This window comes from Burkholderia sp. Ac-20365 (assembly GCF_017104715.1).
GTDB lineage: Bacteria > Pseudomonadota > Gammaproteobacteria > Burkholderiales > Burkholderiaceae > Paraburkholderia.
In genome coordinates this window covers 114,419-165,719 of sequence record NZ_JAAGPI010000022.1, presented here as the reverse complement: position 1 = coordinate 165,719, position 51,301 = coordinate 114,419, and the positions used below count along the sequence as shown (strand labels likewise).

Here is a 51,301-nt window from a genome sequence, read left to right as displayed (position 1 = left end):
GTGCCCGGCGTCGACCTCTGGGCCATCGGCGGCGCCATCCAGCGCGCCGTCGGCCTCGAACGCAGGCACGAAGGGCTGACAAAGGGCTGATTGACGCCCGTCGCGCGGGCGCCCCGGCCCGCGCGCATCACCTGCCGCAAGTCACAACGAGGCGACCGCGTACAATGTCGCCTTAATCCACGCCTTTGCGGCAAACTCCATGTCTTTCGAATTTTTCATCCCCTGCCCGCGCGGCCTCGAAGCCGCGCTCGCCGCCGAACTCGCCGAGATCGCCGCGCGTCATCTGAACGGCGCGCCGTTCGCGGCCGGCGCGCAAGTCCCCGGCGGCGTGCATTTCAAGGGCGGCTGGGCGGCCGGCATGGCTGCCAACCTGCATTCGCGGATCGCGAGCCGTGTGCTGCTGAAGATCGCGCATCGTCCGTACCGCAACGAGCAGGACATTTACGGGCTCGCGCTCGAACAGCGCTGGGAACAATGGTTCTCGGCGAACGAGACGCTGCGCGTCGACGTCACCGCGATCAAGTCGCCGCTGCGCAGCCTCGAATTCGCGACGCTGCGCGTCAAGGACGCGATCTGCGACCGTCTGCGCGACAAGACGGGCGCGCGTCCGAGCATCGACACGAGTACACCTGATGTGCGCGTGTTCGCGTTCCTGACGGCCACCGACTGCACGCTGTATATCGACACCTCCGGCGAGCCGCTTTTCAAGCGCGGCTGGCGACTGGACAAGGGCGCGGCGCCGCTGCGCGAGAACCTTGCAGCGGGCATCCTGCGCCTGACGGGCTGGACGCCGGGCACGCCGCTGTACGACCCGATGTGCGGCAGCGGCACGTTCCTCGCGGAAGCGGCGCAAGTGGCGCTGAGCATTGCGCCGGGCGTCGACCGGCGCTTCGGCTTCGAGCAGTTCAAACAGTACGACGTGTCGGCATGGCAGACGCTGAAAGTCGCCGCGCAGGACGCGAAGCGCGCAGCACGCGCGGGCCGCGGCGATCTGCTGATCTACGGCAGCGACATTTCGGCCAACATGCTCGAGAAGGCGCGCACGAACTTCGAGCGCGCCGGTTTCCCGGCGCTGCCGCTCAAGCAGATCGACGCGCGCAACATGATGCCGCCCACGGGCGAAGCAGGCATCCTCGTGGCGAACCCGCCGTATGGCGAGCGGATCGAAGTGCGCGGGCGCGGTCCGCGCGGCGAGATTCGCGATACGGGCCGCGAGCCAGGCGGCTTCCGTCGCGCTGAAACGGATACGCCGGACATGACGGAGTTCTTCCAGGCGTTCGGCGATGCGCTGAAACAGCGCTTCACCGGATGGCAGGCATTCGTGCTGACGTCGGACCGCAAGTTGCCGGGGCAATTGCGCCTGCGCGAATCGACGAAGACGCCGCTCTTCAATGGCGCGCTCGAATGCCGCCTGTTCCGCTTCGATCTGATCGCGGGAAGCGTCAGGCAACGGCCGGCAGCGGATACGCCGAAGGAGTAAGCGGTTTTCTTGCAGTTGCAGACAGAGAAGCGGGCTTTCGGCCCGCTTTTTTATTGCCGCCGTGTTTTGCGAATCGGCGAATGCTGACAACCCTGCTGACAGAACGGTGTCAGTAGCCCACCCGCACACTTCTCTTACGCCATCCGGCGCAACACCAGATCAAGGAGAAGAGCATGTCAGCAGCCCAACCCAAGCGCGCGATCGCCTGGTTCGAAATTCCCGCCAGCAATTTTGAGCGCGCCGTCCGCTTTTACGAGAGCGCGCTCGATACGACACTGCGCCGCGAAGATTTCGGCGTGCCGATGGCGATCTTCAACTACGACGAGCCGTCGGCGGGCGGCAGCATCGTACAAAGCCCGACGCTGGAGCCGTCGGCAACGGGGTCGGTCATCTATCTGAATGCGCAGCCGACCGTCAACGCGACGCTCGAACGCGTGAAGCGCGCGGGCGGCAAGGTTGAAGGTCCGGCGGTGCAGTTGCCGAACGATATCGGCTGGATCGGCTTTTTCATCGACAGCGAGGGCAACCGCATCGGCCTGCATTCGAAGACCAACGGATGAAGTGACGGGCGAAGTGACACACGGCGCGCCGGGAGAGCATCATGCGGCGCTATCATCGCGGGAGATTTTCCGTCCTTATCCGGGAGACTCCCACGATGACGCGTCGCGCCGACCGCCTGTTCCAGATTGCCGAACTGCTGCGCGGCCGGCGGCTGACGACTGCGCAACAACTGGCGGACTGGCTGCATGTGTCGCTGCGCACGGTATATCGCGATGTGCAGGATTTGCAGTTGTCGGGGGTGCCGATTGAAGGCGAGCCTGGGATTGGCTATCGGCTGAGCCGCAGTGCGAGTTTGCCGCCGCTGACTTTCACCGCCGATGAGTTGATGGCGCTCGCGGCTGGGGCGCGGATGCTTGAATCGTGGGGCGGTGAGAGCATGGCCGCCGGGGCGCGCGGCGCGTTGGCCAAGATTTCGTCGGCGATGCCGGCTGACAAGCGTGCCGCTATTGATCGGCTGGCGTTCTTTGCGCCGTCGTTTCATATCGATGCGAATGTGTCGACGATTGTCGATACGTTGCATCGCGCGATTGATTCTCGATGTGTTGTTAGCTTCGCGTATCAGGATAAGCATGGTGCTGCTACGCAGCGGCGGGTTTGGCCGCTTGCTTTAGCCTATTGGGGTGCAAGGTTCACGCTTGGCGCGTGGTGCGAGTTGCGGGAGGATTTTCGGCATTTCGCTCTCGCGAATATTGATGACCTTGCGGTGCATGAGCCTTTTCCCGATGTTGAAGGTCGGCGGTTGGCGGATTTTATGCGGAGCATTGGGGTGAAGGGGCGGTGATGGCTTTTTTGCTGCGCAGGCCTTACGGGTTTTTTTGTCCCCGTGCGGTGGCATGCGCCTTACTTCTCTGCGCTGGCATCCGCGTTTTGCTATCGGTTCTTCACGCGTTGCCCCTGTGCGGGGCGGCACTTAATTTCTTTGCCGCCGCAAAGAAAGTAAGCAAAGAAAGCGGGCTAACACCGCCCGTTCTTGACCTCCGCCTGAGGGCCCCCAACGGGTCTTCCACTTCAAACGGCGCTCTGCCATTCAATGCCCGTTGCCAGCGCTTCGGCTAGACGCCTCACCCGCTTCAATCACCCATAGCGCAGCCAGCGGCAGCGAATGGTCACTGCCGCCCAGGCGGCAAACTGTGTGTAGGTCGTAGTGCTTCACACGTCGTCGCTCTTACGACACCGATCGTGCTTTTCAGTCCGGAGTGGTGCGTGTACGCCGCGACAGCCTACACACAGTTTGCCGCTATAGAACGCGCGCAATTTGATCGCGCACGCGGCGACGCGGGAGTGTGAAGCGGGTGATGAGCGAATTCGAAGCGTTGGCAGCGGGCATCGAGAAGGGAGATGCCGCGAACAGGACGGGGCCGTTGGGGGCCCGTGGGTAAAGAGAAGAACTGGCGGTGTTCAGCGGCTTTCTTTTGCCTACTTTTCTTTGCCGCGGCAAAGAAAAGTAGGTGCCGCCCCGCACAGGGGCGACGCCTGAAGCACCGATAACAAAACGCGGATGCCAGCGAAAGCAAAAGCAACAGCAACAGCAAAAGCAAAAACATCAAAACCGCCGCGGAGGCGCCCGAGAGCCCCCTCCGCCTGAAAGGCAAAAAAAAACGCTAGTCCACAGACTTAACCATATCCTCAATCACCTTCTTGGCATCACCAAACACCATCATGGTTTTATCCATATAGAAGAGATCATTATCGAGCCCAGCATACCCAGCCGCCATCGAGCGTTTATTCACGATAACAGTCCGGGCCTTATAGGCCTCAATAATCGGCATGCCTGCAATCGGCGACTTGGGATCATTCTTGGCAGCCGGATTCACCACGTCATTCGCGCCAAGCACCAGAACCACATCGACCTGACCAAACTCACCATTGATATCTTCCATCTCATGGACGATCTCATACGGCACTTCGGCTTCGGCGAGCAGCACGTTCATATGCCCCGGCATACGCCCAGCCACAGGGTGAATCGCATACTTCACGTCCACGCCCTTCTCGATCAGCAGATCGGTCAGTTCCTTCAACGCATGCTGGGCGCGTGCAACGGCAAGACCATAACCCGGCACGATCACAACCGTTTCGGCATTGCCGAGCATGAACGACGCATCTTCCGCCGAGCCCGACTTCACAGGCTTCTGCTCAGTCGATCCACCCGCAGTCGCCGCGCCAGCCTCGCCGCCAAACCCACCCAGAATCACATTGAAGAACGAGCGGTTCATCGCCTTGCACATGATGTACGACAGAATCGCACCCGACGAACCCACCAGCGAACCGGCAATGATCAGCATCGCGTTGTTCAGCGAGAAACCGATACCTGCCGCCGCCCAGCCTGAGTACGAGTTCAGCATCGACACGACGACGGGCATGTCCGCGCCGCCAATCGGGATGATGATCAGCACACCCAATGCAAACGCGATCAGCGTCATGATGATGAACGGCAGCCACGATTGCGTGAGGAAGAAGATCACGCCGAAGCCGATCATCGCAATCGCGAGCAGCAGGTTGATCAGATGCTGGCCCGCATACACGACAGGCGCGCCCTGGAACAGCCGGAACTTGTACTTGCCCGACAGCTTGCCGAACGCGATCACCGAACCGCTAAACGTAATCGCACCAACGAACGTGCCGATGAACAGCTCGATCCGGTTGCCATACGGCAGGAAGCCGGGAATGCCTTCCTCGGCGCCAAGCCCGAATGCAGCCGGCTCCGACACAACGGCATACGCGATACACACAGCCGCCATACCGATCAGCGAGTGCATCGCCGCGACCAGTTCCGGCATCTTCGTCATCTCGACGCGCGCGGCGACGAATGCGCCAATCCCACCGCCCACGACCAGCGCGACGAACACCAGAGAAAGTCCAAGCCCAAGATTCGAGCCAAGCGCAGCGGCCTGCTTGGCAATCAGCGCAACGGTCGTGAGAATCGCGATCGCCATGCCGACCATGCCGAACATGTTCCCGGTTCGCGCGGTCTTCGGATTCGACAACCCCTTGAGCGCCTGAATGAAGCACACAGAGGCAATCAGATAAAGAAGCGTAACGACGTTCAGGCTCATTTACGCACCCTCCTTCGAACCACCAGGCGCGGCAATCTTCTTCGGCTCTTTCTTTTTGAACATCTCCAGCATTCGTCTGGTCACGAGGAACCCGCCGAACACGTTCACCGCCGCAAGCGCTACGGCCACCGTGCCGAAGAACTTGCCCGTGCCGCCGACCGTCAGGCCCGCAGCGAGCATCGCGCCGACAATGACGATCGCCGAAATCGCGTTGGTCACGGCCATCAGCGGTGTATGCAGCGCCGGCGTCACGTTCCAGACGACGTGGTAGCCGACGTAAATCGCCAGCACGAAAATGATCAGGTTGATCACGGTATGGTTGATGACTTCCATGATGCGTGTCCCCTCAAGCCTTGCGCGTGACTTCGCCGTCGCGTGCCAGCAGCGTGGCCGCGACGATGTCGTCCGCGAGATCGATATTGAGCGCGCCTTCCTTCGTGACGATCAGCTTCATGAAGTCGAGCAGATTGCGTGCGTACAGCGCCGAAGCGTCCGACGCGACCATCGAAGCGAGATTCGTATATCCCGCGATGGTCACGCCATGCTTGACGACGACCTTGTCCGCTTCCGTCAGCGGACAGTTGCCGCCGCGCTGGCCTTCGTACTCGGCGCCGCGTCCGGCTGCGAGGTCGATCAGCACGGAACCCGGCTTCATCGCCTGCACGGTTTCGACGGATAGCAAGGTCGGTGCGGCACGGCCCGGAATCAGCGCTGTCGAGATCACGATGTCGGCCTGTTTGGCCCGCTCGTGCACGAGTGCCGACTGGCGCGTGAGCCACGAAGGCGGCATCGGACGCGCGTAGCCGCCGACGCCAACGGCAGCTTCGCGCTCCTCATCGGTTTCGTAAGGCACATCGAGGAATTTCGCCCCGAGCGATTCGATCTGCTCTTTCACGGCAGGCCGCACGTCCGACGCTTCGATCACGGCGCCCAGACGCTTGGCCGTCGCAATGGCCTGCAAGCCGGCGACGCCCGCGCCCAGAATCAGCACGCGCGCGGCTTTCACCGTGCCCGCTGCTGTCATCAGCATCGGCATGAAGCGCGGATAGAGATCGGCGGCAAGCAGCACCGCTTTGTAGCCCGCAATGTTGGCTTGAGACGACAGTACGTCGAGGCTTTGCGCACGTGTCGTGCGCGGCGCGGCTTCGAGCGAGAACGCAGTTATGCCCGCAGCTGCTAGCTTCGATGCGTTCTCCGCATTAAACGGCTCAAGCATGCCGACCAGCACCGTGCCTCGTTTAAGAAGCGGCAGTTCTGAATCAGTCGGGCTTTGAACCTTGAGAACGAGCTCTGCGCCAAACGCAGCAGCCGCATCGACTAGCTCTGCGCCCGCTGCTGTGTACGCGTCGTCCGGATAACTTGCGGGCGTTCCTGCCCCGCTCTGTACGCTAACCCTATGGCCCTGCGACACGTACTTCTTGACCGTCTCGGGCGTCGCGGCGACGCGTGTTTCGTACGGCCGCGTCTCGGCTGGCACTCCGATGTGCATCGTGAATCCTCCTCGACCATCCTGTTATGAAAATCTGGAATCGCCGACGAGGGGCAACGCCGGCAATGCAATAAGGCAAGTGCAACGGCTAGGCACGGCTGGAGCTACAGCCACGAGGTCCACTTTAACCGAAGTCCAGGGGCAGATCGAAATTGGTATCGATCCCGGTATTCAGGAACGCGATCCTTATGTCTTTCCGTGCCTTTTTCACCGATATGTGCTAGATCGGCGTCGATCCGTCTTTCCCGGGCGCCGGCAAGCCCGGCCCATAAACGGTAAAATGCCGTCCCATGAAACCGGAAACCTGGGCTCCGCATGTCACGGTGGCGGCCGTCGTCGAACGCGACGGGCGTTTCCTGCTGGTCGAAGAACACACGCCCGCCGGGCTGCGGCTGAACCAGCCCGCCGGGCATCTGGAAGCGGGCGAGTCACTGGCGCAGGCCGTGATCCGCGAAACGCTCGAAGAGACGGCGCAGCCGTTCACGCCCGAGGCGCTGGTGGGTGTCTACATGACGCATTTCAGCCGGCCTGATACCGTCGATGGCCCGCAGGATGGCGTCACGTATCTGCGCTTCACGTATTGCGGTTCGATGGCGGGCGGACCCATTGCAGGCCGCGCGCTCGATCCCGATATCGTGCGTACCGTCTGGATGAGCGCCGACGAGTTGCGCGCGTGCCCCGAACGGCATCGCACGCCGCTCGTGATGCAGTGTATCGACGACTACCTCGCAGGCCGGCGTTTCCCGCTCGACTTCGTGCAAACGCATTCGGTCGGGCCTTCCCGATAGAACGCGTGCCCCCTCGGCACGAGTCATGGCAGTCAGGCAGATTCAGATGAGCAAAAAACGAGTAGTGGTAGGCATGTCAGGCGGCGTCGATTCGTCCGTCACGGCGTGGCTGCTGAAGGAACAGGGTTACGACGTGGTCGGCCTGTTCATGAAGAACTGGGAAGACGACGACGACAGCGAATACTGTTCGACGCGCGAGGACTGGATCGACGTCGTCTCCGTCGCCGACCTGCTCGGCATCGACGTCGAAGCGGTGAATTTCGCGGCCGAATACAAGGACCGCGTGTTCGCCGAATTCCTGCGCGAATATTCAGCGGGCCGCACGCCGAACCCCGACGTGCTGTGCAACGCCGAAATCAAGTTCAAGGCCTTCCTCGATCACGCGATGTCGCTCGGCGCGGAAACCATCGCGACGGGCCACTACGCGCGCGTGCGCGAGGTCGACGGCCGCTTCGAGCTGCTGAAGGCGCTGGATCATACGAAGGATCAGTCGTACTTCCTGCATCGGCTGAACCAGGCGCAGCTGTCGAAAACCTTGTTCCCGCTCGGCGAAATACCGAAGACGAAGGTGCGCGAGATCGCCGAGCAGATCGGCCTGCCGAACGCAAAAAAGAAGGACTCGACGGGCATCTGCTTCATCGGCGAACGGCCGTTCCGCGACTTCCTGAACCGCTATCTGCCGACCAAACCCGGCCCGATGAAGACCACGGAAGGCAAGACGGTCGGCGAACACATCGGCCTCGCGTTCTATACGTTCGGCCAGCGCAAGGGCATTGGGCTGGGCGGCAGCAAGGATGGCAGCGGCGAGCCGTGGTTCGTCGCGGGCAAGGACATCGCGTCGAACACGCTGTATGTCGCGCAGGGCCACGACCATCCGTGGCTGCTGAGCCATACGCTGACGGCGGGCAATACGAGCTGGGTCGCCGGTCACGCGCCCGAGGTAGGCCACCCGTGCGCCGCGAAGACGCGTTACCGTCAGGCCGACGCGGCTTGTACGTTCGGCGCCCCCGAAGGTGCCGATAAAAACGCCCTCTTCTCCCTTCATTTCACCGACGCCCAATGGGCTGTCACACCGGGGCAATCGGCCGTACTTTACGATGGCGACGTGTGCCTTGGCGGCGGCATCATCGAACACGCGGCGACGGCTCAACCCGTCGCCCGCCAGCCTCAGAAAGCGGCGCTGCTGACCGCGCGCTAAGCCTTGCCGGGTGCGGCTCGCGGACACATTCCGCGAGCTTTTCGCGCCGACATCGCTGCACTGAATCCCGCTTCGTTGTATCTTCCGGGCGACGGTTGTCCTGCCGCCCGGTTTCGTCTCGCTTACGGTTCCCTTCATGATCTGCGGAACGCGCCGTTAACTGAGCAGGAACAACCCGCCGAACGATTCGCAGCGCGATCCATCCCCACGGACGCACGCTGATTTCACGAGAAGACGCCGACGCATCCGCGCCGGATGCTTCCGCTGCGATGTCATCACCGCAATGGAGTTGTCATGTTTTCTCGACGTTATCTGGCGATGTGGGGTGCCATCCTGCTGCTCGCGGCCTGCGCTGCGCTCGCGGCAACCGGTCACATCGCATGGCTGTGGATCATCGTGCCCGTGCTGCTGGTCGCGCTCGGCGCCTACGACCTGATGCAGGAGCGCCACGCGATCCTGCGCAACTATCCGCTATGGGGGCATGCCCGCTTCCTGTTCGAGTTCATCCGGCCTGAGATTCGCCAATACTTCGTCGAAGACGACACGGACGAGAAGCCCTTCTCGCGCGCACAACGCAGCATCGTCTATCAGCGCGCGAAAAACGACGTGGACAGCCGCCCGTACGGCACGGAACTCGACGTGAAGGCCACGGGCCACGAATTCATCAGCCACTCGCTCGTGCCGAGCAAACTCGACGGCCACGATTTCCGCATCGTGGTCGGCGCGAACCGCAAGCAGCCGTATTCGATGTCGATCTTCAACATCTCGGCGATGAGCTTCGGCTCGCTGTCGGCGAATGCGATCCGCGCGTTGAACCTCGGCGCCAAGAAAGGCAACTTTGCGCACGACACGGGCGAGGGCTCGATGTCAAAGTATCACCGCGAGCATGGCGGCGACATCATCTGGGAAATTGCGTCAGGCTACTTCGGCTGCCGCAACGACGACGGCACGTTCAACGCCGACAAGTTCGCGAAGCAGGCGAGCGAACCACAGGTGAAGATGATCGAGGTGAAGCTGTCGCAAGGCGCGAAGCCGGGTCACGGCGGCGTGCTGCCGGCCGCGAAGATCACGCCGGAAATCGCCGAAACGCGTGGCGTGCCGATGGGCCGCGACTGCATTTCGCCCGCCACGCATTCGGAGTTTTCGACGCCGCGTGAACTGCTCGAATTCGTCGAGCGTTTGCGTAATCTGTCGGGCGGCAAGCCGACGGGCTTCAAGCTGTGCATCGGGCATCCGTGGGAATTCTTCGGTATCGCCAAGGCGATGCTGGAAACGGGGATTCTGCCGGACTTTATCGTCGTCGATGGTGCGGAAGGCGGTACGGGCGCAGCGCCGCTCGAGTTCACCGATCATATCGGCGTGCCGTTGCAGGAAGGCTTGCTGCTCGTGCATAACACGCTGGTCGGTGTTGGATTGCGCGACAAGATTCGCATCGGTGCGAGCGGCAAGATGATTACCGCTTTTGATATCGCGAAGACGCTTGCGATTGGTGCTGACTGGGTTAATGCTGCGCGTGGCTTTATGTTCGCTGTGGGCTGTATTCAGGCGCAGACGTGTCATACGGGTCGATGCCCGACTGGGGTCGCTACGCAGGATCCTGTGCGGCAGCGCGCGCTGATCGTTACCGACAAGTCGGATCGCGTGTTTAACTTTCATCACAATACGTTGCATGCGTTGCAGGAGATTGTTCAGGCCGCTGGCCTGCGGCATCCTGCTGATCTGCAAGCGCATCATATTGTGCGGCGTGTGTCTTCTTATGAGGTTCGGTTGATGTCGGATCTTTTGAAGTATCTCGAACCGGGTGATCTGCTGGTTGGGAACTTCCGATATACGTTGTATGAGAAGTATTGGCCTGTCGCGCGCAGTGATTCGTTTGCGCCGAATCTTGAGGTGGTCACTGGGTGAGGTTCGTTTTTTTACTGGCTTTCGCGGGTTGTTGTTGGGTTGCTAAGGTTGTTCGGTTTGCTTTTGTTGTCGCTGGCATCCGCGTGATGTTTTCGTTGTTCACGCGTTGCCCCTGTGCGGGGCGGCACTTACTTTCTTTGCCGCCGCAAAGAAAGTAAGCAAAGAAAGCGGGCTAACACCGCCCGTTCTTGACCTCCGCCTGAGGGCCCCCAACCGTTCCTCTCCTTCATACGACAATCTCTCAGTCACCGCCCGCTGCCAACGCTTCGAATAGTCGCCTCACCCACTTCAATCACCCGTAGCGCAGCCAGCGGCAGCGAATGGTTAATGCCGCCCAGGTGGCAAACTGTGTGTAGGTCGCAGTGCTTCACACCTCAGCGCTCTTACAACACCGATCCTGCTTTTCATTCCGGAGTGATGTGTGTACGCCTCGAAAGCCGACACACAGTTTGCCGCTATAGAACGTGGGAGATTTGATCGCGCGTGCGACGACGCGGGAGTGTGAAGCGGGTGATGAGCCAATTCGAAGCGTTGGCAGCGGGCATCGAGAAGAACGTTGCCGCGGACAGGACGGGGCCGTTGGGGGCCCGTGGGCAAAGGTCAAGAACGGGCGGTGTTCAGCGGCTTTCTTTTGCCTACTTTTCTTTGCCGCGGCAAAGAAAAGTAGGTGCCGCCCCGCACAGGGGCAACCCAGGCAAACCAATAACAAATCGCGGATGCCAGCAAAGACAAAAGCAAACCACACCAAGCGTCACAGACATCCACAAAAAAACAAATCCCGTTACTGATTCGCAGCAATCCGCTGCTGAATATGCTGCGCCCGCGCCGCCGACGCCGGATGCGAACTCATCATGCTCGACTTCCCGCCATCCAGCTTCGCGAGCTTGTTAAACGCACTAACGAGCCCCGACGGGTCCTGCCCTTTCTTCTTCTGGACATCAAACGAATAATCATCAGCCGCCGTTTCCTGCGATTGCGAGAACTGCGCATTAATCAGCTTCTCGGAAAAATCGCCAAGCTGCGAAGCCGAAATCGCCCCCGTGACCCCACCCGCCGATGACGCCACCGAACGAATCGCCGACGTCGCATAGGCAACCTGCATCGCCTTCTTCGTATGGCCAAGCGCAACGTGGCCCATCTCGTGGCCAACCACGCCCCGCACTTCGTCGTCCGTCATCATGTCCATCAGACCGCTATAGACACGCACACAGCCGTTCGCCATCGCCCACGCATTGACGTCCTTCGTGACGTAGACCTTGTAATTGACCGGCACGCCGTTGATGTTGTTGCCGAGCTGCGCGGCGATCTTGTTCAGACGCTTCGTGTACGGGCTGCTGGCAGGCGCGATCTGGTTTTCCGAGTCGAGCTGCGCGCAGGACTTGTCCGACAACGTGCGCACGTCGGCGTCCGTCAACGACGCAGCCTGCACAGCCTGCGAGCCGGATTGAACGAGCGAGTTGGGATCGAGGCTCATCCCCGAACAGGCGGCGAGCACGCCGCACGCGGCGGCAGCGAGAGCAATGCGGAACGTTTTCATGGCGAATGTCCAACTGACGGATGGTGTCGATAGTCCGTGCGAGGGCGACGGCCGTGCCCCGCGGCTTCACCCAATCAGACGCGCAATAAAAAAGCGCCTGACGGGCAGGCGCTTTTTAACATGTTGAAAGGATTTTTTGCGGAAAACGTAATCTTTCTTAACACTCCGTCGAACACAGACGACACTTGTGCCAGATTTCGATGCGCGATGAATGGCCGGTCGCGAATCAGCTCAACGTGGTGTCGATAAACGACTGACGTTGCGACAGCTTCTGGTAGTACTTGTCGAGATTCGGATGCTGCTCGCGCCAGTTGAGTTGCGGCATGCGGAAGTCGAGATAGCTCAGTGCGCAGCCAACCGCCACGTCGGCGATCGTGTAATGGTTGCCCGCGCACCACGCCTTGGAGCCAAGGCCCTGCGCCATCGCGATCAGGCCATCGTCGATCTTGTGACGCTGTCGCGCGACCCACGATTCGCTGCGATGCGCTTCCTCGCGCAGCACGCCTTCCAGACGAATCAGCACGGCGGCATCCATAATGCCGTCGGCGAGCGCTTCCCAGCAGCGCACTTCGACACGCTCGCGGCCCGACTGCGGCACAAGCTTGCACACGGGCGAAAGCGTATCGACGTATTCGCAGATCACACGCGAATCGAATACAGCCGCGCCGTCTTCCATCACGAGACACGGCACCTTGCCGATCGGGTTGTACTCGTGGATGGCAGTATCAGCCGCCCAGACATTTTCCAGTTCGAGCTTGTAGTCGATTTTCTTTTCGGCGAGCACGATCCGCGCCTTGCGGACAAATGGGCTCGACAGCGAACCGATGAGTTTCATTACATCCTGCCTTGATTGAAATTGGGCGCAAGTATACGTGCGTTGTCGGGCGTTGGAGGCTTTTCCCTGCGCTGCGGCACGTGCATCGCGTCGCTGACGCGTCCGGCTGTTGACAGATTGCAACAATGCCGCCCGCGCACGGGCCGGTCTACCTGGCCAGATGGCCAGACGTTGCGCATGCCACCCGGCGACACGGAAGCGATTCCAGTTGGGCGATACAATCCCAACATTGCCGCGCGGCGCATGTCGTCGACTGCCGCGCCGCCTTCCACCCCGCACGATGAACCGCCGACCGAACCCATGACCGATCTGACTCCGGCAATCGACATCTACCGTCAGCGCCGCGCGCGCGTGCTCGATGCACTGCGCGCGACGGGAGGCGGCGTTGCAATCGTTCCGACCGCGCCCGAAGTGCTGCGCAACCGCGACGCCGACTATCCGTACCGGCACGACAGCTACTTCTACTATCTGACGGGCTTCACGGAACCGGAAGCGCTGCTCGTCCTCGACGCGAGCGCCAAAGAGAACGAACCCGCTGCGATCCTGTTCTGCCGCGCGAAGAATGCGGAGCGCGAGACATGGGAAGGCTTTCGCTTCGGCCCCGACGGCGCACGCGAGGCTTTCGGCTTCGATGCAGCCTTCGCGTTCGACGAGATCGATGCGCAACTGCCGCGCATCATCGCCGACAAGCCGGCGCTGCACTACGCGCTCGGCGCGTCCGAACAGTTCGACGGCAAGGTGCGCCAGTGGCTCGACGCGGTGCGCATGCAGGGCCGCAGCGGCGTGCTCGCGCCGTCGGTGGTGCATGACATCGTGCCGCTGCTCGACGACATGCGGCTCGTGAAGGACGACCACGAACTGTCGATCATGCGCCGCGCCGCCGCGATCTCCGCGCAGGCGCATCGGCGCGCGATGGCGGCGTGCCATCCCGGCGTGCGCGAATACGAACTCGAAGCCGAGTTGCTGTACACGTTCCGCAAACACGGTGCGCAGGCGCCGGCGTACGGTTCGATCGTCGCCGCGGGCGCGAATGCGTGCGTGCTGCACTACCCGGCCGGCAACGCGGTCGCGCAGGACGGCGACCTGATTCTGATCGACGCGGCGTGCGAGCTCGATGGCTACGCGTCCGACATCACGCGCACCTTCCCGGCAAGCGGCCGCTTCACGCCCGCACAGCGCGAGCTGTACGACATCGTGCTGGCCGCGCAGCAAGCTGCGATCGATGCAACCAGAGCGGGCGCGACGTTCGACGCGCCGCATCAGGCAGCCGTGCGCGTGCTCGCGCAAGGTCTGCTCGACACGGGCATCCTCAATCGCGATCTGTTCGCGGGCGTCGATGAGGTAATCGAAGAGCGCGCGTATGCACGCTTCTACATGCATCGCACGGGCCACTGGATCGGCATGGACGTGCACGACGCAGGCGACTATCGCGAGCGCGGCGTACCCGCCGACGATACCGGCGCGCTGCCGTGGCGCACGCTTAAAGCCGGCATGGCGCTGACCATCGAGCCCGGCCTCTACATCCGCGCTGCCGACGACGTCCCGGAAAAATACTGGAACATCGGCATCCGCATCGAGGACGACGCGGTCGTCACGGCCACGGGCTGCGAACTGATCACGCGCGACGTGCCCGTCGATGCGGACGAAATCGAAGCGCTCATGCAGTCGCACAAAGCGACGGCCGCCTGAGCGCAAGGAACTGACCAGACAATGAACGAAGTCCAACAGGCCGCGAACGCGCCGGGCAATCAGTCAACCGCGCCGTTCGACTACGACGTGACGATCGTCGGCGCGGGGCCCGTCGGTCTCGCGCTCGCGGGCTGGCTCGCGCGTCGCAGCGCGACGCAGAGGCTGAACGTCGCGCTGATCGACGCGCGCGAGCCGGAAGATTCGATTGCCGATCCGCGCGCAATCGCTGTATCGCAAGGTAGCCGGATGATTCTCGAGCCGCTCGCGTGGCCATCCGACGCGACGGCGATCCAGCGCATTCACGTGTCGCAGCGGGGCCATTTCGGACGCACGCTGATCGATCATGCGGAGCATGGCCTGCCCGCGCTCGGCTACGTCTTGCGTTATGGCTCGATCGTCCACGCACTCGCCGACGCGGTGCGCTCGACGCCCGTGCACTGGTTCAAGTCGACCAAAGCCCAAGCACCGCAGCAACTCGAAGACGACGGCGTGCTGCTGCCGATCGAAAGCGCGCACGTCACACGCACGCTGCGCACCCGCATTCTGGTGAACGCCGAAGGCGGCCTGTTCGGCGAACAACAGGCGGGATCGGGTGAAACGCGTGATTACGGGCAAACGGCGCTGGTCGGCACGGTGACGCTGTCGTCGCCGCAGCCGCATGTTGCATGGGAACGCTTCACGCGACAAGGTCCGATCGCGCTGCTGCCGACGGGCGGCGTGCGCGGCGCGGACTACGCGCTCGTCTGGTGCTGTGCGCCCGAAGAAGCGGCGCGCCGCGCGCAATTGTCGGATGAAGACTTTTTGCGCGAACTGGGCAGCGAGTTTGGCGACCGGATGGGCCGTTTCGTGCAGATCAAGGGACGCGCCGCGTTCCCGCTCGGGCTCAATACCGTCGATACCCTCGTTAAGGGCAATGTCGTCGCGATCGGCAATGCGGCGCAGACGCTGCATCCCGTCGCCGGTCAGGGTCTGAATCTCGGCCTGCGCGATGCGCACGCGCTCGCCGACGCGCTCTCGCACTACGGCGCGACGCGCAGCGCGCTGATCGAGTTCGCGCAGCGCCGCGCGCTGGACCGCCGCATGACGATCGGCGCCACCGACACGCTCGCGCGCCTGTTCACCGTCGACTTCCCGCCGCTCGCCGCGCTGCGCGGCCTCGCGCTCACCGCGCTCGAATTCGTGCCGCCCGTGAAGACAGCACTGGCCCGGCAGATGATGTTCGGACAGCGCCGCTAAAACCTGGCGACATCGCGCTAAAAGTGGCCGCCGTTCTATGAACGCGGCCACTTTCATAGAAGATTTAATGAGTTACCTCAGGTGCGGTTCGATCTGGGGCAACGCGTTAACGGTAAAATAGCGGTTTTCCCTCGTATTTTGCGGTACGTGGGGTGCGCGTTTTTCAGCTTTCTGGCGCACCTTTCGCTCGCCGCCGACGTCCGCCATGCCCACTCTCGGCCCCCACACACTGCGCAATAACCTGTTCGTCGCCCCGATGGCAGGCGTCACCGACCGGCCGTTCCGCCAGCTCTGCAAGCGCATGGGCGCGGGCTATGCGGTGTCGGAAATGGTCGCGTCGAACGCGCAGCTGTGGAAGAGCGAAAAGACGATGCGCCGCGCCAACCATACCGGCGAAGTCGAGCCGATCGCCGTGCAGATCGCGGGCGCCGATCCGCAGATGATGGCCGAGGCCGCGCGCTACAACGTCGCGAACGGCGCGCAGATCATCGACATCAACATGGGTTGTCCGGCCAAGAAGGTCTGCAACGTCGCGGCCGGTTCGGCGCTGTTGCAGAACGAGCCGCTGGTGCAGCGGATCGTCGAGGCCGTGGTGAATGCGGTTGGGGTCGGGCTGGATGCCGTGCCTGTCACGCTGAAAATCCGCACGGGCTGGAATCGCGAGAACAAGAACGCGCTGAATGTCGCACGCCTCGCCGAGAATGCCGGCATTTCGATGCTGACCGTGCACGGCCGCACGCGCGCCGACCTGTATCACGGCGACGCGGAGTACGAAACGATCGCCGCCGTGAAGGCCGCGGTAAAGATTCCCGTCGTCGCGAACGGCGACATCACGACGCCGCAGAAAGCGCGCGACGTGCTGGCCGCGACGGGCGCGGACGCGATCATGATCGGCCGCGCGGCGCAGGGGCGTCCGTGGCTGTTCCGCGAGATCGAATATTTCCTGCGTACGGGCGAGTTGATGGAAGCGCCGCGTATCGACGAGATCCAGCAGGTGATGAACGAGCATCTCGAAGATCACTACGCGTTCTACGGCGAATTTACGGGCGTTCGCACTGCGCGCAAGCACATCGGCTGGTACACTCGCGGCCTTTCTGGCGCCAACGTGTTCCGCCACCGTATGAATACGCTGGACACGACGCGCGAACAACTGCTCGCCGTCAACGAATTCTTCGACGCGCAAAAGGCGATTTCGGACCGCCTCGTGTACGTCGACAACGAAGTCAACAACAACGGTGAGCAGGATCAAACCGACCGACTAGCAGCATGAGCAAGCACAATATCGAACAATGTGTCCGCGATAGCCTGGGTATGTACTTTCAGGATCTCGACGGCTCCAATCCGCACGACGTTTACGACATGGTGATTTCGTGCGTCGAAAAACCGTTGCTCGAGGTGGTGCTCGAGCAGGCCGGCGGCAATCAGTCGCTGGCAGCCGAGTACCTCGGCATCAACCGCAATACGCTGCGCAAGAAACTGCAACAGCACGGCCTGCTGTAGTTCTGGCGCCCTGCCACGCCTTTCATCGGCTTTTGTTCTCATCATGATCAAGCAAGCGCTCATCTCCGTTTCCGATAAGTCAGGCATCGTCGATTTCGCGAAATCGCTGTCGGACCTCGGCGTCAAGATCCTGTCTACAGGCGGCACCGCGAAACTGCTCGCGGACGCCGGCCTTTCCGTTACCGAAGTAGCCGACTACACGGGCTTTCCGGAAATGCTGGATGGGCGCGTGAAAACGCTGCACCCGAAGGTGCACGGCGGCATCCTGGCGCGCCGCGATCTGCCCGAGCACATGGCTGCGCTCGAAAAGCACGACATCCCGACCATCGATCTGCTCGTCGTGAATCTGTATCCGTTCGTGCAGACGATCTCGAAGGAAGAGTGTTCGCTGGAAGACGCGATCGAGAACATCGATATCGGCGGCCCGACCATGCTGCGCTCGGCGGCGAAAAACCATCGCGACGTGACCGTCGTGGTCGATCCCGCTGACTACGCAGTCGTGCTCGACGAAATGCGCGCGAACGGCAACACGGTCGGCTACAAGACGAACTTCCGCCTCGCGACCAAGGTGTACGCGCACACCGCGCAGTACGACGGCGCGATCACGAACTACCTGACGAGCCTCACGGAAGAGCTGCAGCACCGCGAGCGCAATACGTATCCCGCGACGCTGAACATGGCGTTCGAAAAGGTCCAGGATTTGCGCTACGGCGAGAACCCGCATCAAAGCGCTGCGTTCTACCGCGATATCGCAGTGCCCGCCGGCGCACTCGCAAACTATCGTCAGCTGCAGGGCAAGGAACTGTCGTACAACAACATCGCCGATTCGGACGCCGCGTGGGAATGCGTGAAGACGTTCGACGCACCGGCCTGCGTGATCATCAAGCACGCGAACCCGTGCGGCGTGGCTGTCGGCGCGAACCCGCACGAAGCGTATTCGAAGGCGTTCCAGACGGACCCGACTTCGGCATTCGGCGGCATCATCGCGTTCAACCGTGAAGTCGACGAAACGGCGGCACAGGCTGTTGCCAAGCAGTTCGTCGAAGTGCTGATCGCACCGTCGTTCAGCGACGCTGCGAAGCAGGTGTTCGCAGCGAAACAGAACGTGCGTCTGCTCGAAATCGCACTCGGCGATGGCCACAACGCGTTCGATCTGAAGCGCGTGGGCGGCGGTCTGCTGGTGCAATCGCTGGATGCGAAGAACGTGCAGCCGCACGAACTGCGCGTCGTCACGAAGCGTCACCCGACGCCGAAGGAAATGGACGATCTGCTGTTTGCATGGCGCGTCGCAAAGTTCGTGAAGTCGAACGCGATCGTGTTCTGCGCTAATGGCATGACGATGGGCGTCGGCGCTGGCCAGATGAGCCGCGTGGACTCGGCGCGTATCGCCAGCATCAAGGCGCAGAACGCGGGCCTCACGCTGTCGGGTACGGCGGTGGCGTCGGACGCGTTCTTCCCGTTCCGCGACGGTCTCGACGTGGTGGTGAATGCGGGCGCAACCTGCGTGATCCAGCCGGGCGGCTCGATGCGCGACGACGAAGTGATCGCTGCCGCCGACGAGCACAACATCGCGATGGTCGTGACGGGCATTCGCCACTTCCGCCACTGATCGGCTGATCTGCTTCTTCTGAAACGGCCCGGCAGTTTGCTACTGCCGGGCCGTTTTGCATTTCGCGTTTGCCTTTGTGCCGTTGTAGTATCGCAGGCACTGAACACGCACGGTACTTATGAGAATTCTCGGCATCGACCCAGGCTTGCGCGTCACTGGCTTCGGCGTGATCGACGTGTCCGGTCATCAGCTGACTTACGTGACGAGCGGCGTCATCAAGACCGCCGATGCCGATCTGCCGACGCGCCTCGGCACCATTTTTGAGGGCATTTCGACACTGATCCGGCAACATGCGCCGGATCAGTCGGCGATTGAAAAGGTGTTCGTGAACGTCAATCCACAGTCGACGCTGTTGCTCGGCCAGGCGCGCGGCGCGGCGATATGCGGGCTGGTGGCGGGTGGTGTGCCTGTTGCCGAGTACACCGCACTGCAGTTGAAGCAGGCGGTGGTCGGCTATGGACGCGCAACCAAAGAGCAGATGCAGCAGATGGTCGTGCGGCTGTTGTGTCTCTCGGGCATTCCTTCCACCGACGCCGCCGATGCGCTCGGCATGGCGATCTGCCACGCACATGGCGGCGGCACGTTGAGCACGCTGGGCGGGATTGCGCCGTCGCTGGCAAAGAAAGGGTTGCGGGTGCGGCGCGGGCGGTTGGTGGGCTAGCAAAACGCCCCTCGCGTCAACGTTGTCCCGCCAGCGCCAGTCGACACGCCAGCCCTGCAAGCACGGATCCGAGCAAGTACTGCGGCCAGCGCGACGGACGCTTGCCGCCGTTCAGTTTCCGGCTAAGGCTGCTGGCAAGCAGAATCACGTTGCCATTCACAAAGAAGCCGATCACATTGAGCACGGTCGCAAGCAACATGATCTGCACAGCGACCGACCCCGCCTCCGGCTTCACGAACTGCGGAAACAGCGCGAGTACGAACAGCGCAACCTTCGGATTGAGCAGGTTCGTGAACAACCCTTGCCTGAAAATTCTGCCGACGGGATAACGTCGCATCGAAGCATCGGGCGTGAGCATCGTGCCTTCCGAGCGGAACGTTTTCCACGCGAGATAGAGCAGATAGGCCGCGCCCGCGAAACGCACGACGTCGTAGGCCATCGGCGCGGCAAGAAAAAGCTGTGACAGGCCAAAAGCGGCGGCGAGCGCATGGCAGTACGTGCCGACCATGATCCCGGCGAACGAAGCAAAACCCGCTGCCCTTCCCTGACTCACGCTTCGGGAGGCAATCAGCAACATATCGGGACCGGGTGTGGCGGTAAGCGCGAGACATGCGCCCGAGAACAGCGCAAGCGTGGTGAGACTGAGCATCGAAGACCCCTTTTGGCCAGTGGCGGAACGTCCAAAAGGGATCTCAGTTTAGGGAGCGCGCACAGCCAGGTCAATCAGCTGCTCTCCGACTTCGTCAGACATGCCGTACGAAAGCCCATCACGCTGCGCTACACTCGCGCTTTCCCTCTCGAGAGAAGCCACCCGCCATGATCGGTCGCATCGCCGGCGTCCTGCTGGAAAAGAATCCGCCTCACCTTCTGATCGACTGCAACGGCGTCGGCTACGAAGTCGATGTGCCGATGAGCACGTTCTACAACCTGCCCGGCACAGGCGAAAAAGTCGTGCTGCTCACGCAGATGATCGTGCGCGAAGACGCGCATCTGCTGTACGGCTTTCTCACGCCGCAAGAGCGCTCGACGTTTCGCGAGTTGTTAAAGATCACGGGCATCGGCGCGCGCATGGCGCTGGCCGTGCTGTCCGGCATGAGCGTGCAGGAACTGTCGCAAACGGTGACGATGCAGGACGCCGCGCGCCTCACGCGCGTGCCGGGCATCGGCAAGAAGACGGCGGAGCGGCTCCTGCTCGAACTGAAGGGCAAGCTCGGCGCCGACCTCGGCGCGATGGCGGGCGCCGCGTCGCAGTCCGATCACGCGTCTGACATCCTGAATGCATTGCTGGCATTGGGTTACTCCGAGAAAGAAGCACTCGCGGCCATCAAGAACGTGCCGGCAGGTACGGGCGTTTCCGAGGGCATCAAGCTGGCGTTGAAGGCGCTGTCGAAGGTCTGAACGAGCTTCCACGAGCGGCGATGCGTGAAGCTTCGCATGCCGCAAGAGTGCGCACACCCTGGCCGTTCGGCCAGGTCGTCGAACGGGCCACGCGCGGTACAATGCCTGCATGATCGAACACGACAAACTCGCCGCCGAACGCATCATCGCCGCCACGCCCGTGTCGCCGAACGAGGAAGCGTTCGAGCGCGCGTTGCGCCCGCGCCAGCTCGACGAATACGTCGGTCAGGAAAAGGTGCGCGGCCAGCTGGAAATCTTCATCGAAGCTGCCAAGCGTCGCAAGGAATCACTGGATCACGTGTTGCTGTTTGGGCCGCCGGGTCTGGGCAAGACCACACTCGCGCACATCATCGCGCGCGAGATGGGCGTCAATCTGCGGCAGACGTCGGGCCCCGTGCTGGAACGCGCGGGCGACCTCGCCGCGCTGCTGACCAATCTCGAAGCCAACGACGTTCTCTTCATCGACGAAATTCACCGGCTCTCGCCTGTCGTCGAGGAAATTCTGTATCCGGCGCTCGAGGATTATCAGATCGACATCATGATCGGCGAAGGCCCCGCCGCGCGCAGCGTGAAGCTCGATCTGCAGCCGTTCACGCTGGTCGGCGCAACCACGCGCGCGGGCATGCTGACCAATCCGTTGCGCGACCGCTTCGGTATCGTCGCGCGGCTGGAGTTCTATAACGCCGAGGAACTGGCGCGCATCGTGAGCCGTTCGGCGTCGCTGCTTGGCGCGCAGATTCATCCCGAAGGCGCGCTGGAAATCGCCAAGCGCTCGCGTGGTACGCCGCGTATCGCGAACCGGCTGCTGCGGCGCGTGCGCGATTATGCCGAGGTGAAGGCAGACGGCAATATCACCGCGAAGGTCGCGGATGCCGCGTTGAAAATGCTAGATGTGGATCCCGTCGGCTTCGATCTGATGGACCGCAAGCTGCTCGAAGCGATCCTGCACAAATTCGATGGCGGTCCGGTTGGCGTCGACAATCTGGCGGCCGCGATTGGTGAAGAGCGCGACACGATCGAAGACGTTCTCGAACCGTATCTGATCCAGCAAGGTTTCTTGCAGCGCACGCCACGCGGACGCGTGGCAACGATGCTGACGTATCGGCACTTTGGCCTGGCCGCGCCTGATTCGGCGAGCCCTGTACGCAATCTGTGGGATTCTGAGCCGAGCTAAGCGGCTCTTAGGCGGAAAACGCGGCGCGCGATGTTGTTCTTATGCGTGATGCCGCGTCTGAAGTAGTCAACGCCCCGCTTCGGGCGTCTTCTTGAAGCTGTCGTCTTCAGCCTTGCCGTCGAGATGCGCGACATCGGCCCACGACACGACTTTCGCGCGGCCATTCTCGAACTCGACGACGTTCACGCTCGTGTTCAGCAACTGATAGTTGCGCGGCGCTTCCAGCGACAAACCATTCGCAAAACGATACACGCAATCCAGCACGCCGCCATGCGCGACGCAGGCGATGCGCCCGTTCGGATGCGCAGCGACAACCGGCTCGATCGCGTGCAGCACGCGGTGATAGAACACGCGCTGCGATTCGCCCTCGGGTGGTGAAAAGCCCGGATCTCGCGTCTGCCACTGCGCATATTCGTCAGGAAAACGCAGCGCGATTTCATCGCTGTCGTGTCCCTGAAACGCGCCGTAATTCCGCTCGCGCAAACCTTCCTTCAGATTCAGGGGCAAACCAAGCACGTCGGCAAATGGCTGAGCCGTTTGCTGCGCGCGCGAGAGATCGCTCGAATAGATCGCGTCGAGCCGCGCGCCTTTCTGCGCTTCGCGCGCGAACCGTTCGGCGAGCCGCTGCGCCTGATCGACGCCGCTTGTCGCGAGAGGAATATCGATGTGACCTTGAATCCGCTTGATACGGTTCCAGTCGGTTTCGCCGTGTCGGATGAAGAGGACTTGTGTCGCCATGAGAATGAATCGGAACGTTACGCGCGCGTCTGTAGCCAGAACGTGACTGGTCCGTCGTTGACAAGCGAAACCTGCATGTCCGCGCCGAATTCGCCCGTCTCGACAACAGGATGCTTCGCGCGAGCCGCCGTCACGAAGTAGTCGAACAGACGCTTGCCCTCGTCGGGCGGCGCGGCAGGCGTGAAGCTCGGGCGCAGGCCGCTGTTGGTGTCTGCGGCGAGAGTGAACTGCGATACGAGCAGCAAACCGCCCGCACGGCCCGCACCGTCGATGTTCTGCACGGGCAGGTTCATCTTGCCCGCGGCGTCGCTGAACACGCGGTAGCCGAGCATTTTGGCGAGCAGCTTGTCGGCGGCGGCATCGGTGTCGCCGCGTTCGGCGCAGACCAGCGCAAGCAGGCCTGCATCGATCGAGCCCGTCACTCGGTCGCCAACGCGCACTTCCGCGCGCCGCACACGTTGAATCAGCGCGATCATGCGGCGCGCTGCTGTTGTGTGACGTGCATCATGCCGTCAGCGTAACGCGCGCAAAGCGGCGCTTGCCGACCTGCACGACGAACTCGCCGGCTTCGACCTTCAGACCCTTGTCCGATACGGTCGCGCCGTCGATCTTCACGCCGCCCTGCTCGATATTACGCAGCGCTTCGCTCGTGGACGGCACGAGGCCGGCTTGCTTGAGCAGTTGACCGATCGCCAACGGCGCTCCTGCGAGCGTGACGGCAGGAATATCGTCCGGCACGCCGCCCTTCGCGCGGTGGTTGAAGTCTTCGAGCGCGCGCTCTGCATCACCTTGCGTGTGGAAGCGCGCGACGATTTCCTGCGCGAGCAGCACCTTGAAGTCACGCGGATTCCGCCCGCCTTCGATCTCGCGCTTGAACCCTTCGATTTCCGACATAGGACGGAACGACAGCAGTTCGAAGTAGCGCCACATCAGCACGTCGGAGATGCTCATCAGCTTGCCGAACATGTCGTTCGGCTTTTCACCGATACCGACGTAGTTGCCCTTCGACTTCGACATCTTCTCGACGCCGTCCAGCCCCTCGAGCAGCGGCATCGTCAGAATGCACTGCTGTTCCTGGCCGTACTGCTTTTGCAGTTCGCGACCGACCAGCAGGTTGAACTTCTGGTCGGTGCCGCCGAGTTCGAGATCGGCGTTCAGCGCGACGGAGTCGTAGCCCTGCATCAGCGGATACAGGAATTCGTGGATCGAGATAGGCACGCCGCCCTGGAAGCGCTTCGTGAAGTCTTCACGCTCCAGAATACGTGCCACCGTGTAGCGCGACGCGAGCTTGATCATGCCGTCGGCGCCGAGCGGCATCGACCATTCGCTGTTGTAGCGGATCTCCGTCTTCTCGCGGTCGAGCACGAGCGCGGCCTGCTCGAAATACGTCTTCGCGTTCGATTCGATCTGCTCGCGCGTGAGCGGCGGACGCGTCGCGTTACGGCCCGAGGGATCACCGATCAGCGACGTGAAATCGCCGATCAGGAAGATCACCGTATGGCCGAGGTCCTGCAACTGGCGCATCTTATTCAGCACGACGGTATGGCCGATGTGGATGTCGGGCGCCGTCGGATCGAGACCGAGCTTGATACGCAGCGGCGTGCCCGTGGCCGCGCTCTTCGCGAGCTTTTGCGCGAACTCCTCTTCGATCAGCAGTTCGTCGACACCGCGCTTGGTGACTTCGAGCGCATGGCGGACTTCGTCGGTGATCGGGTAGGCGGAATTGGGCTTGGCGGTGGACTCGGTGCTCATGCTGGAACGGGAGATCGCAAAAAGGGAGATTGTCCCATAGTTGCGGCGCATTGCGCCCTGATCTCACGCGAATCGCGCCCAACTCGCGGTGTGGTGCACCATGCGCGCCTGGAACGGCACCGCGTCGCACGCGCGCACCGGTTGTTTCGCGGCGCGCCGATGAGCGACAATCGTCGTCAGGCAGGCGCCGGAAGTGTCCATGCGGCGCGACGAACGACGATCAGAGGAGCAAAGCGTGGCCAAAGACACGGCAGACGGCGTGTATTTCGGGTTGATGTCGGGCACGAGCATGGACGGCGTGGATGGCGTCGCCGTCGAATTTGCAGCGGGCAAGGCGCCTGTCGTGCGGTCACAGGCGTTCGTGGGCTTCTCCGAGGGACTGCGCGATGCGCTGTTCGCCCTCCAGCAACCCGGCGACAACGAAATCGAGCGTGCATCGCTCGCCGCGAACGCGCTCGCGGCGCGCTTCACGGTGTGCTGCCATGAGTTACTGCGCGCTGGCAACCTGTCTGCCGCAGACGTCCGCGCGATCGGCGTGCATGGCCAGACGGTGCGGCATCGTCCGGAAAAGGGTTACACGACGCAGATCAACAACCCGTCGCTGCTCGCGGAAATGACGCATATCGACGTGATCGCCGATTTTCGCAGCCGCGATGTTGCGGCGGGCGGCCAGGGCGCGCCGCTCGTGCCCGCGTTCCACGCGACGGTTTTCGGCGCGAAGAACGAGACGCGCGTGGTCTGCAATCTGGGCGGCATCAGCAATATCACGATTCTTTCGGCAAACGGCGCCGTGCGCGGCTTCGATTGCGGCCCGGCGAACGCGCTGCTCGACGAATGGTCGCATCGGCACCTGAAGAAGCCATTCGACGAAAACGGCCAGTTTGCGGCGACGGGCCAGGTTCATCGTCCGCTATTGAACGCGTTTCTCGACGAGCCCTTTTTCGAGGCCCAGCCGCCCAAGAGCACGGGCCGCGACCTGTTCAACCCTGAATGGCTCGATGCAAGACTGCAAGGATTCGCCGATGTCAGCCCCGCCGACGTCCAGGCGACGCTGGTCGCACTGACGGCCGTCACCGTCGCACGCGAAATCGAACGGCATGCACCCGATTGCAAGGCGGTCTACGTGTGTGGCGGCGGCGCGCGCAATCCGGAAATCATGAAGGGGTTGCAAGGCGCGCTCGCCGAAAGCGGCTGCAGCGGCGTCCCCGTCATGACGACGGAAGCGCTTGGCGTGCCGCCGCACCAGGTCGAGCCGCTGGCTTTCGCGTGGCTGGCCATGCGCTGCGTCGCACGCGAGCCGGGGAATCTGCCGTCTGTGACGGGCGCGGCCGGCGAGCGCGTGCTCGGCGCGATTTATCCGCGGTAGTGCCCGGAAAGCTGCGTGGAAATATGAAACGGGGCCGAAGCCCCGTTTTTGCTGCAACTTACGCGAAAAAAGCCGTCGATTACACCGAGAACGACGAGCCGCAACCACACGTGGTCGTGGCGTTCGGGTTTTTGATGACGAACTGTGCGCCGTTGATGTCGTCCTTGTAGTCGATCTCCGCGCCAACCAGGTACTGGTAGCTCATCGAGTCAATCAACAACTGGACGCCGCTCTTGTTCATCACGGTGTCGTCTTCGTTGATGGCTTCATCAAAGGTGAAACCGTACTGGAAGCCCGAGCAGCCGCCACCCTGCACGAATACGCGCAGTTTGAGCTCCGGGTTGCCTTCCTCTTCGATCAGTTCCTTAACCTTGTCTGCCGCTGCGTCGGTAAAGACGAACGGCGCCGGCATCTCGGTCACGGGGGTGTCGGTCACTGCGTCCATGCGAACTCTCCAAAAATTGCTTCTTGACGCTATTGTATTGCTGTTCCCGATATCGTGCTGAAGCCCATGAAATCAATAGGTTCTTATGCAAGGTAATTGACACCCGAACCGCGCACGAGACGTGTCAATCATGTGTCCGTACGCACTGTCAGCGATGTCCGCATACGGCGCGAAACCCAGCACGACAAATAAAAAAAGCCGCCTTCGCATCTGCGTTGGCGGCTTTCTGCAGCAAGCCCTGTGGAACAGAGCCAGCCCGAAACGATTAACGCTTCGAGAACTGCTTGCGGCGACGTGCCTTGTGGAAACCGACCTTCTTACGCTCGACTTCACGTGCGTCACGCGTCACGAAGCCTGCGTTCGACAGAGCCGGCTTCAGCGTTGCGTCGTAGTCCATCAGCGCGCGCGTGATACCGTGGCGAACTGCACCAGCTTGACCCGTTTCACCGCCGCCCGACACGTTGACCTTGATGTCGAACGTAGCAGCGTGGTTCGTGAGTTCCAGCGGCTGGCGCACGATCATCAGCGACGTTTCGCGCGAGAAGTAGTCAGCGATAGGCTTGCCGTTGACGATGATGTCGCCCTTGCCTGCCTTGATGAACACACGTGCAACGGCGCTCTTGCGGCGGCCCGTGCCGTAATTCCAGTTACCGATCATGTGGGCTCCCCTTAGATCTCGAGCGCCTTCGGCTGTTGAGCCGAGTGCGGATGCGTTGCGTCTGCGTAGACCTTCAGCTTCTTGATCATCGCGTAGCCCAGCGGGCCCTTCGGCAGCATGCCCTTGACCGCCTTCTCGAGCGCACGGCCCGGGAAGCGTTCTTGCATCTTGCCGAACGTCGTTTCATAGATACCGCCCGGGTAACCCGAGTGACGGTAGTACTTCTTGTCCGTGGTCTTGTTGCCCGTGACCTTCAGCTTGCCGGCGTTGATAACGATGATGAAATCACCGGTGTCGACGTGCGGAGTGAACTCAGGCTTGTGCTTGCCGCGAAGACGGTGTGCCACTTCGCTGGCGACACGGCCGAGAACCTTATCCGTCGCGTCAATCACAAACCATTCACGCGTCACCTCATGGGCTTTTGCGGAAAACGTCTTCATGATCGATCCAAATAAATATGCTGCGCCCTGTGTTTTTTTCCTGCTTGTATGTGCGCATCGAGGCGCGTGCAGGCTCTCCCTGTTTCTTCTTCCGCGGGCACGAATGCGGAAAAGCTGATGATTATAAAGGATTTTGCTTCAAGGAGTCAAAATATCCGAAGCTTCGGGCGCGTAAGGACGAAAAAAAGCCCGAACTAGCGGTTCGGGCTTAATCCACCTTAGGAGGAGGGTGGAGGAGACATGCGGAGATTGTCGAACTGCAACAACCAATGAACTGATTATATGTTCGACCCTTGTGCAACGCAAGAACATTTGCAATGCGAAATTGAATTTCATATTGTGGCATCGCATCAAACTTGTCGCGCTAACGACCAAACCATTGAAAAACAAGGATCTAGCCCGATCTCAAGAAGCGAAGGTGGCAGTTGCCCTGGAGCAACACGCCTAAAACCGTTCGCGCTATCCCTTATGCGTCGAACATGACGCAGCGCAACAAACAAGCCCGGATCCGCATAACTCGCCGCCGATGTCGCTTCGGGCGAGTCAGCATCTGCCGGGCTACAATGCGCATCTCGAATTCAAGCTTGTGAGCCGGAGTACAACGCAATGGAATGCAAAGTCAGCTGGATGGGTCAGGATGGCATGGCGTTCGCCGCCGAAACGGGCAGCGGCCACCTCGTCGCGATGGATGGCGCGCCTGAAGGCGGCGGACGCAATCTGGCGCCGCGCCCGATGGAAATGGTGCTGCTCGGCACGGGCGGCTGCACCGCGTACGACGTCGTGATGATCCTGAAGAAGAGCCGCCAGGAAATCAGCGGTTGCTCGGTGACGCTGAAGGCCGAGCGCGCGAGCGAAGACCCGAAGGTGTTCACCAAGGTCCATTTCCACTTCACGGTGACGGGCAAGAACCTGAATCCGTCGACGGTGGAACGCGCGATCAATCTGTCGCACGACAAATATTGCTCGGCGTCGATCATGATCGCGAAGACGGCCGAACTCACGCATTCGTTCGAAATCGTCGCGGCCTAAGCCCGAAACGAACGCGAAGCAGAAAAAGAAAATGCCGGCGTCCCAACGGACGCCGGCATTTGTCATTTAAGCGGCAAAGCAGGCCGATAAGCCGGATTCTGTGCACGCGGCGCGCCCGAAAGCGCGCCACGCGTGGCAGCCATTCCTCTAGGCGCGCCATTGCTGACGCGCTCAAGCTTCCTACCCGCTGACGCGACGGGGGCCCCGCCCTGCATCTCGAAGATGCTAGCCAGCCTACTTGGAATTGCTCCGGGTGGAGGTTACCGTGCCGGTCTGCCTCGCAGCAGCCGCGGTGCGCTCTTACCGCACCGTTTCACCCTTACCTGATCCCGGCTTGCGCCGGGCCATCGGCGGTTTGCTTTCTGTTGCCCTGTTCCGCGTGTTGCCACGGATGGCCGTTAGCCATCACCCTGCCCTGTGGAGTCCGGACTTTCCTCGCCCTCGCCGGCCGAAACCGCCGAGGCCGCGACTGCCTGGCCTGCTTTGCTGGCCGCGATTTTAACACCGGGCGTTGCGTGCGACCGCCGGCCGCTGCGAAACACGGTCGCATCGTCGTAGAAAGACGGGGCTTCGTTCTCTGTCCACCAGCCGGGAATGCCCAGCACGGGCAGCGGCGCGAACATCCGGCTGCTGAATTCGGCGCTGTCGAGCAGCGTGCGAGCGACCGTTTCGTCGAGAAACGCATCGCGGGCAGCGCGCGGCCATGAGAAATAGGACGACGGCACGTCGACGATCCACGCATGCGCCGTGCATGCCTTATAGGGCGTGACGAGCTTTTCGAGCAGCGCGTGGCCGAAACAGCGCGCTTCGCAGCGCTCGTCCCAAGCCGCGCGCTCGTCGACAAAAAGCGTTTTCCAGTCGAACGAACGCAACGCGGTGGCGAGCGTCTCGTCCGAGCAGGCGAACAGCACGGCATTTTCATCGAACACGGTTAGCGCGTCGCGCGTGCCGCCGCGCGTCGGACCGATGCCCAGCGCATCGACAGCCGCGGACCCGCGCGCGCTCAGCGCCGCCTTGATATGCGGAAACTGAAACCACGACAACGCATTGAAGAAGTCATGCAGATTGTGACGCGTCGGCACGCAGCCAGTCGCCGCGATATGCGCCTCGTATGCAGTGCCGGGCGGCAACCCGTCTTGCGGGATGAATGCAAGCAGATGCCCGCGCCCCGTCGAAATCGATGCGGACGAAGCGTCCGCGTTCATCTCGATCAGCTGATCCGCCGCGCTACGCAGCGCGGCCTGCTGCCAGCGCACGCCGCGTCCCGCGACCTGCGCGAACCACGGTCTCGACCAGTCGATATCCGCAAAACCCGGCGCCGCGCGTTTCAGCGCGCCGCCGGGCGAATCCACGCCGTGCGACATCCGCTCAAACGAGCTTCCAGCCGATCGGCTCGCCGCCGCGCAGCGGCACGACAGGCGTATCGCCCACCGCGACTTCGGCCGGCAGCGTCCACTCTTCGCGGCGCAGCGTCACTTTCTCTTCGCTGCGCGGCAGGCGGTAGAAGTCCGCGCCATGGAAGCTCGCAAAACCTTCCAGCTTGTCGAGTGCGCCCGCGTTGTCGAACGCTTCCGCGTACAGTTCGAGCGCATGCAGCGCCGTGTAGCAGCCCGCGCAGCCGCACGCGTGCTCCTTCAAGCCCTTCGGATGCGGCGCGCTGTCGGTGCCGAGGAAGAACCGCGGATTGCCCGACGTCGCCGCCTCGACCAGCGCCACGCGATGCGTTTCGCGCTTCAGCACCGGCAGACAGTAGTAATGCGGACGAATGCCGCCCTGGAAAATCGCGTTACGGTTGTACAGCAGGTGATGCGCGGTAATCGTTGCGCCAAGCAGTTCGGGCGGCGCGCCCGCGTCGCGCACATACTCAGCCGCATCCTTGGTCGTGATGTGCTCGAACACCACCTTCAGCCCCGGGAAATCGCGGCGCAGCGGCGTCATCACGCGGTCGATGAAGACCTTCTCGCGGTCGAACAGATCGATCGACGAGTCAGTCACTTCGCCGTGAATCAGCAGCGGCATGCCCGTTTCCTGCATCATTTCGAGCGTTTTCGCGCACTTGCGGATGTCGGTGACGCCCGCATCCGAATTCGTCGTCGCGCCTGCCGGATACAGCTTCACACCATGCACGAAGCCACTTTCGCGCGCACGGCGAATCTCTTCGGGCGGCGTGTTGTCGGTCAGATACAGCGTCATCAGCGGCTCGAACTTCATGCCGGCCGGAATCGCCGCAATGATGCGCTCGCGATACGCGCGCGCCATCTCCGTCGTCGTGACGGGCGGCTTCAGGTTCGGCATGATGATCGCGCGGCCGAACTGGCGCGCGGTGTGCGGCAGGACGGCGGCGAGCATCGCGCCGTCGCGGACGTGCAGGTGCCAGTCATCGGGACGGGCGAGCGTGAGGGTATCGACGGAAGCAGCGGTAGAGGCGGTCATGGCGGGGACTCACGTGCGTCGAGCGCACGGCAGACTGCATAACTGACGAGGCTAATCCACAAAAGCAGCCAAAACACCCGTCAATTTTGCTTTTTGCCGTTTCTGGCTCGGTGATATGCTTGGAAAATCATCATTGTAACGGGTCGGCCCACGTGGGCTCATACCCCGTTAGAAAGGCTTGTCTTCCGCATCATGTGCCAACTACTCGGAATGAATTGCGCCGCGCCGACGGACGTCACGTTCTCGTTCACCGGCTTCGCGGCGCGCGGCGGCGTCACCGACCACCACTCCGACGGCTGGGGCATCGCCTTCTTCGAAGACAAGGCCTGTCGCCTGTTCATCGACCATCAGTCGTCGGCCACCTCGCCGATCGCCGACATGGTCAAGCGCTATCCGATCAAGTCGAAGAACACTATCGCGCATATCCGCAAGGCGACGCAGGGGCACATCGTGCTCGAGAACTGCCATCCGTTCATGCGCGAATTGTGGGGACGCCATTGGATCTTCGCGCACAACGGCGATCTGCAGAATTACAGTCCGGTGTTGTCGGGCGTGTATCAGCCCGTCGGCAGCACCGATAGCGAGCTGGCGTTCTGCGCGGTGCTGCAAGGTTTGCGCAAGGCGTTTCCGGGCTCGCAGCCGCCGCTGGACGAACTGTTCGCCGCGCTCGAAACCCTGACGCGCGAGATCACCCAGTTCGGCGTGTTCAATTTCCTGATGTCGAATGGCCAGGCGCTGTTCGCGCACTGCTCGACACACCTGCATTATCTGGTGCGCAGCTGGCCGTTCTCGACCGCGCATCTGGTCGACGCGGACGTGTCGATCGACTTTGCCAAATACACGACGCCTGAAGACCGCGTTGCCGTGATCGCCACGCAGCCGCTCACCGACAACGAGGTCTGGACGGCATTCGAGCCGGGCGATCTGCTGATGTTCCAGCATGGCGAAGTCATCGCGCGCGCCAACGTGCCCGTACCGCCGGCCGTACTGGAAAAAGCGCGCAATCCGTCCTGCGATCCGAGCGCGTCGGCAAGCATGTTGCCCGCCGCCACCGTTCTCGACCTCGAATCCGACGACACCGCGGCGTACGAATCCTGATCGGGAAAGGTCACTCGTCGCGCGCACAAGCGATCGCGGCATGGTGCCCGTCGTCGCACATGCCGCGCGACGCAGCGGCTTCACCGCAAAGAAGCGTCCGCAACACCGGGTGGCAACGCCACCCGGTTTCATGCGACCCGGCCGCGCCGCAACCGTCGGCACATCGCGAACAACGATCGCACAGCTTCGCGCGGCACACCTCCAGACTCGCGGCCAGCGCTCGCGCGCTAACAGGGTCTGCGTAATTGACGGCGGGGATATCCAGCAAAAGTCGCTTCAGCGGCGAACCCTGCCCTCCTCCGGACTCCACATCTCCCGTAAGACCTTGCGCTATCTGAACCGCTTCACGCCGCAGTACCGCGAGAAACGGTCTGGATAACTTATCTTTATATCCGTGACGCGAAGCCCACAAAGTTGCTGACTCCGAGAACTGCTCAGCCGTCAGCCATTGACCTTCCAGCTGCATCGATACCAGCTCGTGAACGACAAGGTCGCTCAACAAAAAGACTTTCATGGCCTGTCTCTTTTCGATCGGAACGGATGACGACCCGCACCTCGCTCGCCTCATCGCATTTCGCCGGCATAGCATAGGCGCGTGCCTGGACAAGTCCCATGAGAAGATTCCGATTAACCGATCAACAAATAGATAACATTCCTAAGATTTGTCGCCAAACGTTGAAAATTCTTAAATCACCTTCACGAAAGTCAACACGCAAATAAAAAAGCCGCTTCCGAAGAAGCGGCTTTCCTGAACTCATTGCATCGATTTCAATGCAGGATTTTCGCGAGAAAGTCCTTCGCACGATCCGATTTCGGATTGGCGAAAAAGTCTTCCTTGCGGTCGTCTTCGACGATCAAGCCCTTGTCCATGAAGATCACGCGATGCGCGACCTTCTTCGCAAAGCCCATTTCGTGCGTCACGCACATCATGGTCATGCCTTCCTGCGCCAGTTCGACCATCACGTCGAGCACTTCATTGATCATTTCCGGATCGAGCGCCGAAGTCGGTTCGTCGAACAGCATCGCGATCGGATCCATCGACAGCGCGCGCGCAATCGCCACACGCTGTTGCTGACCACCCGACAGTTGCCCCGGATACTTGTCAGCGTGCGCGCGCAAGCCTACGCGATCGAGCAGCTTCAGGCCCTTCGCGGTCGCTTCATCCTTCGAGCGGCCGAGCACCTTGATCTGCGCGAGCGTCAGGTTTTCGGTAATCGACAGATGCGGGAACAATTCGAAGTGCTGGAACACCATGCCGACCTTCGAGCGCAGCTTCGACAGATTCGTTTTCTTGTCGGTAAGCGACTGGCCGTTGATGACGATATCGCCCTTCTGGAACGGCTCGAGACCGTTCACCGTCTTGATGAGCGTCGACTTGCCCGAACCCGACGGGCCGCACACGACGACCACTTCGCCCTTTTTCACTTCCGTCGTGCAGTCGGTGAGTACCTGAAACTCGCCGTACCACTTCGACACATTCTTGATAGAGATCATCTTGCGACCTTTTTCTGAAGACTTTTGACGAGGCTCGACGCGACCACGCAGATCACGAAGTAACACGCACCGGCGAACAGTACCATCTCGACGTTCGTGCCGTCACGGTCGCCAATATTCGTGGCCGTGCGGAAGAAGTCGGCGAGGCTGATCACGTAGACGAGCGACGTATCCTGAAACAGCACGATGGCCTGCGTGAGCAGCAGCGGCACCATCGCGCGGAACGCCTGCGGCAGCACGACGAGACGCATCGCCTGCGCGTAGTTCATGCCGAGCGCGAACGACGCGTTCACCTGCCCGCGCGGCACGGCCTGAATACCTGCGCGGATGATTTCCGAGTAGTACGCGGCCTCGAACAGCGAGAACGCGACCATCGCCGAAGCGAGGCGAATGTCGATGTCGGCGGAAAGACCCAGTACGTTCTGCAGCACCTGCGGCACGATCAGGAAGAACCACAGCAGAACCATCACCAGCGGGATCGAGCGGAAAAGCGTCACGTACAGCTTGGCGAACCATTCCAGCGGCTTGACACCCGACAGCCGCAACAGCGCGAGCACGGTGCCCCACACGATGCCGATCACGATCGCGAGAATCGTGATCTTGAGCGTGACGATGGCACCCGTCCAGAGTGTAGGCAGTGCGCCCGGAATACCGCTCCAGTCGAAATGATGCATCACTTGCCTCCGATATAGCCAGGCAACCTGGTCTTCGCTTCGACGATGCGCATCAGCGTCATCACGATCAGGTTGATGAGCAGATACGCGACCGTGACGGCGATGAACGATTCATACGTCTGCGCCGTGTAGTCGACCAGCTGGCGCGCCTGCGCGGACAGGTCGAGCAGACCGATGGTCGATGCGACCGCCGAGTTCTTGAAGATATTCAGGAATTCGGACGTGAGCGGCGGCACGATGATGCGGTACGCGACGGGCAAGAGCACGTAGCGATACGTCTGCCATTGCGTGAAGCCGAGCGCGAGACCCGCGCCACGCTGTCCGCGCGGCAGCGCGTTGATGCCCGAGCGCACCTGCTCGCACACGCGTGCGGCCGTGAAGAGCCCCAGACAGATGATCGACGATGAAAAGAACTGCGCACTTGGCGGCAACTGCTTGAACCAGTTACCGATCGATGCGGGCAGCAGTTCCGGTATCACCAGATACCAGACGAAGAACTGAACGATCAGCGGAATGTTACGGAAAATGGCGACATAGAGGGTGCCGATCGCGGAGAGCGTCTTGTTCGGCACCGTGCGCAGCACGCCGAAAAACGACCCGACAATCAGCGCGATCACCCACGCGCACAGCGAAACGGTGACCGTCACCCAAAGACCGGACAGCAGCCAGCCAAGATAGGTGGTCGGCTCGCCGGTGGAAACCGGACTCAGCAGAATGCCCCAGTTCCAGTGGTATGACATGACGAAGACTCCAACAAAAAGAAACGGAAGTGGCGTTTGCCGCTTCCGTTCCGTTCAACACGTTGACTTTTTAGCTAACGGTTGTTCGAGGGTTAGTCGATTGCCTTGTCGTTCGGGCTCTTGTAGAGCGCCTTGATATCGTCGCTTTCCGGGAAGTTCAGGTTGAGACCCTTCGGCGGAATCGGCGATTCGAACCACTTCTTGTAGATCTTGTCGGCGTCGCCCGACGTTTCGACCTTGGCGATCGCATCGTCGACGACCTTCTTGAATTCCGGATCGTTCTTGCGCAGCATGCAGCCGTACGCTTCATGCGATTGCGGCGCACCGACGATCACGAAATCGTTCGGCGTGTTCGACTTCGCGCGCTCGCCTGCGAGCAGTGCGTCGTCCATCATGAACGCGGCAGCGCGGCCCGTCGACAGCGTCAGGAACGACTCGCCGTGGTCCTTCGCGCTGATGATGTTCATGCCCATGTTCTTGTCCTGGTTCATCTTGCGAAGCAGGCGCTCGGACGTCGTGCCAGCCGTCGTCACGACGGTCTTGCCCTTCAGGTCCGCCCAGTCCTTGATGCCGGAGTCTTTCTTCGTCATCAGGCGCGTGCCGATCACGAAGATCGTGTTCGAGAAGGCGACCTGCTGCTGGCGCTCGGCGTTGTTCGTGGTCGAGCCGCATTCGAGATCGATGGTGCCGTTCTGAACCAGCGGAATACGGTTTTGCGACGTGACAGGCGTCAGCTTGACCTTCAGGTCAGGCATGTTCAGCTTCGCCTTGACTGCGTCCACGACCTTCAGCGCGAATTCCTGCGAGTAGCCGACCACGTTCTGCTTGTCGTCGTAGTACGAGAACGGAATCGACGATTCGCGGTGGCCCAGCGAAATGACGCCCGTGTCCTTGATCTTCTTCAGCGTGCCGGCGTCCTGCGCATGCGCGCCAACGGTGAACAAACCCAGTGTCGCGAGAAGCAGCGCAGCTTTTTTAACCTTCATTTGTGATCTCCTTGGCAAGAACCGGCGCCAGTGTATCTCAGTAATTATTCTGAAAGTATGGTTGTTAACCATGTTCGTCGCGCAGTGTTGCGTAAAGCACGCAGTTTGCGCGGCGCGGCGCCAGTATTGGCTTACAGCGCCTTTACCGGCCGATGCAAACGGTATCGGATGCGTCGTTTTTGCCGGTCGGGGCCGACTTCAACTGCACAAAAGCGGACGGCATCCGAAGATGCCGTCCGCCCGGTATTCTCCGCGAACCTGTCGATTCGCGCTGGTGAAGCGATATGGCGCAGCGCCCGCCTCAAGGCCGGGCGCCGTGCGTTCTGACTATCAGGGATACAGGCCGCGCAATTCGCGTGCTTCAAGGATGCGTTTGCAAGCAACGATAAACGCTGCCGTACGCACCGACACCTTGTGCTCGCTCGCCACCTGCCACACGGCTGCGAACGCTTCGCGCATCACGCGTTCGAGGCGCTCGTTGATCTCGTCTTCCGTCCAGAAGAAGCTCGAGAAGTCCTGCACCCACTCGAAGTACGACACCGTCACGCCGCCTGCGTTGGCAACGACGTCGGGAATCACGAGAATGCCGCGGTCGTTCAGGATGTCGTCGGCGGCCGTCGTGGTCGGACCGTTTGCGCCTTCCACGATGATCTTCGTACGAATCTTGCCCGCGTTCTTTTCGGTGATCTGGTTTTCCAGCGCGGCGGGAATCAGGATGTCCGTTTCGACCGTCCAGAAGTCTTCGCTCGCAATCTTGTCGGCTTCCGCGTAACCGCCGACGCCACCATGCTTCGCCACGTGGTCGAGCAGCGCGACCGCGTCGATACCCGATTCCTTGTACAGCGTGCCCGTGTGATCCTGCACGGCGACGATCTTTGCGCCCGCTTCCTGATACAGACGCGCCGCGATGCCGCCCACATTGCCGAAGCCCTGCACGGCAACGCGCGCGCCTTCGATATCCATGCCGATGCGGCGTGCCGCTTCGCAGCCGACCACGAACACGCCGCGGCCCGTTGCTTCACGACGGCCGAGCGAACCGCCGAGCGTGATCGGCTTGCCCGTCACGACGCCCGTCGACGTTTGGCCCTGGTTCATCGAGTACGTGTCCATCATCCACGCCATGATCTGCTCGTTCGTGTTCACGTCCGGCGCAGGAATGTCGGTGTTCGGTCCGATGATGATGCCGATTTCGCTGGTGTAGCGGCGTGTCACGCGCTCCAGTTCGCCACGCGACAGCGTGCGCGGATCGACGCGGATACCGCCCTTCGCGCCGCCGTACGGCACGTTCACAGCAGCGTTCTTCACCGACATCCACGCCGACAGCGCCATCACTTCCGACAGCGTCACGTCCTGGTGATAACGCACGCCGCCCTTGCCCGGACCGCGCGACACGTTGTGCTGCACGCGATAGCCTTCGAAGTGCGCAACGGTGCCGTTATCGAGTTCGATCGGGCAATCGACGATCAGAATCCGCTTCGGGCGCTTCAGCGTTTCCAGCCAGCGCGACAGCGAGCCGAGATACGGCGCGACGCGATCGACCTGACGGAGATAGTTGCCCCAGGGGCCGAGATCGTCGGCGTGAAGGTAGGACGGGATGGACTGCAGATTTGCCGCGGTAGACATGAACGCTCCAGCGTTTTTATCGGGTGACGCCATTGTCGAAAAAAAGCGCTGACGGGGTCCAATGCCGTTTGATCATCCCATTATGTTTTTCTTGCATAACGCTGTGGAAAGCGCAAATGCGTGTCGCAAAGCCGTTATTTGCTTTTCCGGCAATGCACTCTTACCTACCTCGAGGCTTGCGTGAGTTCCGTGCTCACGACATCCCATAGCGCGCGCACGAGTTGCTGGCGCGCGTCGTCGGCTTGCACGGCGAGCTTGTCGCGGTAGAGGCGGATTTCCATCGTCAGCGTCAACTGGCCTTGCGCGACGCCGCGCGCCGCACGATCCAGCCGGATCAGGCGGCCGTCCGCAACGGCATCTTCGACGGCGCTATGCGGCAGAAACGCGACGCCGTGTCCGGCGAGCGCCATCGCCTTCAGCCCTTCGGCCATATCCGTTTCATACACGCGATCGAGATAGAGGCGTCCGGGCGCCGTCGAGAAGATCACGTCCGTCATGCGTCCCAGATAGGCGTTCGGCGTGTAGGACAGATACGGCGTCGGCGTTTCGGGCGTGCCGGGCAACGTGTAGCGCGGGCGACCGCCCTTCCCTGGCGCGGAGAACGGACTGATCGATTCGATGCCGAGCGTCAGCATGTCGTAGCGCGCGGGATCGAGCGCGACGGGATGACTCGGATGGTGATAGCCCATCACCAGATCGCAGCCGCCCTCGACCAGCGATAGCACGGCATCGTGCACGTTCAGTGCACGCAGCCGCGTGTGGATCGGACCGAGTTGCGCTTCGATGCGCTGCAGCCAGCGCGGAAAATACGTGAGCGAGAGCGTATGCGGGACGGCGAATTCGATCGTCGCAGCGGGCGTCGCCGTGTGACCGCGCAGCAGCGTGCGCGCTTCATGGAATTGCGACAGCATCGCGAGCGCCTGCTCGTAGAACACCTGGCCCGCTGCCGTCAGCCGCGTCGGATAAACCGAACGGTCGATCAGTTCCGTGCCGAGCCACGCCTCGAGCGCCTGAATACGCCGCGAGAAAGCGGGCTGCGTCACATGCCGCAATTCCGCCGAGCGGCTGAAACTGCGGGTTTCCGCCAGCGACACGAAGTCTTCGAGCCATTTCAGTTCCATACGGACCTACCGCCCCACCAGTAACGGAAAGCCTGCATTCTAGCGGCGCCGCACGTGACCAGGCGGAACAGCGCGGGGCCACGCGGCGGGCTGAATATCCTAAAGTGGTAAAATTCGCGGTTCTCCCCGTTCGTTTTCTCACCGTTCCTGCCCCTCCCGATCATGTCCGACACCCGCCCCGACACTCTCTTCGCGCTGACCGCCCTCTCCCCGCTCGACGGCCGTTACGCATCGAAAACCGAAGCCCTGCGCGACTGGCTCTCGGAAGCCGCGTTCATGCGCCATCGCGTGACGGTGGAAATTCACTGGCTGATCGCGCTGTCGCACGCCGGTTTTGCCGAAGTGCCCCGCTTCTCCGAAGCATCGGAGCAATTCCTGCTGCAACTGGCCGAGCGCTTCACTGCGCATGACGCCGCGCGCATCAAGGACATCGAGCGCGTGACGAATCACGACGTGAAGGCGGTCGAATACTGGCTGAAGGAATCGGTGAAGGGCCAGCCGGAACTGGAGCGCGCAAGCGAGTTCATCCACTTCGCCTGCACCTCGGAAGACATCAACAACACGTCGCACGGCCTGATGCTGGCCGGCGCTCGCGAGCACGTGATTCTGCCGGCGCTGCGCTCGGTGCATCAACGACTCGTTGCGCTTGCTCATGCGCAGGCCGATCAGCCGATGCTGTCGCGCACGCACGGCCAGCCGGCCAGCCCGACGACGCTCGGCAAGGAAATCGCGAACGTTGCAGCGCGTCTGTCGCGCGCGATCGATCGTATTGCGACGGTCGAGTTGCTCGGCAAGATGAACGGCGCGGTCGGTAACTTCAATGCGCATCTGTCCGCGTATCCGGAGTTCGATTGGGAAGCGTTCTCGAAGGAAGTCGTTGAGAAGCGTCTGAAGCTGACGTTCAATCCGTACACGATCCAGATCGAGCCGCACGACTATATGGCCGAACTGTTCGATGCTGTCGCGCGTGCGAATACGATCCTGCTCGATCTCGATCGCGACGTGTGGGGTTATATCTCTATCGGCTATTTCAAGCAGAAGACGAAGGCAGGTGAAATCGGTTCGTCGACGATGCCGCATAAGGTCAATCCGATCGACTTCGAGAACTCGGAAGGTAATCTTGGTCTCGCTAACGCGACGTTGCGGCATCTGGCAGACAAGCTGCCGGTTTCGCGCTGGCAGCGTGATTTGACCGATTCGACGGTGCTGCGGAATATTGGTGTTGCGTTTGGGTATTCCTTGTTGGCGTATGACGCGTTGAATCGTGGGCTGGATAAGCTTGAAGTCAATCCTCAGCGTCTGAACGACGATCTCGATGCGACGTGGGAAGTGCTCGCTGAGCCTGTGCAGACTGTTATGCGCCGGTATGGCATTGAGAATCCCTACGAGCAGCTGAAGGAACTCACGCGCGGTAAAGGCATCACTCGCGATGCGCTGCAGACGTTTGTTAATGGGCTTGCTATTCCTGCGGACGCCAAGGAGCGTTTGCTTGCGATGACGCCTGGGTCTTATGTCGGCAAGGCTGCCGAGCTGGCCAAGCGGATTAAGTAATAGCTGTTTTTTTCCGCGCCGGGCGTTTGAGATTTGGTTTGCTTAGCCTTGCGCGGGCATCCGCGGTTTGCTTTCATGCTTCACACGTCGCCCCTGTGCGGGGCGGCACTTACTTTCTTTGCCGCCGCAAAGAAAGTAAGCAAAGAAAGCGGGCTAACACCGCCCGTTCTTGACCCCCGCCTGAGGGCCCCCAACGGGTCCTCCGCTTCACACGGCAATCTGCCTTTCAATGCCCGTTGCCAGCGCTTCGAACTGGCTCATCATCCGCTTCATGCTCCCGCGTCACCTCACACGCGATCAAATCGCCTGCGTTCTATAGCGGCAAACTGTGTGTAGGTTGTCGCGGCGTATGAACTTCACTCCGGACTGAAGAACACGATCGGTGTCGTAAGAGCGCCGAGGTGTGCAGCACTACGACCGACACACAGTTTGCCACCTGAGCGGCCGTAGTCGTTCGCTGCCGCGCGACGTGCTACGGGTGATCGAAGTGGGTGCGGCGCGAGTTAAGAGCGTTGGCAACGGGCATCGACCAGCGAGGTTGCCGTGGGAAGTGGAGGACCCGTTGGGGGCCCTCAGGCGGTGGTGAAGCACGGGCGGTGTTAGCCCGCTTTCTTTGCTTACTTTCTTTGCGGCGGCAAAGAAAGTAAGTGCCGCCCCGCACAGGGGCGACGCGTGAAGCACGAAGGCAAATCGCGGATGCCAGCGAAGACAAAAGCAAACCAACCCAGCGTCGCAAGACAATCAAAAACCCCTTACCTCATGCGAAGCTGAACAAGCGTCTCCTCAACAATCTGCTCAGGCGTAAGCTCAATACTCACAGTAATCGCCTCGTCTTCACCAGGCTCTTCAAGCGTATCAAGCTGACTCTGCAACAACGAAGGATCGAAGAAATGCCCGGTTCGGGTCTGCAGACGAGCCTGCAGCACTTCCCTCGATCCCTTCAGATAAACAAAACACACATCCTTATCGCCATTGCGCAAAACATCCCGATAAGACCGCTTCAACGAAGAACAGGTAAAAACCGCATCTTCCTGCGCCTTCTGCTTCTCTTCGATCGCCGCACGGATCGTCCTGAGCCATGGCCAACGGTCTTCATCCGTCAACGGAATACCGTTGTGCATCTTCTCCTTGTTGGCCGCGCTATGAAACGCATCGCCATCGGTGAACGTGCACTTGAGCCGCTCCGCCAGCATTTCGCCAATCCGGGTCTTGCCGGCGCCCGACACGCCCATCGCGATCAAAATCATCTGAAACTCCTTACAGGACCGCCGCCAAAGCGAAGGTCAAACCCAATCCCATCAGCGAAATGATGGTTTCGCAGAGCGACCACGTCTTGAACGTCTGCCCCACCGTCATTCCGAAGTACTCCTTGATCAGCCAGAATCCGCCGTCGTTAACGTGCGAGAAAATCAGCGAGCCCGAACCCGTTGCGAGCACCAGCAATTCCGGCTTCACCTGCACGCCGCTCGCCTGCGCAATCGGCGCGACGATGCCGCATGCCGTCGTCATCGCAACCGTCGCGGAACCCGTCGCAAGACGAATCAGCGCAGCCACGAACCAGCCAAGCAGCAGCGGCGACAGATGTGCGGACGTCGCCGTCTCGACGATCTGCTTCGAGATGCCGCTATCCATCAGCACACGCCCAAAGCCGCCGCCCGCGCCCACGATCAACGTAATCCCCGCAATCGGCGCCAGACACTCGCCGCAAAACTTCTGGATCTGCTCGCGGTTGAAACCACGGCTCGCACCGAACGTCCAGAAGCTGACGAGCACGGCGATCAGCAGCGCAACGTCGGACGTGCCGATGAATTTCAGCAGATCATTGGCCGTCGTCTTCGGCGCGAACACGAGATCCGCCCAGCTGCCGATCAGCATAAGAATCACCGGCAGCAGGATCGTGAACAGCGTGATGCCGAAGCCCGGCAGCTCGCGCGAGCCCGCCTGATGTTCTGAATCGACGAACTGTGCGGCGAGCGGATTGTTTTCCGCCAGCTTGATATGACGGTGAATCAACAGCGCGAACAGCGGACCCGCGACGATCGCCGTCGGCACGCCGACCAGCAGACCATACGCAATCGTGCGGCCGATATCCGCGTGATAGGCCTGCACGGCGAGCAGCGCGGCCGGGTGCGGCGGAATCAGACCGTGCACGACGGACAGACCCGCGACCATCGGCAGGCCGATCAGCAGCAGCGATTTGCCCGTACGCTTCGCGACGTTGAACGCGATCGGAATCAGCAGCACGAAGCCGACTTCGAAGAACACCGGCAAGCCGACGATGATCGCCACGAACATCATCGCCCAGTGAATGTTCTTCTCACCGAACCAGTTGATCAACGTGGTGGCGATGCGCTCGGCGCCGCCCGATTCGGCCATCATCTTGCCGAGCATCGTGCCGAGGCCGACGACGATCGCAATGTGACCCAGTGTATTGCCGTTGCCCGTTTCGAACGACTTCACGATCGTGCCCGCCGGCATGCCGACGGCAAGACCCAGCAGCAACGACACGATGATGAGGACGAGGAACGGATAGACCTTGAAGCGCGTGATCATCAGAATCAGCACTGCAATGGCGATCACGGCGTAGATCAGCAGCATGCTGCCGTGGACAGCTTCCATGAAGCTCCTCCTTTGCTTTGTTGGTTTGAATTGCAAAGTGCTGCGGCACCTCGCCCGCTTCCGGATGCAGAAAACACCTTTAAAACAGGGTGTTTTCGCGGACGCTGAATTTTACTGTTTGTTGACGTTCGTGGCGCGTGGAATAAACCCGCGCAAAAAATAAAAAAAACCTCGCCGCCTTGCCCAGTATGGGCTCGAGCGGCGAGGTTCGATCGAACACGTTTAGCGCGTCGTCAAAACGCGTGGCGACGAATCAATGTGCAGGTGCAGCGAGTTCGCTTGCTGCGCGCGCGAGACGCGTGACTTCGTCCCAGTTCTGCGCAGCGAGCGCTGCTTTCGGCGTCAGCCACGAACCGCCGACGCACACCACGTTCGGCAGCGCGAGGAAGTTCGGCGCGCTTTCCGCGGTGATGCCGCCCGTCGGGCAGAACTTCAGGTTCGGGAACGGGCCGTGGAAAGCCTGCAGCATCGGCACGCCGCCAGCCTGTTGCGCCGGGAAGAACTTGACGATTTCATAGCCGAGTTCGAGCGCGACGATGATGTCGCTCGGCGTCATCACGCCCGGCAGCAGCGGCAGACCGGCGTCCTGCGCGGCCTTGTGCATGTCTTTCGTCAGACCGGGCGAGACGCCGAACTTCGCGCCAGCTTTCTTGGCCTGCTCGCAATGCTCGGGTTTCGTGATCGTGCCGACGCCCACGACGATATCTTCGGCAAGCTGGCTCGCGCGCTCGATCGCCCCGATTCCCGCCGGCGTGCGCAGCGTGATTTCCAGTACCTTCACGCCGCCTGCGTGCAGCGCGCGCGAAACGTGTTCACCCTGTTCGACGGTATCGAATGCAAGGACGGGGATCACCGGACCGAGGCGCACGATTTCGCTGACTGTTTTCGACGTCATCTTCAGACTCCTTTTCGCTTTATTTCTGCATTGCGTGGCTGGCTTCGCTCGCCACTGCGCTTGCCGTTTGCGTGGCATGTTGCGTTGCGTGCGACGCTTCGCCGACGAGCGACCCGAACACCGACGCACCCAGTTCCGCCGGCGCGGCCGCCGCACGGAACACGCCGAACAGCTCGCGGCCGAAGCCCACTTCGTTTTCTGCCTGATGCTGCGACACGGCAATCGGACGCGCGGCCCATTCGGCCTCGTCCATTTCGACGTCGAGCACACCCGCTTCTGCATCGATGACGAGCATATCGCCCGTGCGCACCTTGCCTAGCGGACCTTGCAGCAGCGCTTCCGGCGACACGTGAATCACCGCGGGCACCTTGCCCGATGCACCCGACATACGGCCATCCGTGACGAGCGCGACATGGAAACCTTGATCCTGCAACACGCCGAGCAGCGGCGTCAAACGATGCAGTTCGGGCATGCCGTTTGCCCGCGCGCCCTGAAAGCGCACGACGGCGATGAAGTCGCGCTTGAGTTCGCCGTTATCGAAGGCTTCCTGCACGGCTTCCTGCGAATCGAACACGATCGCGGGCGCTTTCACCATGCGATGGTCCTTCGCGACAGCCGAAATCTTGATCACGCCGCGACCGAGCCGGCCTTGCATCAGACGCAGACCGCCGTCCGGCTGGAACGGTTCGCCAATGGGACGCAGCACGGCCGCGTCATGGCTTTCCTTCGCAGCGGGCACCCACGTCAGCTTGCCGTCGAGCAGTTTCGGCTCTTCGGCATAGTGCGAAAGCCCCTTGCCGACCACCGTATTCACGTCTTCGTGCAGCAAACCGCCTTCGAGCAGATTGCGGATCAGGAACGCCATGCCGCCTGCCGCGTGGAAGTGGTTCACGTCGGCCTTGCCGTTCGGATAGACCTTCGCGAGCAGCGGCACGGAGGCCGACAGCGTGTCGAAATCGTCCCAGTCGATGATCACGCCCGCTGCGCGCGCAATCGCGACGAGGTGCAGCGTGTGATTGGTCGAGCCGCCCGTCGCCAGCAAACCGACGATGCCGTTGATGATCGCCTTCTCGTCGATCACATGGCCGATCGGCATGTAATGGCCGCGGTCGACCGTGAGATCGAGCACGCGGCGCGCGGCCTGTGCCGTCAGTTCGTCGCGCAGCGGCGTATGCGGATGCACGAAAGCCGAGCCCGGCAAATGCAGGCCCATGATTTCCATCAGCATCTGGTTGCTGTTAGCCGTGCCGTAGAACGTGCAGGTGCCGTGGCTGTGATACGCGGCCGCTTCGGATTCGAGCAGCGCGTCGCGGTTGCACTGGCCCGTGGCGAATTCCTGGCGCACCTTGGCTTTTGCGTCGTTGGAAATGCCGCTCGTCATCGGGCCGGCAGGCACGAAGATGGTCGGCAGATGGCCGAACTGCAACGCGCCGATCAGCAGGCCCGGCACGATCTTGTCGCATACGCCCAGGCACAGCGCCGCGTCGAACATGTTGTGCGTGAGCGCGACGGCGGTGCTCATCGCGATCACTTCGCGCGAGAACAGCGACAGTTCCATGCCCGCGTTGCCCTGCGTGATGCCATCGCACATCGCGGGCACGCCGCCTGCAAACTGCGCGACGCCGCCGTTTTCACGCGCGGCGGCCTTGATGATGTCCGGGAAATCCTTGTACGGCGCGTGCGCCGAGAGCATCTCGTTGTACGACGAGACGATGCCGATATTCGGCTGGCGGATCTGCTTGATGACGAGCTTGTCGTTGCCCTCCATGCCGGCGAAGCCGTGCGCGAGGTTCGCGCACGAGAGCGCGCCGCGCGCCGGGAACTTGCCCTGCGCCTGGTCGATGCGCGAGAGATACGCGTGGCGCGTGGCCTTGCTGCGCTCGATCACGCGCTTCGTGACTTTCATCAGTTGCGAATGCGGGGAAACCATCGATGCTCCTTCGTCGCTGGCGGACGCGTATGCGCGTCTTGCGCCAGATTGGTATCGCGGGGAACGGCATGGAAAGCCGGCAACCGGGATATTAGTAGAAAAACTACATCGACACAATGTGGCAGTTGCTGAATCTTCGCCACCATCAGATTCGCCTCAAACCATTGTGCACAGGCGTTTTCGGCGATTCATCGAATTTCGTTAGGGTAATCACCTACGGCGTATATGTAGTTTTTGTACTCGATTCGTCTATCAGCTATAGTCCACGCATTCTTCAGCATAGTGCGAGATTCCCGATGATGCTGTCCCAGGTGGAAGCGATGCGCGACCAGATGCGCCCTTCCGAGCGCAAGCTCGCCGACTACGTGATCGAAGCGCCGCGCGAAGTGCTCGACCTGTCGATGACGGAGGTCGCCGCGCGCGCGGGCGTCAGTCAGCCGACCATCGCGCGTTTCTGTCACGCGCTCGGCTTTTCCGGCTTCCGTGAATTCAAGATCCGCCTTGCGCAAGGCATAGCAACGGAAGTGCCCGCCGTGTATCGCGACGTGCGCCCCGACGAGCCGACGCCCGGCGTCGCGGCGAAGGTGCTCGACCGGACCATCGGCGCGCTGATCCAGGTGCGCAACAATCTGTCGACGGACAGCGTGGCGGCCGCGATCGAACTGCTTGCGCAGGCGAAGCGCATCGAGTTCTATGGCGCGGGCGGCTCGGGCATCGCCGCGCTCGACATGCAGCACAAGTTCTTCCGGCTCGGCATGCCGAGCGTCGCTTACTCGGATCCGCATACGTTTCTGATGTCGGCGGCGCTGCTGGGCGAAGGCGATGTCGTCGTGGCAATCTCGAATACGGGGCGCACGCGCGACATCATCGACGCCGCCAGATCCGCGCTCGCCGCTGGCGCAAAAGTGATCGCCGTCACGCATGGCAATTCGCCATTGGCGCGTATTGCGTCGATCGGCCTGTTCGCCAATGTCGACGAAGACACCGACATCTTTTCGCCGATGACGTCGCGCACCTCGCATCTCGCGATCGGCGACATTCTCGCCGTGGGCGTTGCGTTACGACGCGGCCCGGAACTGGCCGAAAAACTGGCGGGCGCAAAAGATCTGATCACACGGCGGCGCGTCGGGCCGCAGGAATAGCTAAGCCAGACGCCGGGTTCAGAAACGCAAAACGGGCTCCCGAAGGAGCCCGTTTCGTTTGGAGCATCTTGCTGACTGCGCTCAGGCGGCCGTTACCACACCGCCTTCGCGCTTACATCGCCATGCTTACCACTGGTACGCGCCGCCGATACCAAAGGTCGTGCCCTGCGCGCTGATACCCGCGCCGGCCTTCACCTTGATGTTCTGCGTGATACGCGCCGAGATGCCCAGCGCGGAGGCGGCATAACCGTGATACGACGCACCGCCGATACCGACCGCGATCGTCTTGCCCTGATCGACGTCCGGAATCATCGTCAACGCGGTGGCCGCTGCGATGCCCGAGTAGGCGTTGCGCGCCACGTCGTTCACGCCGGCCTGGACCTGCTGGATCTGCTGATCCGTATAGTCCTTGGCAGACATGCCCGCCGGCATATCGCCGATGGCTGCCGCAATCGAGCTGTTCAGCTGCCCGACGTTGACGGCATCCGTCGTCTGCGTGCCCGCCGCGACGTTGGCGATCTGGCGTTCATTACCCGCCGAACCCACCGACACCGTGTTCGCACGATCCGCGACCGAGCCGTCGCCGAGAGCCACGGCGTGATCGGCCGTCGCCTTCGCGTTCGCACCCATCGCGATCGAGCTGTCGCCGCTCGCCTGAGCGTTGTAGCCCGATGCGATCGCCTGCGTGGCCGTTGCGCTGGCGCTCGGGCCCATTGCCATCGCGTGCGTGCCATTCACGCTTGCAGCCTCGGTGACGCGGTCGCCGTCGACGGCCAGCATTGCATCGCTGCCCGTCGCCGCGTTCTCAACGGCCGCGATGGCCGCGTTCATCTGCGCGTAGTTGACTGCGTCCGTCGCTTCCGTCGCGGCGGCGACGTTGGTGATGCGGCGTTCATTGCCCGCCGATCCCACCGACACCGTGTTGTCGCTAGCCGCCACCGAACCCGAACCCAATGCCACCGAGTTCGCGCCCGATGCCGACGCGGCACCGCCGATCGCCGTCGCATTCGCACCCGTCGCCGACGAATCCGCCAGCGTCGAGTTCGCGTGGAAGTACTTCGACTGGCCGCCCGTGCCCGAACCCGAGGTCGAAATGTTGTTCACGACGTTGGTCAGGTTGGCGAGGTTCTGGTTCGTCTGATACAGCTGCGAACCGTTCACCGCTTGCGTGCTCGACATGTTCAAACTGCCGTTGGCGACCCCCGTCAGCACGCGTGCGCCCGCCGTGCCTGCGAAGTTCACCAGCGTGCCGCCCGTGGCCGCTGCGACCGTCACGGCGCCATCCGGCGACATCTGCTGAACCAGACCGGATTGGCCATTGTTGATCTGGTTCATGATGTTGCTGATGGACGTCGTGTTCTGCGTCACGCGGGCATCGAGGTTGGTGATCGCGCCGGCAATCGACGTGACCGTCGTCCCGCCGACATTGAACGTCGGGCCCGAGATCGCACCCGTCGACGTGTTGTACGTCGAACCGCCGCCGATCGTGTTCGCGATGCTCGTGCCTCCGGCATTGACCTTCGCGTCTTCGGACTGCAACTGGCTGACGTTCACCGCGTCCGTGGATGCCGAACCGGCTGCCACGTTCGTCACGCGACGCTCCTTGCCCGCTGCACCCACCGACACTTCACCGTTAGCCGCCGAAGCCACACCTGCCAGCGTGCCGCTGCCCGGGTTGAAGCCCATAGCGGACAGGTTCGCCGTCGTCGTCGAGTTCGCGCCCAATGCCACGGAGTTCGCCGCCGCTGCGCTCGCGCCGCCACCGATCGCAACCGAATTTGCACCGGCCGCCACGGAGTCCGCCAGCGTCGAATTCGAGTGGAAGTACTTGATACCGCCACCGTTGACGATGTTCGTCACGGTGTTCGTGATGTTGGTGAGGCCCGCCGTCGCCGTGCTGATGTTGTTGACGGTGTTGCTCAGGTTCGACACGTTGCTGCTGATGCCATTGACCTTCGCATCTTCCGACTGCAACTGGCTCACGTTCACGGCGTCCGTTGCCGCAGCACCCGCTGCCACGTTCGTCACGCGACGCTCCGCGCCTGCCTTGCCCGCCGACATCTCACCATTAGCCGCCGACGCGATGCCCGACAGCGTGCCCGTACCCGGGTTATAGCCCGCTGCGCTGAGGTTGGCCGTCGTCGTCGAACCTGCGCCCAGCGCCACAGAATTGGTCGCCGACGCATTGGCTGCATTGCCCAGCGCAACGGAATTCGCGCCCGAGGCGACCGCGTTTGGCCCCATCGTCACCGCGTTCGCGCCCGATGCCACCGACCCGCCGCCAATCGCAACACCCAGCGCGCCCGATACGTTGGCATTCGTGCCCACCGCGACGGCCCACGACGAGTTCGTCGTGTTCGCGCCGTTGCCGATCGTTACCGACTTGTCGCCGGAAGACGAGTCGCCGCCGAGCGCCACCGAGTTGTTGGCCGTCGCGGCGTTCTTCGCATTGTTGCCGATCGCAATGCTGGCGGCGCCGACTGCCGTCGCGCCATCGCCCATTGCAACCGATGAACCGCCCATCGAGTTCGCACGGTCGCCCACTGCGACCGAGTTGGAGCCGCTTGCCACCGAATCAGCCTGGGTGGAGTTCGCGTGGAAGTATTTGGTACTTACGCCACCGTTGTTGATGTTGTTGACGGTGTTCTGAATGTTCGTGATGTTGGTCGAATTGGCCGTCGTCGCTGTGTCGAGCTTCGACAAGGCCGAGCCCACGTCATTGACGCTCGCGCCCTGAACCACATACGTTGGTGCCTTGACCGAACCATCCGAGTTGATGCTCGCACCGCTGCCTAGCGACTTTGTGACGCCTTTGAGCTGCGACACGTTGACGGCATCGGTGTCGTTGATGCCGGCCGCCATATTCGTGATGCGGCGGTTGACCGTGCCGAGGAGCGATTGATTCATCGGTGTAGCGTCGGCTCCGCTTCCATCTCCGTTGTCCGTATGTACGTTGTAGAGTGGATTGTTGCCGACCCGGCCTACCGAAACGGTGTTGGGATCCGTCGCCACTGAGCCCGAACCGAGCGCCACACTGTTTTGTGCGCCGTAACTGACGTAGCCATTCGAGCCCAAGGCCGTGCCATACATGGCGTTTGCCTGGCCAGCAAACCCGAAGACTGTCCCGAAACTGATATTGGTTGGAATGTACCCATACGAACCGATGACAGTCTCGCCAAGATTGTGCGCGGAAGCATAGCTCCCAGCATTCGCCCAGCAACCGGCAACGTTCGACCATGTACCGCTTCCGGGGCCATCGGGGTTGCAGAAATTATTTGAAATCGACGACGCCCATGCTGGCATCGCCGTCATCAACCCCACTGCCGAAGAAATTGCAGAAAGCACCAATGCCGAACGTGACGATTTTTTTGAACGTCCTCTCGCATTCTCCTGCACCGCCACCCAAGTCCCCAACGATTCGTTCCAGACTGACCGATAAGCCTTATTCATTTGCAATCCTTATTATATTGACGAGATCGACACATCACCGGCAGCTCCGTCCGCACCGATTCCTGCATTTGCCTGCACGCCAATCGCGCGAAAAGCAGAAGAAATCTGACGAAGTACAGCGAACACCGACATCAAGAGTTCGACTTTGCGACGCTGCCATGTTGCAAAGTCGCGTCCCATTGAAGAATCCTCTGCCATCCTGATGCAGTGGAGTCGAACTTTATTGAGCGTCAAATATGTGGCGAATCGGACTACTCTTAAATCAGGACCTTCGTCTCAATTTGCTGAGAAACCAGTCAAATCTGCATAAATTTTTGGACGTAATTCTCAGTCATTTGATCAGCGTCTTGGATTTATCGATTCGAAAACTTAAATACTTAGGATACAAAATGAATATAAATCGATCCTATGCACGAAACAATCACGCGCTTTCGCACGATGCCAAAGTCTTCCGACAGACACACTGAAAAAAATGCAGACTTGCAGGAAAACTTCGAGACGAGAGATGAAACGAGCGAGCTACATTAGTCGCTGCTGAGGAGATGTCTGCTCACGGGCGATCAGTCACGCCCAAAAGCAGAAAAGACAACGGGGCCGAAGCCCCGTAGAAAGATCAGAACGGTTTAATCACGACTAGCGCAACGGCAGCCAGCATGCCGAGCACAGGCAGTTCATTGAACATTCGATACCACTTGTGCGAGCGCCGGTTCTCACCGCGCTCGAAAGTGCGCAGCAGCACGCCGCAATACGCGTGATACACGATAAGCAGCACGACCACACCGACTTTCGCGTGAATCCAGCCCTGTCCGCTGCCGATACCGACCGCGAGCCACAGCCACAATCCGCACGCCAGCGCCGGCACCGCGATAAAGGTCATGAAACGAAACAGCTTGCGCGCCATCAGCAGAAGTCGCTTCACCGCATTCGGATCGGTCTCCATCGCGAGATTCACGTAGATTCGCGGCAGATAGAAAAGCCCCGCGAACCACGAAGCGACCAGAACG

General features: G+C 61.6%; 47 protein-coding genes, 1 other RNA gene and 1 pseudogene (1 of these 49 only partly in view). 20 read left to right on the top strand and 29 right to left on the bottom strand.

Annotated elements, in window-relative coordinates; translation table 11 throughout:
• The first annotated feature begins 199 nt into the window (after nt 1-199).
• From G3O01_RS29390 to G3O01_RS29380, 3 genes are all read left to right on the top strand, one after another.
• A complete protein-coding gene (locus G3O01_RS29390) occupies nt 200-1,480 on the top strand; it encodes a class I SAM-dependent RNA methyltransferase (protein ID WP_205810100.1) in 1,281 nt (426 codons plus the stop codon).
• Between the two features lie 173 nt (nt 1,481-1,653).
• Nucleotides 1,654-2,040 carry a VOC family protein gene (locus G3O01_RS29385; RefSeq protein WP_205810099.1) on the top strand — a complete coding sequence of 129 codons (387 nt, stop codon included), beginning with the start codon at nt 1,654-1,656 and terminating at the stop codon, nt 2,038-2,040.
• A gap of 41 nt (nt 2,041-2,081) precedes the next feature.
• Complete coding sequence (locus G3O01_RS29380; RefSeq protein WP_205810098.1) at nt 2,082-2,822, top strand: YafY family protein; 741 nt, start codon at nt 2,082-2,084, stop codon at nt 2,820-2,822.
• 820 nt (nt 2,823-3,642) lie between these two features.
• Here G3O01_RS29380 and G3O01_RS29375 read toward each other — a convergent pair.
• Genes G3O01_RS29375 through G3O01_RS29365 form a run of 3 tightly spaced genes read right to left on the bottom strand, consistent with a single transcriptional unit; the run spans nt 3,643 to nt 6,583 of the window.
• Nucleotides 3,643-5,094, bottom strand: coding sequence for an NAD(P)(+) transhydrogenase (Re/Si-specific) subunit beta (locus G3O01_RS29375; protein WP_205810097.1), 1,452 nt, complete (start codon nt 5,092-5,094; stop codon nt 3,643-3,645).
• Nucleotides 5,095-5,427 carry an NAD(P) transhydrogenase subunit alpha gene (locus tag G3O01_RS29370; protein WP_042317230.1) on the bottom strand — a complete coding sequence of 111 codons (333 nt, stop codon included), beginning with the start codon at nt 5,425-5,427 and terminating at the stop codon, nt 5,095-5,097.
• Between the two features lie 13 nt (nt 5,428-5,440).
• Nucleotides 5,441-6,583, bottom strand: coding sequence for a Re/Si-specific NAD(P)(+) transhydrogenase subunit alpha (locus G3O01_RS29365; RefSeq protein WP_205810096.1), 1,143 nt, complete (start codon nt 6,581-6,583; stop codon nt 5,441-5,443).
• A gap of 290 nt (nt 6,584-6,873) precedes the next feature.
• Here G3O01_RS29365 and G3O01_RS29360 point away from each other — a divergent pair, with 290 nt between their 5' ends.
• The 3 genes from G3O01_RS29360 to G3O01_RS29350 all read left to right on the top strand — a co-directional run bounded on the left by G3O01_RS29360 (nt 6,874) and on the right by G3O01_RS29350 (nt 10,474).
• Nucleotides 6,874-7,371, top strand: coding sequence for an NUDIX hydrolase (locus G3O01_RS29360; protein WP_205810095.1), 498 nt, complete (start codon nt 6,874-6,876; stop codon nt 7,369-7,371).
• A gap of 46 nt (nt 7,372-7,417) precedes the next feature.
• A complete protein-coding gene (mnmA, locus tag G3O01_RS29355; RefSeq protein WP_205810094.1) occupies nt 7,418-8,569 on the top strand; it encodes a tRNA 2-thiouridine(34) synthase MnmA in 1,152 nt (383 codons plus the stop codon).
• A 294-nt stretch (nt 8,570-8,863) separates the two neighbouring features.
• Nucleotides 8,864-10,474: an FMN-binding glutamate synthase family protein gene (locus G3O01_RS29350; RefSeq protein WP_205810093.1), complete on the top strand. Its 1,611-nt coding sequence runs from the start codon at nt 8,864-8,866 to the stop codon at nt 10,472-10,474.
• A 781-nt stretch (nt 10,475-11,255) separates the two neighbouring features.
• Here G3O01_RS29350 and G3O01_RS29345 read toward each other — a convergent pair.
• On the bottom strand, nt 11,256-12,011 hold the full coding sequence (locus G3O01_RS29345) for a M48 family metallopeptidase (RefSeq protein ID WP_205810092.1): 756 nt from the start codon (nt 12,009-12,011) through the stop codon (nt 11,256-11,258).
• A gap of 226 nt (nt 12,012-12,237) precedes the next feature.
• Nucleotides 12,238-12,846 carry a glutathione S-transferase N-terminal domain-containing protein gene (locus G3O01_RS29340; protein WP_205810091.1) on the bottom strand — a complete coding sequence of 203 codons (609 nt, stop codon included), beginning with the start codon at nt 12,844-12,846 and terminating at the stop codon, nt 12,238-12,240.
• Between the two features lie 300 nt (nt 12,847-13,146).
• Here G3O01_RS29340 and G3O01_RS29335 point away from each other — a divergent pair, with 300 nt between their 5' ends.
• The 6 genes from G3O01_RS29335 (at nt 13,147) to ruvC (ending at nt 19,541) form a co-directional block, all read left to right on the top strand.
• Complete coding sequence (locus tag G3O01_RS29335; RefSeq protein WP_205810090.1) at nt 13,147-14,535, top strand: aminopeptidase P N-terminal domain-containing protein; 1,389 nt, start codon at nt 13,147-13,149, stop codon at nt 14,533-14,535.
• A gap of 21 nt (nt 14,536-14,556) precedes the next feature.
• Entirely contained in the window at nt 14,557-15,771 is a 1,215-nt protein-coding gene (locus tag G3O01_RS29330) for a UbiH/UbiF/VisC/COQ6 family ubiquinone biosynthesis hydroxylase (protein WP_205810089.1), read from the top strand.
• 205 nt (nt 15,772-15,976) lie between these two features.
• Nucleotides 15,977-17,041 (top strand): tRNA dihydrouridine synthase DusB, encoded by a 1,065-nt coding sequence (dusB, locus tag G3O01_RS29325; RefSeq protein WP_205810088.1) that lies wholly within the window; start codon nt 15,977-15,979, stop codon nt 17,039-17,041.
• The gene (locus tag G3O01_RS29320) at nt 17,038-17,271 is read left to right on the top strand and encodes a Fis family transcriptional regulator (protein ID WP_007587477.1); all 234 of its coding nucleotides are present in this window, start codon (nt 17,038-17,040) and stop codon (nt 17,269-17,271) included. Before dusB ends, G3O01_RS29320 begins: the two co-directional genes overlap by 4 nt.
• Before the next feature lie 43 nt (nt 17,272-17,314).
• A complete protein-coding gene (purH, locus tag G3O01_RS29315) occupies nt 17,315-18,880 on the top strand; it encodes a bifunctional phosphoribosylaminoimidazolecarboxamide formyltransferase/IMP cyclohydrolase (protein ID WP_205810087.1) in 1,566 nt (521 codons plus the stop codon).
• 118 nt (nt 18,881-18,998) lie between these two features.
• On the top strand, nt 18,999-19,541 hold the full coding sequence (gene ruvC, locus G3O01_RS29310) for a crossover junction endodeoxyribonuclease RuvC (protein ID WP_205810086.1): 543 nt from the start codon (nt 18,999-19,001) through the stop codon (nt 19,539-19,541).
• A 16-nt stretch (nt 19,542-19,557) separates the two neighbouring features.
• On the opposite strand, the gene G3O01_RS29305 is transcribed toward ruvC, so the two are convergent.
• Nucleotides 19,558-20,190 carry a LysE family translocator gene (locus G3O01_RS29305; protein WP_205810085.1) on the bottom strand — a complete coding sequence of 211 codons (633 nt, stop codon included), beginning with the start codon at nt 20,188-20,190 and terminating at the stop codon, nt 19,558-19,560.
• A gap of 167 nt (nt 20,191-20,357) precedes the next feature.
• Here G3O01_RS29305 and ruvA point away from each other — a divergent pair, with 167 nt between their 5' ends.
• Both ruvA and ruvB read left to right on the top strand, forming a co-directional pair.
• On the top strand, nt 20,358-20,939 hold the full coding sequence (ruvA, locus tag G3O01_RS29300) for a Holliday junction branch migration protein RuvA (protein ID WP_205810084.1): 582 nt from the start codon (nt 20,358-20,360) through the stop codon (nt 20,937-20,939).
• A gap of 109 nt (nt 20,940-21,048) precedes the next feature.
• Nucleotides 21,049-22,113: a Holliday junction branch migration DNA helicase RuvB gene (gene ruvB / locus G3O01_RS29295; RefSeq protein ID WP_205810083.1), complete on the top strand. Its 1,065-nt coding sequence runs from the start codon at nt 21,049-21,051 to the stop codon at nt 22,111-22,113.
• 66 nt (nt 22,114-22,179) lie between these two features.
• On the opposite strand, the gene G3O01_RS29290 is transcribed toward ruvB, so the two are convergent.
• The 3 genes from G3O01_RS29290 to tyrS are packed head-to-tail and all read right to left on the bottom strand — an operon-like array spanning nt 22,180 to nt 24,603.
• Complete coding sequence (locus tag G3O01_RS29290) at nt 22,180-22,851, bottom strand: histidine phosphatase family protein (protein WP_205810082.1); 672 nt, start codon at nt 22,849-22,851, stop codon at nt 22,180-22,182.
• Between the two features lie 17 nt (nt 22,852-22,868).
• Nucleotides 22,869-23,327, bottom strand: a complete 459-nt coding sequence (gene dtd, locus G3O01_RS29285; protein WP_205810081.1) for a D-aminoacyl-tRNA deacylase — start codon at nt 23,325-23,327, stop codon at nt 22,869-22,871.
• A gap of 28 nt (nt 23,328-23,355) precedes the next feature.
• Nucleotides 23,356-24,603, bottom strand: coding sequence for a tyrosine--tRNA ligase (gene tyrS / locus G3O01_RS29280; protein ID WP_205810080.1), 1,248 nt, complete (start codon nt 24,601-24,603; stop codon nt 23,356-23,358).
• Between the two features lie 235 nt (nt 24,604-24,838).
• Between tyrS and G3O01_RS29275 the strand changes: the two genes are divergently transcribed.
• Complete coding sequence (locus G3O01_RS29275; RefSeq protein WP_205810079.1) at nt 24,839-25,969, top strand: anhydro-N-acetylmuramic acid kinase; 1,131 nt, start codon at nt 24,839-24,841, stop codon at nt 25,967-25,969.
• Between the two features lie 79 nt (nt 25,970-26,048).
• Here G3O01_RS29275 and erpA read toward each other — a convergent pair whose 3' ends face one another.
• From erpA to rplM, 3 genes are all read right to left on the bottom strand, one after another.
• Nucleotides 26,049-26,414 carry an iron-sulfur cluster insertion protein ErpA gene (gene erpA / locus G3O01_RS29270; RefSeq protein ID WP_007587442.1) on the bottom strand — a complete coding sequence of 122 codons (366 nt, stop codon included), beginning with the start codon at nt 26,412-26,414 and terminating at the stop codon, nt 26,049-26,051.
• A 265-nt stretch (nt 26,415-26,679) separates the two neighbouring features.
• The gene (gene rpsI, locus G3O01_RS29265) at nt 26,680-27,072 is read right to left on the bottom strand and encodes a 30S ribosomal protein S9 (RefSeq protein WP_205810078.1); all 393 of its coding nucleotides are present in this window, start codon (nt 27,070-27,072) and stop codon (nt 26,680-26,682) included.
• Nucleotides 27,073-27,083: 11 nt separating this feature from the next.
• Nucleotides 27,084-27,512, bottom strand: coding sequence for a 50S ribosomal protein L13 (rplM, locus tag G3O01_RS29260; protein ID WP_028371847.1), 429 nt, complete (start codon nt 27,510-27,512; stop codon nt 27,084-27,086).
• Nucleotides 27,513-28,118: 606 nt separating this feature from the next.
• Here rplM and G3O01_RS29255 point away from each other — a divergent pair.
• On the top strand, nt 28,119-28,541 hold the full coding sequence (locus tag G3O01_RS29255) for an OsmC family protein (RefSeq protein ID WP_109483119.1): 423 nt from the start codon (nt 28,119-28,121) through the stop codon (nt 28,539-28,541).
• A gap of 71 nt (nt 28,542-28,612) precedes the next feature.
• Here G3O01_RS29255 and rnpB read toward each other — a convergent pair.
• From rnpB to pyrC, 3 genes and pseudogenes are all read right to left on the bottom strand, one after another.
• Nucleotides 28,613-29,026, bottom strand: an RNA gene (gene rnpB, locus G3O01_RS29250) — RNase P RNA component class A.
• Between the two features lie 33 nt (nt 29,027-29,059).
• Nucleotides 29,060-29,905 (bottom strand): annotated as a pseudogene (locus G3O01_RS29245) (DUF3025 domain-containing protein); the annotation flags it as partial.
• A 4-nt stretch (nt 29,906-29,909) separates the two neighbouring features.
• Entirely contained in the window at nt 29,910-30,974 is a 1,065-nt protein-coding gene (gene pyrC, locus G3O01_RS29240) for a dihydroorotase (protein ID WP_205810077.1), read from the bottom strand.
• A gap of 192 nt (nt 30,975-31,166) precedes the next feature.
• On the opposite strand from pyrC, the gene G3O01_RS29235 reads away from it, so the two are divergent.
• Nucleotides 31,167-32,072 (top strand): class II glutamine amidotransferase, encoded by a 906-nt coding sequence (locus G3O01_RS29235; RefSeq protein WP_205810076.1) that lies wholly within the window; start codon nt 31,167-31,169, stop codon nt 32,070-32,072.
• A gap of 10 nt (nt 32,073-32,082) precedes the next feature.
• Here the strand turns inward: G3O01_RS29235 and G3O01_RS29230 are convergent, their stop codons facing one another.
• From G3O01_RS29230 to G3O01_RS29200, 7 genes are all read right to left on the bottom strand, one after another.
• A complete protein-coding gene (locus G3O01_RS29230; protein WP_205810075.1) occupies nt 32,083-32,586 on the bottom strand; it encodes a hypothetical protein in 504 nt (167 codons plus the stop codon).
• A 254-nt stretch (nt 32,587-32,840) separates the two neighbouring features.
• Complete coding sequence (locus G3O01_RS29225) at nt 32,841-33,566, bottom strand: amino acid ABC transporter ATP-binding protein (RefSeq protein ID WP_109483111.1); 726 nt, start codon at nt 33,564-33,566, stop codon at nt 32,841-32,843.
• On the bottom strand, nt 33,563-34,240 hold the full coding sequence (gene gltK / locus G3O01_RS29220; RefSeq protein WP_205810074.1) for a glutamate/aspartate ABC transporter permease GltK: 678 nt from the start codon (nt 34,238-34,240) through the stop codon (nt 33,563-33,565). Before gltK ends, G3O01_RS29225 begins: the two co-directional genes overlap by 4 nt.
• Entirely contained in the window at nt 34,240-34,980 is a 741-nt protein-coding gene (locus G3O01_RS29215; RefSeq protein ID WP_205810073.1) for an amino acid ABC transporter permease, read from the bottom strand. Before G3O01_RS29215 ends, gltK begins: the two co-directional genes overlap by 1 nt.
• Before the next feature lie 92 nt (nt 34,981-35,072).
• Nucleotides 35,073-35,966, bottom strand: a complete 894-nt coding sequence (locus G3O01_RS29210) for a glutamate/aspartate ABC transporter substrate-binding protein (RefSeq protein ID WP_205810072.1) — start codon at nt 35,964-35,966, stop codon at nt 35,073-35,075.
• A 330-nt stretch (nt 35,967-36,296) separates the two neighbouring features.
• Nucleotides 36,297-37,589 carry a Glu/Leu/Phe/Val dehydrogenase gene (locus G3O01_RS29205; RefSeq protein ID WP_205810071.1) on the bottom strand — a complete coding sequence of 431 codons (1,293 nt, stop codon included), beginning with the start codon at nt 37,587-37,589 and terminating at the stop codon, nt 36,297-36,299.
• Between the two features lie 164 nt (nt 37,590-37,753).
• Nucleotides 37,754-38,710 (bottom strand): LysR family transcriptional regulator, encoded by a 957-nt coding sequence (locus G3O01_RS29200; RefSeq protein ID WP_205810070.1) that lies wholly within the window; start codon nt 38,708-38,710, stop codon nt 37,754-37,756.
• Between the two features lie 162 nt (nt 38,711-38,872).
• On the opposite strand from G3O01_RS29200, the gene purB reads away from it, so the two are divergent.
• Nucleotides 38,873-40,261, top strand: a complete 1,389-nt coding sequence (gene purB / locus G3O01_RS29195; protein ID WP_205810069.1) for an adenylosuccinate lyase — start codon at nt 38,873-38,875, stop codon at nt 40,259-40,261.
• A gap of 752 nt (nt 40,262-41,013) precedes the next feature.
• Here purB and G3O01_RS29190 read toward each other — a convergent pair.
• The 4 genes from G3O01_RS29190 to edd form a co-directional block, all read right to left on the bottom strand.
• Nucleotides 41,014-41,508, bottom strand: coding sequence for a gluconokinase (locus G3O01_RS29190; protein WP_205810068.1), 495 nt, complete (start codon nt 41,506-41,508; stop codon nt 41,014-41,016).
• A 10-nt stretch (nt 41,509-41,518) separates the two neighbouring features.
• The gene (locus tag G3O01_RS29185; RefSeq protein ID WP_205810067.1) at nt 41,519-42,880 is read right to left on the bottom strand and encodes a GntP family permease; all 1,362 of its coding nucleotides are present in this window, start codon (nt 42,878-42,880) and stop codon (nt 41,519-41,521) included.
• 253 nt (nt 42,881-43,133) lie between these two features.
• Nucleotides 43,134-43,775, bottom strand: coding sequence for a bifunctional 4-hydroxy-2-oxoglutarate aldolase/2-dehydro-3-deoxy-phosphogluconate aldolase (gene eda, locus G3O01_RS29180; protein ID WP_205810066.1), 642 nt, complete (start codon nt 43,773-43,775; stop codon nt 43,134-43,136).
• A gap of 19 nt (nt 43,776-43,794) precedes the next feature.
• Nucleotides 43,795-45,705, bottom strand: coding sequence for a phosphogluconate dehydratase (gene edd, locus G3O01_RS29175; protein ID WP_205810065.1), 1,911 nt, complete (start codon nt 45,703-45,705; stop codon nt 43,795-43,797).
• A 296-nt stretch (nt 45,706-46,001) separates the two neighbouring features.
• Between edd and G3O01_RS29170 the strand changes: the two genes are divergently transcribed.
• A complete protein-coding gene (locus tag G3O01_RS29170) occupies nt 46,002-46,847 on the top strand; it encodes a MurR/RpiR family transcriptional regulator (RefSeq protein ID WP_205810064.1) in 846 nt (281 codons plus the stop codon).
• A gap of 126 nt (nt 46,848-46,973) precedes the next feature.
• Here G3O01_RS29170 and G3O01_RS29165 read toward each other — a convergent pair whose 3' ends face one another.
• A complete protein-coding gene (locus G3O01_RS29165; protein ID WP_241024348.1) occupies nt 46,974-49,754 on the bottom strand; it encodes a YadA-like family protein in 2,781 nt (926 codons plus the stop codon).
• A 355-nt stretch (nt 49,755-50,109) separates the two neighbouring features.
• Between G3O01_RS29165 and G3O01_RS45410 the strand changes: the two genes are divergently transcribed.
• On the top strand, nt 50,110-50,286 hold the full coding sequence (locus G3O01_RS45410; protein WP_241024346.1) for a hypothetical protein: 177 nt from the start codon (nt 50,110-50,112) through the stop codon (nt 50,284-50,286).
• A gap of 23 nt (nt 50,287-50,309) precedes the next feature.
• Here G3O01_RS45410 and G3O01_RS29160 read toward each other — a convergent pair whose 3' ends face one another.
• Together G3O01_RS29160 and G3O01_RS29155 are read right to left on the bottom strand one after the other, a co-directional pair.
• Nucleotides 50,310-50,477 carry a hypothetical protein gene (locus tag G3O01_RS29160; RefSeq protein ID WP_205810062.1) on the bottom strand — a complete coding sequence of 56 codons (168 nt, stop codon included), beginning with the start codon at nt 50,475-50,477 and terminating at the stop codon, nt 50,310-50,312.
• A 433-nt stretch (nt 50,478-50,910) separates the two neighbouring features.
• A protein-coding gene (locus G3O01_RS29155) for a CopD family protein (RefSeq protein WP_205810061.1) crosses the window boundary here: on the bottom strand, nt 50,911-51,301 show its 3' portion. It continues 32 nt past the right edge of the window; the window shows 391 of its 423 coding nt (coding positions 33-423); the start codon falls outside the window, past its right edge — the gene reads right to left on this strand; its stop codon occupies nt 50,911-50,913.

Excerpts from the sequence above, each read along its gene's own strand:
- mnmA (WP_205810094.1), top strand. The coding sequence starts at position 7,418 with ATGAGCAAAAAACGAGTAGTGGTAGGCATGTCAGGCGGCGTCGATTCG.
- G3O01_RS29210 (WP_205810072.1), bottom strand. The coding sequence starts at position 35,966 with ATGAAGGTTAAAAAAGCTGCGCTGCTTCTCGCGACACTGGGTTTGTTC.
- rplM (WP_028371847.1), bottom strand. The coding sequence starts at position 27,512 with ATGAAGACGTTTTCCGCAAAAGCCCATGAGGTGACGCGTGAATGGTTT.
- G3O01_RS29330 (WP_205810089.1), top strand. The coding sequence starts at position 14,557 with ATGAACGAAGTCCAACAGGCCGCGAACGCGCCGGGCAATCAGTCAACC.
- erpA (WP_007587442.1), bottom strand. The coding sequence starts at position 26,414 with ATGGACGCAGTGACCGACACCCCCGTGACCGAGATGCCGGCGCCGTTC.
- G3O01_RS29235 (WP_205810076.1), top strand. The coding sequence starts at position 31,167 with ATGTGCCAACTACTCGGAATGAATTGCGCCGCGCCGACGGACGTCACG.
- tyrS (WP_205810080.1), bottom strand. The coding sequence starts at position 24,603 with ATGAGCACCGAGTCCACCGCCAAGCCCAATTCCGCCTACCCGATCACC.
- G3O01_RS29335 (WP_205810090.1), top strand. The coding sequence starts at position 13,147 with ATGACCGATCTGACTCCGGCAATCGACATCTACCGTCAGCGCCGCGCG.
- G3O01_RS29225 (WP_109483111.1), bottom strand. The coding sequence starts at position 33,566 with ATGATCTCTATCAAGAATGTGTCGAAGTGGTACGGCGAGTTTCAGGTA.
- G3O01_RS29320 (WP_007587477.1), top strand. The coding sequence starts at position 17,038 with ATGAGCAAGCACAATATCGAACAATGTGTCCGCGATAGCCTGGGTATG.
- G3O01_RS29385 (WP_205810099.1), top strand. The coding sequence starts at position 1,654 with ATGTCAGCAGCCCAACCCAAGCGCGCGATCGCCTGGTTCGAAATTCCC.
- G3O01_RS29375 (WP_205810097.1), bottom strand. The coding sequence starts at position 5,094 with ATGAGCCTGAACGTCGTTACGCTTCTTTATCTGATTGCCTCTGTGTGC.
- G3O01_RS29340 (WP_205810091.1), bottom strand. The coding sequence starts at position 12,846 with ATGAAACTCATCGGTTCGCTGTCGAGCCCATTTGTCCGCAAGGCGCGG.
- G3O01_RS29200 (WP_205810070.1), bottom strand. The coding sequence starts at position 38,710 with ATGGAACTGAAATGGCTCGAAGACTTCGTGTCGCTGGCGGAAACCCGC.
- ruvB (WP_205810083.1), top strand. The coding sequence starts at position 21,049 with ATGATCGAACACGACAAACTCGCCGCCGAACGCATCATCGCCGCCACG.
- eda (WP_205810066.1), bottom strand. The coding sequence starts at position 43,775 with ATGACGTCGAAAACAGTCAGCGAAATCGTGCGCCTCGGTCCGGTGATC.
- G3O01_RS29190 (WP_205810068.1), bottom strand. The coding sequence starts at position 41,508 with ATGATTTTGATCGCGATGGGCGTGTCGGGCGCCGGCAAGACCCGGATT.
- G3O01_RS29305 (WP_205810085.1), bottom strand. The coding sequence starts at position 20,190 with ATGCTCAGTCTCACCACGCTTGCGCTGTTCTCGGGCGCATGTCTCGCG.
- G3O01_RS29345 (WP_205810092.1), bottom strand. The coding sequence starts at position 12,011 with ATGAAAACGTTCCGCATTGCTCTCGCTGCCGCCGCGTGCGGCGTGCTC.
- G3O01_RS29390 (WP_205810100.1), top strand. The coding sequence starts at position 200 with ATGTCTTTCGAATTTTTCATCCCCTGCCCGCGCGGCCTCGAAGCCGCG.
- rpsI (WP_205810078.1), bottom strand. The coding sequence starts at position 27,072 with ATGATCGGTAACTGGAATTACGGCACGGGCCGCCGCAAGAGCGCCGTT.
- purB (WP_205810069.1), top strand. The coding sequence starts at position 38,873 with ATGTCCGACACCCGCCCCGACACTCTCTTCGCGCTGACCGCCCTCTCC.
- G3O01_RS29170 (WP_205810064.1), top strand. The coding sequence starts at position 46,002 with ATGATGCTGTCCCAGGTGGAAGCGATGCGCGACCAGATGCGCCCTTCC.
- gltK (WP_205810074.1), bottom strand. The coding sequence starts at position 34,240 with ATGCATCATTTCGACTGGAGCGGTATTCCGGGCGCACTGCCTACACTC.
- G3O01_RS29380 (WP_205810098.1), top strand. The coding sequence starts at position 2,082 with ATGCGGCGCTATCATCGCGGGAGATTTTCCGTCCTTATCCGGGAGACT.
- G3O01_RS29205 (WP_205810071.1), bottom strand. The coding sequence starts at position 37,589 with ATGTCTACCGCGGCAAATCTGCAGTCCATCCCGTCCTACCTTCACGCC.
- G3O01_RS29360 (WP_205810095.1), top strand. The coding sequence starts at position 6,874 with ATGAAACCGGAAACCTGGGCTCCGCATGTCACGGTGGCGGCCGTCGTC.
- G3O01_RS29185 (WP_205810067.1), bottom strand. The coding sequence starts at position 42,880 with ATGGAAGCTGTCCACGGCAGCATGCTGCTGATCTACGCCGTGATCGCC.
- G3O01_RS29370 (WP_042317230.1), bottom strand. The coding sequence starts at position 5,427 with ATGGAAGTCATCAACCATACCGTGATCAACCTGATCATTTTCGTGCTG.
- ruvC (WP_205810086.1), top strand. The coding sequence starts at position 18,999 with ATGAGAATTCTCGGCATCGACCCAGGCTTGCGCGTCACTGGCTTCGGC.
- pyrC (WP_205810077.1), bottom strand. The coding sequence starts at position 30,974 with ATGACCGCCTCTACCGCTGCTTCCGTCGATACCCTCACGCTCGCCCGT.
- dusB (WP_205810088.1), top strand. The coding sequence starts at position 15,977 with ATGCCCACTCTCGGCCCCCACACACTGCGCAATAACCTGTTCGTCGCC.
- G3O01_RS29290 (WP_205810082.1), bottom strand. The coding sequence starts at position 22,851 with ATGGCGACACAAGTCCTCTTCATCCGACACGGCGAAACCGACTGGAAC.
- ruvA (WP_205810084.1), top strand. The coding sequence starts at position 20,358 with ATGATCGGTCGCATCGCCGGCGTCCTGCTGGAAAAGAATCCGCCTCAC.
- G3O01_RS29365 (WP_205810096.1), bottom strand. The coding sequence starts at position 6,583 with ATGCACATCGGAGTGCCAGCCGAGACGCGGCCGTACGAAACACGCGTC.
- G3O01_RS29165 (WP_241024348.1), bottom strand. The coding sequence starts at position 49,754 with ATGAATCAATCGCTCCTCGGCACGGTCAACCGCCGCATCACGAATATG.
- G3O01_RS29350 (WP_205810093.1), top strand. The coding sequence starts at position 8,864 with ATGTTTTCTCGACGTTATCTGGCGATGTGGGGTGCCATCCTGCTGCTC.
- edd (WP_205810065.1), bottom strand. The coding sequence starts at position 45,705 with ATGGTTTCCCCGCATTCGCAACTGATGAAAGTCACGAAGCGCGTGATC.
- G3O01_RS29160 (WP_205810062.1), bottom strand. The coding sequence starts at position 50,477 with ATGGGACGCGACTTTGCAACATGGCAGCGTCGCAAAGTCGAACTCTTG.
- G3O01_RS29215 (WP_205810073.1), bottom strand. The coding sequence starts at position 34,980 with ATGTCATACCACTGGAACTGGGGCATTCTGCTGAGTCCGGTTTCCACC.
- purH (WP_205810087.1), top strand. The coding sequence starts at position 17,315 with ATGATCAAGCAAGCGCTCATCTCCGTTTCCGATAAGTCAGGCATCGTC.
- dtd (WP_205810081.1), bottom strand. The coding sequence starts at position 23,327 with ATGATCGCGCTGATTCAACGTGTGCGGCGCGCGGAAGTGCGCGTTGGC.
- G3O01_RS29230 (WP_205810075.1), bottom strand. The coding sequence starts at position 32,586 with ATGAAAGTCTTTTTGTTGAGCGACCTTGTCGTTCACGAGCTGGTATCG.
- G3O01_RS29255 (WP_109483119.1), top strand. The coding sequence starts at position 28,119 with ATGGAATGCAAAGTCAGCTGGATGGGTCAGGATGGCATGGCGTTCGCC.